The following is a 57,671-nucleotide window of genomic DNA, read 5'->3' on the forward strand; positions in this document are numbered from 1 at the left end:
GAGCCGTAGGTCGATCAGCAGGCCGGCCGAGTCGACGGTGACGTCGACAGTCCGAGCGGCGTTGTGGGCGGTGCCGGTCAGGTCCCGCATCGTCGCCGCCAGAGTCTTCGCTCGTGCCGCCCGCTCGGCGAGCGACGTTTCCCACTCGTCGAGCCGGCGCTCCGCCGCGTCGAGCGCAGCGTCGTCCGCCCACACGTCGACCCTCCCCAGGGGACCACTGCCGGCGGCAACCGGCGACATCACCGGCACGCTACCAACCAGTGGCGCTGCGTGCATGCCCCCTCGGGATGGGCGACAAGACCGGACCCCCTCTGCGCGATCTTGCACTTGCTGTCGCGACAAATGACGCAGTCCCGCATCTCGACGACCGAAAGTGCAAGATCGGCGCAGCAGGGGGCGGCGTCCGTATTATCTCGGCATGACGCGGTTCAGTCGGCGGGCGGTGTTGCTGGCCGGCAGTGGGCTGCTCGTCGGCTGTTCCCGGCGGCCTGAGGCGGACCCGGTTCACCTGCGACTGGCTACCGGGCCGGCGGGGGCGGTTTACCGGCGGATCGGTGGGGCGCTGGCCGAGCACATCTCCGAGCAGGTGTCGGGTGCCACTGTGACCACTGTGCCGAGCGGGGCGTCCACCGACAACATCCGGATGCTGCGGGCCGGCGAGGTGCACCTGGGGCTGACCAGCCTGGACGCGCTGATCACCAGCGACGGGAGCGCGCCCGGAGGGCTGTCGGCGATCTGCCGGCTCTACGACAGTCATCTGCATCTCGTGGTCATGGCCGGTTCGGCGATCGACGAGTTTCGGGATCTTGAGGGCAAACGCGTGTCCCTCGGTGCCCACGATTCCGGCACGGAGTTCACGTCGTTGCGGGTTCTGCAGCTGGGCCCGCTCAAAGCCGACGGCCAGAACCTCAGCCAGGCCGAGTCGGCGGCGGCGCTGCGCGACGGCACGATCGACGCGATGTTCTCCCTGACCGGCGTCCCGACGCCCGCCATCACCGAGTTGGCGCAGCGCCACCCGATCCGGCTGATTCCGTTGGACGCGCAGGCCGACGGGCTCTTCACGGCGTACCCGGGTCCCTACGCCCCGGCCATGATCCACGCGGCTGCCTACGCCGGCGTCCCGGCGACCCGCACCGTCGCCGTACCGAACGTGCTGCTGGCGCGCGACGACCTGCCTGGCGACCTGGTCTACGCCATCACCGACACGGTCTTCCGGCATACCGGGGCGATCACCTCCGCTGGTCGTGACGACGCCGAGGCCCTTCCGGAGGCGTGGCAGATCAACGTGCGTACCGGGATCTCCACCGCGTCCGTCCCGCTGCATCCGGGCGCGGCGGCCTGGTTCCGCGACCGCAAACGCTGACCCGGTCACCGGGAACGCTGTTGTCAGGCCGGCGTCGACGCGGGTGCGACCGGCAACACCACCACCGCGGCCAGCCCGTGCCCGGGCCCGTCCGGACGCGGCAGGCCCTCCTCCAGCCGCAGCTCACCACCGGCCGCCCCGATGAGGTCGGCGCAGATCGCCAGGCCCAGGCCGGTCCCGGGCACGTTCTGGTGCCGAGGTGAGCGCCAGAACCGTTGTAACGCCTGGGCCCGCTCGGACACGTCGATTCCCTGGCCGTCGTCGCGGACGGCGACCGTGACGGTGCCGGGACCAGCGGAGACGAGCCGCGCGGTCACCTCCACGACCTGCGCGTCGGACAGCCGCAGCGCGTTGCTGATCAGCTCGTCCAGGATGCTGCCCAGACCGCCCGGCGGTTCCAGCAACCGCAACCCCGGGGGTACGTCGACAGTCAGGCTCTGCCCGGCGGTGGCGGTCAGGGCACGCCACCGGTCCACCCGGGTCGCCAGCACCTCGTCGAGGTCCACCGGCGACGCCGTCCGCAGGCTCTCCATCCGCGCGCTGGCCTGCAGCGAGTTCAGCATCCGCTGCATCGCCTTCAGCTCGTCGACGGCGACGTCGTACACCTGCTGCCCGTCGCCGTCTGACCGCAGGTGTGGCGCGAGGCTCTCCACGGCGAGCCGGAGGCTGGTCAGCGGGTTGCGTAGCTGGTGTGACGCGTCGGAGACGAAAGCGCGCTGTCGCTGCGCGGCGTTCTCGACGGCGTCCATCATGGAGTTGAACGACCGCGCCAGCCGCCGCAGCTCGACAGGGCCGGCCTCGGCGTCGGCGCGGATGGTCAGGTCGCCCTCGGAGATCCGTGAGGTCGCCGCGTCGAGTTTCCGCACCGGCCGCAGCACCCACGCCGACACCGGCCAGGCGACGGCCGTCAACGCGAGCAACGGCAGCAGCCCGAGACCGGCCAGCCGGGCCCAGCGTACGAGGATGAGCTCGCGCGTGCGGGACAGGTCGGAGATCGTCACGACGGCGCCGACGACCTCACTGTCCCGGCCGACCGGCTCCGCCACCACGAGTGCGGAGTCGTCCCACGGCGCCCACTCCCAGGACGGTTCGGAACGGGCACCGGCAAGCGCCGCCGTCACGGTCCGGGGCAACGCCGCCTCGGCGCGCGCCGCCTTCTGGTACGCGTCGGCCGGCCCGAGCAGCACCGCGCCCGACGTGTCGATCAGCGCGACCGGAATGCCGTAGAGCTCGTGGTACCGCGTCAGCTCCTGCTGTAACGCCTCGGTGCGGCCGGTCGACAGCGCGGTCTCGGCCAGCGAGGCGAACCGGCCGACGTCGTTGAGCCGGTTGACGTACGTCTCCTGCATCTCGCGTTCGGCAACGGTGATGCTGAGCGGCACCCCGAGCGCCGTGACGAGCAGCACGGCGAGGGGGACCAGGACGACGAGCAGCCGGCGGTGCACGCGGTCAGCCGATCAGCTCCGGCTGGTCGGCCAGCAGCCGATAGCCGACGCCGTGGACGGTCCGGATGACCACGTCCGGCCCCAGCTTGTGCCGCAGCGCCGCGATGTGGGTGTCCAGGGTGCGGCTCGACGACTCCCAGGACGCGCCCCAGATCTGGTCGAGGATGACGTCGCGGCTGACCACGTTGGGCGCCCGCCGGGCCAGGAGCAGGAGCAGTTCGAACTCCTTGCGGGTCAACGGCACGAGTACGCCGTCGACGGTGACCTCGCGGGTGCCGACGCCGATCCGCATCGGGCCGAGGACGAGCGGCTCGTCGGTCTGGCCGAGGGCACGAGCGGCCCGGGTGCGCCGCAGGACGGCTTCGATCCGGGCGAGCAACTCGGGGATGCCGAACGGTTTGACGATGTAGTCGTCGGCACCGGCGCGCAGGCCGCGGACCCGCTCGTGCTCCTCGGATCGCGCGGTCACCGCGATCACGGCGGTCTGCGGGTGGTCGCGCAACTTGCGGATCACGTCGAGCCCGTCGCCGTCGGGGAGACCCAGGTCGACGAGGACCACGTCGGACGGCCCGGCGCGCTCGGCTTCCGCGGCGGTGGCGACGCGGTGGACCTCGAAGCCCGCCTGGGTCAGGACGGTCACCAGACCCCGCGCCACGCGGTCGTCATCCTCGATGACGGTTATCCGCATACCGGCGAATTGTACGGCCCGGACGGGTGCTCGTGCCGGCCCGGGTTCTTGGGATTTTTCTGACACCATCCGGGCCCCGACCAGCCGAGACTGAGGGCCACTAACGCGCCGAGGGATGTCCATGCGTTGATGGGGAGGCCGCCGTATGCGAACGACCAGCAGGTACCGGGCCACCGCGCGGATGATCGCCGCGATCGGTGTCGTCTCGCTCGCCGCCGCCTGTTCGGGTAACGGGGGTGCCGCCGGCGGAGGGGACGCCGGAAAGTACCCGGACGAGAACATCACGATCGTCGTGCCGTTCAGCGCGGGTGGTCCGACGGACACCGTCACCCGGATGATCGCCGGGCCGATGGCCGCGAAGCTCGGCGGCAAGATCGTCGTCCAGAACGTCGAGGGTGCCGGCGGCACTGTCGGTGCCGGCGATGTCGCGCGGGCCAAGCCGGACGGCTACACGGTGCTCATGCACCACATCGGCATGTCGACGGCGCCCGCCCTCTACAAGAGCCTGGGCTACAAGCCCCTGGAGGACTTCGAGACGGTCGGGCTCGTCACCGAGGTGCCGATGACGATCGTCGCCCGTAAGGACTTCGCGCCCGCGACGCTCCAGGACCTGGTGACCCATGTGAAGGCGAACGCCGACAAGGTCACGCTGGCCAACGCCGGCATCGGCGCCGCGTCGCACCTGTGCGGTCTGCTGTTCCAGAGCACCACCGGCGTGAAGCTCCAGGAGGTGCCGTACCAGGGCACCGGTCCCGCACTGACCGACCTCGTCGGCGGCCAGGTCGACTTCATGTGCGACCAGACGACAAACACCAGCGGCCAGATCGCCGCCGGAAAGGTGAAGGCGTACGCGGTCACCACACCCGAGCGGGTGAAGAGCCTTCCCGACCTGCCCACCACCACCGAGGCCGGGTTGCCGCAGCTGAAGGTCAGCGTGTGGCACGGTCTCTACGTTCCGGCCGACACCCCGCCGGAGATCGTCCAGAAGCTGTCCGAGGCGTTGAAGGTGGCGCTGGCCGACCAGGGGGTCATCGACCAGATGGCCAAGCTGGGCACCGCGCCGGTCCCGGCCCAGGACGCGACCCCGGACGCGCACCGGGCGAAGCTCGACGAACAGCTCGGCACCTGGGCGAAGATCATCGCCGACTCCGGGGTCAAGGTGTCCTGAGGTGGAGCGCCGTCGGTCGTTACCGGACGTCCTCGCCGGGGGGATCTTCGTCCTGATCGGTGGCGCATTCGTGGTGGGGGCGCTCGGCTACGAGCTGGGCACCCCGACCCGGATGGGCCCGGGCGCCTTCCCGCTGCTGGTCGGCGCGGCAGTGGTCGCCCTGGGCCTGGCGATCGCCGGCAAGGGGCTCGTCGCCGGTGAGGTGATCTCGTTCGGGCCGGTCCCGTGGCGGGCGGTCGCCGTCATCGTGCTCGCGGTCCTGTTCTTCGGGTTCACCATCCGGCGACTCGGGTTCGTACCGACGACGGCGGTGACCGCACTGCTCACCACCCTGGCCAGCGCCCGCGTACGGCTGCTCACGGCGGTGGCCGTGGCCGCCGGGCTGACGGTGGCCAGCACGCTCATCTTCGTCGTCGGACTTCAGCTGCGGATCCCGCTGTGGGGCCCCTGGCTGGGCTTCTGACGCGGCATCCGGATTGAGGCATGGAACTCCTCGACAACCTCGCGCTGGGCTTCTCGACGGCCCTGCTGGTCCAGAACGTCCTCTACTGCTTCGTGGGAGTGCTGCTCGGGACCGCTGTCGGTGTGCTGCCCGGCATCGGGCCCACGGCCACCGTGGCGATGCTGCTGCCGATCACGTTCAGCTTCGAGCCGGTCACCGCGCTGATCATGCTGGCCGGCATCTACTACGGGGCACAGTACGGCGGCTCGACGACCGCCATCCTGATCAACCTGCCCGGTGAGTCGTCGGCGGCGGTCACCGCGCTGGACGGGCACGAGATGGCCCGCCAGGGCAGGGCAGGCCCCGCCCTGGCGGCCGCGGCGATCGGGTCCTTCGTCGCGGGTACGGTCGCCACCGTGGCGCTGGCCGCCGCGGCCCCGCCCCTGGCCAGTGTCGCGTTGAGGTTCGGCCCGGCCGACTACTTCTCACTCGTGCTGTTCGGCCTGATCGTGTCGATCGCGCTGGCGCGGGGCAGCGCGCTCAAGGCACTGGCGATGATCGCGCTCGGCGTACTGCTCGGTACTGTCGGCCAGGACATCTACACCGGAACGCCCCGCTTCGTGTTCGAGCAGCGCGAGCTGTACGGCGGCATCGACTTCGTGTCGGTCGCCGTGGGCCTGTTCGGGGTGGCCGAGATCCTGCGCAACCTGGAGAACGAGCAGACCCGCACGGCAATCGTCAGCAAGGTGACCAACCTCTGGCCGACCCGCGAGGACCGGCGTCGCATCATCGCCCCGATCCTGCGGGGCACCGGTCTCGGCGCCGCGCTCGGTGTCCTGCCCGGCGGCGGCCACGTGCTGGCCTCGTTCACCTCGTACGCTGTCGAGAAGCGCATCTCGAAGCGGCCGCAGGAGTTCGGGCGGGGCGCGATCGAGGGCGTCGCCGGCCCCGAGTCGGCGAACAACGCCGCCGCGCAGACGTCGTTCATTCCGCTGCTCACCCTCGGCCTGCCCGCCCACCCGGTGATGGCACTGATGATCGGCGCGTTCATCGTCCACGGCATCACCCCGGGCCCGAATGTCATCAACGACGAGCCGGCGCTGTTCTGGGGCCTGATCGCGTCGATGTGGATCGGCAACGTGCTCCTGCTGCTGCTGAACCTGCCGCTGATCGGCCTCTGGGTGCGCATGCTGCGCATCCCGTACCAGGTGCTCTTCCCGATGATCATCCTGTTCGCCGCGATCGGCACCTACTCACTGAACTTCAACGCCTACGACGTCTACGCCATCGCGTTCTTCGGGATCCTGGGCTACATCCTGATCAAGTGCGGCTGCGAGCCGGCGCCCCTGCTGCTCGGCTTCGTCCTCGGCCCGCTGCTGGAGGAGAACCTGCGCCGCGCGCTCATCATCTCCCGTGGCGACCCGTCGGTCTTCGTGACCCGACCGATCTCCACGGCGCTGCTGGCCCTGGCCGTCGTCGCGCTCGTCGTCGCCGTCCTCCCGACGATCCGCCGGCGCCGCGCTGTCGTCTTCGCGGAGGATGAGTAGCAATCCGGACCACGTGACGGTCAGGTCGACGAAGATTGTTCCCGTGACGAGCGACAACACGCCCCGGCGCTGGACCAGCCGGACCGTCTGGGACCGGCGGTTCAACGCCCCGCTGCGCTCGTTCCTGCGTACCGAGACCGGCGGCGCGCGGGTGGTGCTGATCGGCGCGGTGGCGGCCCTCGTCTGGGCGAACCTCAGCGCATCGTCGTACGAGTCGGTCTGGGAGACCTCCTTCTCGATCCAACTCGGCGACTGGCAGGTGGCACATGACGTGCGTACCTGGATCAACAGCGGCCTGATGACGTTCTTCTTCCTGGTGGCGGGGCTGGAGTTGCGCCGCGAGTTCGACATCGGCGAGTTGCGGGAGCGGCGTCGCCTGGCGTTGCCGATGCTGGCCGGGGTCGGCGGCATGCTCGTGCCGATCGCGATCTACCTCGCCATCAACGCCGGGCAGACCACCGCGGCGGGCTGGGGCGCGGTGATGGCCACCGACACGGCGCTCGCGCTCGGCGCGCTGGCCGTCTTCGGGCCACGCTTCTCGGAACGGCTGCGGGGTTTCCTGCTGACCGTCGCCGTCGTCGACGATGTGGTGGCGATCGCGGTGCTGGCCATCGCGTACCCGCATCACCCCTCGCTGACGGCGCTGATCGTCGCGGCGGCGATCTTCGGCGTGGTGCTGCTCGTCCGGGGCTTCGGGGTGCGGTTCGGGCCGGTCTACGCGCTGCTGGGGGTGGCGGCCTGGCTCGCCGTCTCGATGTCCGGTGTCGACCCGGTCGCGGTGGGCCTGGTGATGGGGTTGCTGACCTACGCCTACGCTCCCGGCCGAGGCGACCTGCAGCGGGCCAGCGACCAGTTCCGCCTCTTCCGAGAGCAGCCCACCCCGCAACTCGCCCGGATGGCTCGGGCCGGGCTCACCTCGGCGCTGTCGCCGAACGAGCGGTTGCAGACGCTCTACCACCCGTTGGCGAGCTACGTGGTGGTGCCGCTCTTCGCGCTGGCCAACGTCGGCATCGTGATCGACGGCGACCTGCTGACCAGGGCCGTGACCTCTCCGGTCACGCTCGGGGTCGTGGTCGCGTACGTCGTCGGCAAGCCGGCCGGGATCCTGGCCACCGCGTGGCTGGTGACCCGGCTCAGCGGCAACCGGTTCCGGCCGCCCGTCGGGTGGGTTGCCGTCGCGGGGGTCGGCACGATCTCCGGCATTGGCTTCACCGTCGCGCTCCTGATCGCCACCCATGCCCTGAGCGGCCCGGCCTTGGACGAGGCGAAGTTCGGCATCCTCGTGGCGACGCTCGGCGCGTCCCTCGTCACGTGGTTGGTGTTCCGCTCCGTCGGACGGCTCTCGCCGGCGCGGCGGACCCGTGCGCTGCTGGGCGTCGCCGAGGGCATCGTCGACCTGATGCTGCCGGTCGACGCGGATCGCGACCACATTCGCGGGCCGCTTGAGGCGCCGGTGACGGTGGTGGAGTACGGCGACTTCGAGTGCCCCTACTGCGGGCAGGCCGAGCCGGCGGTCCGAGAGTTGCTGGCGGACTTCGCCAACATTCGGTACGTCTGGCGGCACCTGCCGCTCACCGACGTCCACCCGCACGCCCAACTCGCGGCCGAGGCCGCCGAGGCGGCGGGGGAGCAGGGCGCGTTCTGGGAGATGCACGACCTGCTGCTCGCCCACCAGGACGCTCTCAACCCCACTGACCTGCTCGGTTACGCCGAACAGCTCGGCCTGGACCTGGACGGGTTCCGGGAGCACATGGTGAAGCGGATGGGCGTGGACCGGATCGCCGAGGACGTCGACTCGGCCGACCTCAGCGGCGTCACCGGCACCCCGACCTTCTTCATCAACGGCCGGCGGCACCACGGCGCGTACGACATCGCCGCGCTCTCGGCGGCGGTGAAGGCGGCGTTCGCGAGCGCGAAACTCCGCCCCGAGTACCACCCTCGGGATCCCGGCCGCCGTGAGGCCGGTCCGGCGAGCTGACCGCGCGGCCCGTGCGGTCGTCACCGGGCCAGGTGGTCGACGGGCGCCGTGGTCAGCTCCCGGCCGTCGGCGGCGCCGCCACGATCACGGGTACGGGTGGACACCTGGCTCACCGTCCGGCAGTCGCGGCGTCGCCGGATCAACGGAGTCCGCCGCCGTGACGTCCGATCCCGCCTCCGCGTCGCGGGGTGCGGAGGTGTTGGTCGGCGCCTTTGGAGCTGAATCGTTTGCGACATCACCGCGGCACACAGAGGGTGCGAATCGTTTGCGGCATCAGCTCCATAGGCAGCGCGCCAACCCATACAGCCCTTCAGCCCGGGCTCCGGAGCCCGCCCCTGCGGGAGCCCGCGCCCGCAGCCCTAGGGTCCACACGGTCCAGCGCCGCACGCTCCCCGCAGCCCCGCAGCCCCGCAGCCCCGCAGCCCCGCAGCCCCGCACGCCTCAGCCCGGCCCGCCGGGAGCCCGGCAGCACTCGCGGCCCCAGGCAGCGCGGGGCGTTCAGGCGGCGGGGAGAGCGGCCAGCCGACTGGCGCGGCGGCCGGCGACGGCCACGACGACCGCGAGGGCCAGGGCGATCAGGAAGAAGACGTCCGCGCCAGCGAAGGCCGCGTGGAAGCCCGCCGTCGGGTCGGTGGCGGAGCTGGCACGGGTGTACGCGATGGTGAGGATCGCGATGCCGAGTGAGCCGCCGAGTTGGTGGGCGACGTTGACGAGGCCGGACGCGGCGCCGGCGTCCTGCGGTTCGACTCCGGCCACGCCGCCCTGGGTCATCAGGATGATCGCGATGCCCTGGCCGATTCCGATCACCAGCAGCGGCAGCAGCACGTCCGGGAAGTAGCTGGAGCCTGTCGAGATGCGCGACAGCCACGCCATGCCGACGAGCGCGAGAACGAGGGACGCCACCAGCAGGAGGGGACGGCCGAGCCGGTTCTGCAGGGGCCGGATGGCGTACACCATGGCGAAGAACATGCCGGTGATGGGCACGTACGCGAAGCCGGTCTGGAGGGCGCTGAGGTGCAGTACCTCCTGTAGGTACTGGCTGAGGAAGTAGAAGGTGGAGAAGGTCGCGCCGACGATGAGGATCCGCCCGGCGTACGCCCCGGAGCGCTCCAGGCTGCGGAAGAGTCGCAGCGGGGTGATGGGTTGGGGTGCCCGGTGTTCGATCAGCACGAAGGCGGTCAGGAGGACGGCGCCGAGACCCAACGAGACAACGGTGCCCGGTGCGCTCCAGCCGGTTGCTGCGGCCTGGATGAAGCCGTACACCAGGGCGGTCATGCCGCCGGTGGAGGTCAGCGCCCCGCCGAGGTCGAAGGTGCCGGCGCGGCGTTCGGTCTCGACCAGGAACCGTGGTGCCAGCAGCGCGATGGCGATGCCGATCGGCACGTTGACGAGCATCCCCCAGCGCCAGGAGAGCAGGTCGGTGAAGACGCCGCCGATGACGATGCCGACACTGCCGCCGGCGCCGATGACCGCGCTGTAGAGGGCGATCACCCTGGCTCGGGCCCCCGGTTGGGGGTGGTCGGCGACCAGCAGCGCGAGCGTGGAGGGCACCGCGAGTGCGGCGGCGAGACCCTGCACGACGCGGGCGGTGATCAGCCAGCTGCCGCTCGGGGCGAGGCCGGCGGCGAGGGACGCCGCGGTGAACAGGGCGATCCCGGCGAGGAAGACGCGGCGGCGCCCGAGCAGGTCACCGGCTCTGGCGCCGAGCAGGAGCAGGCCGCCGAACGCCAGGACGTAGGCGTTCTGCACCCAGGAGAGCCCGGACTGGGAGAAGCCGAACTGCCGCTGCACGTGCGGCAACGCGGTCGTGATGATCGAGGTGTCCAGCGTCATCATCAGCTGCGAGCCGAGGATGAGCGCCAGGGCGATCCCGCGACGGGAAGCGGGATTCGGGGGCATGGTCGGCCTTCTTTCGGGCTAGACTGATAGGAGACCTCCGAATAAGCGGAGGCGTACTATCACTCTAGTGATAGCCGGCCTCCGGTTGCTGGCGCTGGGAGACATCGGCATCGTGACGGCCCTCACCCACCTGCGTGTGGCCCGCCCGCACCGGGCCGACGCCGCCCGCAACTACGACGCGATCCTGGCGGCGGCCCGGGTCGCCTTCGCCGAGCAGGGCGCGGAGGCTCCGCTGGAGGAGATCGCCCGCCGCGCCGGGGTGGGCATCGCGACGCTCTACCGCAACTTCCCTACCCGGGAAGTGCTGATCGAGAACGTCTACGTCACCGAGGTCGAGGCGGTGTGCGCGACCGCCGGGGAGGCTGAGAGCCTCGCCCCGCGTGACGGCCTGTACGCGTGGCTGCGGCGCTTCGTGGAGTACATCGGGGCGAAGCAACCGCTGGCCGCCGGCCTGAACCGGGAGTCCACCGCCTACCTGGAGTGCCGGCGGGCGCTCTACGCCGCCGGTGGGCCGCTGCTGGAGCGGGCCCAGCGGGCGCGCGAGGTGCGCGCCGACGTGACTATCGACGACGTCATGCGCCTGACCAGCGCCATTGCCTCCGGACACTTTCCCCGCGCCGACCAGCGCGATCACGTGCTCACTGTCGCCCTGGACGGGCTGAGCGTGCAGCCGGAGTGACCCCGGCGGTCCGCCCGCGCGTCGATGTCCGAAGTGGAACAGCTGCGGAACGTGTTTGGGGAATCACGATGGACTCGGGCCCTTGACTCTCGGGAAACATCGGGCCACCATCTGACAACGTTGTCACAGACCCCCGCCATCTGACAACGTTGTCATTTCTGGAGGCAAGATGTCCGAGCCATCGCCGGTTTCCCGGCGTACCTTCCTCTCCGCCGGCGCGACGCTGCTGGCGTCGGTCGGGGTGACCGCGGCCCTCCCGGACGCCCTCGCGTCCGCCGCCGTGCCGGCGCCGACCGCCACCCCCACCGCCACCGACCTGGCCCGGTACCGCCCGGTGACGGTCTCCTCGACCGACTACGCGCCGACGCCGGCCACCTTCGCCGTGGACGGCCTGCCGCAGGTCGGCGTCCGGGGGAGTGGATGGCGTGCCGCCGCCGGCGATCCGCAGTGGATCTCGGTGGACCTCCAGGCGCCGTGCCGGATCGAGGCCGTCTGCCTGGTCTTCGAGGCCACGCTCACCGACGGACCGTTCGACGGCAACTACACCGACACCGACGGCGACGAGATCCTCTCCAGCGCCGCGACGGCGTACCGGATCGAGGTCTCCACCGACGGCCGTGCCTGGCGGTCGGTGTACGAGACCAGCGAGGGCCGGGGCGGCACGCAGACCATCAAGCTGCCCGAGCCGGTCACCGCCCGGTGGATCCGGATGACCGCCACGAAGCGCTCGAACAGCAACCCGGTCGGCCTCAACGGCTTCCAGGTCTACGGCGTGCCGCTGGCCGGCCGGCCGAAGGTTGAGGGCTGGACCAGTTGGGAGGGCGGCAACACCGGCCCGGCCCCCGAGCTGAGGGTCGCCGCCGACGGCACGGTGCCGCTGGAGTCGGGCTGGTCGTTGACGATGGACGACTTCGCCGGCACCGCCGACGGCGCCGAACTCTCCCGCGCCGGCGTCGACGTCCGGTCCTGGCTGCCGGCGACGGTACCCGGCACCGTGCTGGGCACACTGGTCGAGCAGGGTCACCTGCCCGACCCGGTGGCCGGCTTCAACAACATGCGCATCCCGGAGGCGCTGTCCCGCCACACCTGGTGGTACCGGCGCGCGCTGCGGCTGCCGCGCGACCTGGACACCTCGGCCGGCCGACGGATCTGGCTGGAGTTCGACGGGATCAACCACGAGGCGACCGCCTGGGTCAACGGCGTGCAGGTCGGCAGCGTCAAGCACCCGTTCGCGCGGGCCGCCTTCGACATCACCGACGCGTTGGCCGGTCACCGTGGCGAGCACGTCCTCGCCGTCCGGGTCACCCCGATGCCGCACCCGGGCACCCCCGGCGACAAGGGCCCCGACGGTCGTACCTTCCTCCAGTCGGCCCACCACTACCTCGACGCGCCGACCTACCTGGCGGTGTCCGGGTGGGACTGGATGCCCGCCGTCCGCGACCGGGTCACCGGCCTCTGGGACCACGTCCGGCTACGCAGCACCGGCGCCGTGGTCATCGGCGACCCGCACGTGCAGACCACGCTGCCCGACCTGCCCGACACCGACACCGCCGAGGTCACCATCCGGGTGCCGGTCTGCAACGCGGCGACCAGCGCCACCACTGTCACCGTCCGCGCGGAGTTCGACAGGGTACGCGTCGAGTCCACGGTGACCGTTCCCGCCGGCGGGAGCACCACAGTCACCTTCACGCCGGAGCGTTTCCGCGCGCTGCGGCTGCGCAACCCCCGGCTCTGGTGGCCCAACGGTTACGGCGACCCCCACCTGTACGACCTCACGCTCACCGCCACAGTGAAGCGTTCGGTCAGCGACCGGCGTGCGCTCCGCTTCGGTGTCCGCGAGTTCGCCTACGACTGGCACCAGCCGATCGTCGTCTCGCCGCCCGGCAAGCCCGCCCTGGAGTTCGTCGACGGCGCGGCGACCCAGACGGTCACGTTCGACAGGCAGCACGCCCGGCACGTCCGCGTCCAGGCCGGCCAGCGCGCCACCGGCTGGGGCATCTCGATGTTCTCGCTGTCGGTGGCCGACGGCACCGGCCCGGATCTCGCCCTGCGCCGCGACGCCACCGCGTCGTCCTCGGAGAACGACGGCAACGGTCCCGGTAGGGCCGTCGACGGCGACGCGGCGACCCGCTGGGCCTCGCAGGCCGAGGACGACCAGTGGATCCAGGTCGACCTCGGCGCGGCTGTCGACTTCGACCGGGTCACCATCGTGTGGGAGCAGGCGTACGCGCTGGACTACCGCGTCCAGGTCTCCGCCGACGGGGACGCCTGGAGCGACGTGACCTCGGTCAGCAACGACACCCCGCTGGGCAGCCGGGCCACCCAGGTCGAGACGTTCGCCAGCCAGACCGCCCAGCACCTGCGCATCCAGACCGGCGCGCGGGTGACCTCGTGGGGCGTGTCCATGTGGGCGCTCTCGGTGCAGCGTCAGGCCGAGCCGGACGTGGACCTGGCCCTGCGCCGGACGGCCACCGCGTCGTCGTCCGACGGCGACTCGAACGGCCCGGACCGGGCCGTCGACGGCGACCCCCGGACCCGCTGGTCGTCGACGTTCGAGGACAACCAGTGGATCCAGGTCGACCTCGGCGCTCCGGTCAGCTTCGACCAGATCACCATCGTCTGGGAGCAGGCGTACGCCCGCGACTTCGTCATCCAGGTCTCCGACGACGGGCAGCGCTGGACCGACGTCAAGGCGGTCAGCAACAAGATCACCGAGCTGAAGATCACGGTGAACGGTGTGCCGGTGTTCGCCCGGGGCGGCAACTGGGGCTGGGACGAGCTGCTGCGTCGGGTGCTGCCCGACCGGCTGGCCGACACCGTCGAGATGCACCGCGACATGAACTTCACGATGATCCGCAACTGGCTCGGCAGCAGCAACCGCGAGGAGCTGTACCAGGCCTGCGACGAGCAGGGCATCCTGGTGTGGAACGACTTCTGGCAGGCGGGCGCGTTCCTGCCCAACCCGCCCGGCTACGTCGACATCGCCGCCGACACGATCCGGCGGTTCCGCCACCACCCGAGCATCGTCGTCTGGTGCGGCGCGAACGAGGGTGACCCGCCGCCGATCGTCGACGCCGGGCTCAAGCAAGCCGTCTCCATCGAGCACCCGGAGATCCTCTACATCCCCAACTCCGCCAGCGGCATCGTGAGCGGGCGTGGGCCGTACGGCTGGGTCGACCCGACGACCTACACCGACAAGACGATCTACGAGGCGGACTCGTTCGGCTTCCACACCGAGATCGGCATGCCGGTGGTGTCGGTGACCGAGAGCATGCGCAACCTCGTCGGTGACGCGCCGGAGTGGCCGATCGGTGAGGTGTGGAACTACCACGACTGGTCGACCATCGGTAACCAGCGTGTCGGCACGTACCAGGCCGCGATCGACGCGCGGCTCGGTGAGTCCGACTCGCTCGACGAGTTCGCCACCCGGGCGCAGTTCGTCAACTACGAGAGCCACCGCGCGATGTTCGAGGCGTGGAACGCCAACCTGTGGCAGGACGCCACCGGTCTGCTGCTGTGGATGTCGCACCCGGCGTGGCACAGCACGGTCTGGCAGACCTACGACTACGACCTCGACGTGAACGGCGCCTACTACGGCGCCCGCAAGGGGTGCGAGCCGGTGCACGTCCAGGCCGACCCGGGCACCTGGCAGGTCCGGGTGGTCAACCACACCGCCGCGCCGCTGAGCGGGGTCACGGTGAGCGCCCGACGGTACGACCTGAGCGGCCGGTCGCTGGGTTCGGCCCAGCGTCAGCGGGTGGACGTGGCCCGCTCGGCCACCACGGCGGCCTTCCCGCTCGCCGCGCCGGACGGCGGCGGGCTGCACCTGGTGCGACTGGAGCTGCGCGACAGCCGCGACCGGCTGCTCGCGGAGAACACCTACTGGCGCTACGACAAGGCCGAGCAGTTGCGGGCGCTCAACGACGTGCCGAGCACCCGACTGTCGACGTCGTCGAGCACCGTACGCGTCGTGGACGGGCGCAACACCGTCACCACGACGGTCCGCAACCAGGGCCGTACGGTCGCCGCGTTGGTGCGGCTCGCCGTGCGCGACCACGGCGGTGAGCGGGTCCTGCCGGCCCGCTACGACGACAACTACTTCTGGCTCCTGCCGGGGGAGAGCCGCGAGGTGCGGATCTCCTGGCCGGCCAGGCCGGGCCTCGCCCGCCAGGTCACGGTGACCGCGCAGGCGTACAACTCCTAGGAGTACGCGGTGGGAGGCGGCGCCGTGACGGCTCCGCCTCCCACCGTGGACCCGTGCGCTGCCACCCGATGCGGGCGTTTAAGGTCCGTTACCGCACCTCGGCTCGGGACCGAGATTCATGCTGTACGTGTGACACGGTCCCCGTCCGGCGCGGTGCGGGTCGCGTTCGCGTTCTGGATCACGCTCGTGGGCACCACAGTGCCGACCCCGCTCTACCCGCTCTACGAGCTGGAGTTCGGCTTCTCGTCGTTGACAGTGACAGTGGTCTACGCGCTTTACGCGCTGGGAGTCGTGGTCGGGCTGCTGGTCTTCGGTCGGCTCTCCGACCAGATCGGCCGACGCCCGGTCATCCTCATCGCGCTGCTGCTCTCGGTCGCCGCCGACGCCGTGTTCCTGGCCGCTGTGGACCTGGCGATGATCATCGTGGGTCGGATCCTCGCCGGGCTGTCCGCCGCGCTGATCATCGGCGCGGCGACAGCGGCGTTGGCGGAGCTGATCGACCCTCGGCACCCGAAGCGGGCCGCCACCGTGTCGATCTTCGCGAACCTGGGCGGCCTGGCCGCCGGCACCCTGCTGTCCGGGATCGTGTCGGACCTGGCACCCGAGCCGCTGCGGCTGCCCTGGGTGATCGTGCTGATCCTGGCGGTGGTCGCGATCATCGCGCTGCGCGGGGTGCCGGAGACGGTCCGGGAACGTTCGCCGGTGACCCTGCGGGTGCAGCGGTTGCACGTGCCGGCGACCATCCGCGGGGACTTCGTCCGCTCGGCGCTCACCGCCGGGGCGGGCTTCGCCGCCCTCGGGGTGCTCACGTCGGTGAGCGGGCTGTTCCTCGGCATGGTCCTGCACGAGACCTCACACACGCTGGCCGCGCTGGTGGTCTTCGTGGCGTTCACCGGCGCGGCGTTCGGTCAACTGCTGACCCGCCTGCTGTCCTCGCGCGCCGCGCTGGCCAGCGCCTGCGCCGGCCTGGTCGTGGGGGCGGGCCTGCTCGCGTTCAGCATGTGGATGGCGTTGCTGGCGACGCTGCTCATCAGCGCGGCGATCATCGGGGTCGCGTCCGGGGTGGCGGTCGGCGACGGCATCGCGACGATCACGATGAAGACCGAACCGCAGCACCGGGCCGAGGCGGTGTCGACCTTCTTCGCCATCCTGTTCGCCATGCTCGGTGTGCCAGCGGTCGGGGTCGGTCTGCTGATCCAGACGATCGGTCTGCGCCCGGCCGGCGAGGTCTTCAGTGCGGTGGTGGCGGTGCTCGCGCTGGTCGTCCTGCTCAGCCTGGTTCGGGGCGGCCGGACTCGGCCCGCGAGCTGATCACCGGCCGGGCCTGTTCAGGGCACGCGGGGCGCTTGATGAGCCAGTCATGGAGGTCTTGCGGCGGTCATCGTATACAACATACGCTCCCCGAATCGCCCACTTGAGGAGCTCTCCATGACGAACCTCTCCGTCCGCGACACGAACCTGCCCCGCCGCCGGGTGCTCCGGGCCGCCGTGGCGGCGGCCGTCGTCGTCTGCACTGTCGTCGCCTGCTCACCGGTGTCGAACGACGAAGGCGGCGACCCGTCCGGCGGCGGCCAGTCGGCAGGCCAGGACTCCTTCGGCACGCCCGCCGACCCCGCCGCCGTGAAGCAGGGCGGCAAACTGGTCATCGCCCTCTCCGCCGAGCCCGACGCGCTGGACCCGACGCTGTCGAGAAGCCTCTACTCCCGCTACGTCTTCCAAGCCATGTGCCAGAAGCTCTACGACGTCAACGAGCAGGCGCAGGTCGTACCGCAGCTCGCGACGGCCCTGCCCACCACGAGCGGCGACGGCCGGACGGTGACCATTCCACTGCGGCCCGGCGTGCGCTTCGCGGACGGCACGGCGTTCGACTCGGCCGCGGTGAAGGCCACCCTGCAACGCCACCTCACCAACGCCCGGTCGGCGCGCAAGAGCGAACTCGGCCCCATCGACGGCGTCGACACCCCGGACGCGCAGACCGTCGTCCTGCGGCTGAAGCAGCCCTTCGCACCGCTGCTCGGTGCCCTCGCCGACCGGGCCGGCATGATCATGAGCGCGCAGGCGCTGCGGACCAAGGGCGACGACTTCGCCTCGGCGCCGGTCTGCGTCGGCCCCTTCAAGTTCGCGAAGCGGGTGCCACAGAACTCCATCGAGGTGGTGCGGGACCCCAACTACTACGACGCGAGCAAGGTGCACCTGGACGCCATCTCGTGGCGGATCCTCACCGACGCCAGCATCCGCGCCGCCAACCTGCGCTCCGGCGACGCGCAGGTCGCCGACTCGGTCTCCACCCAGGACGTCGCCTCGCTCCGGCAGGACTCGGCGGTCTCCGTCCTCCAGTCGCAGTCCCTCGGCTACCAGGGCCTGACCATCAACGTCGGCAACGTCGACGGCGTCGGCACCACAGCCAAGCCCATCAACCGCCCCCTCGCCCAGAACGCCAAGGTGCGGCAGGCCTTCGAGCACGCCATCGACCGCAAGGCCCTGGTCGACGCGGTCTTCAACGGTCTGCACGCCGCCGCCTGCTCCCCGATCTCACCCGCGAGCACGTTCTCGTCCCCCGAGGCGCAGACCTGCCCGGCGCACGACCCCGCCAAGGCCAAGCAGTTGCTGGCCGAGGCCGGCGTGCAGACGCCGTACACGGTCACGATGCTCGCCTCGAACACCCCCGACACGCTGCGCCTCGCGCAGGCGTTGCAGTCCATGGTCAAGGACGGCGGATTCGACCTGAAGATCAACCCGGTGGAGTACTCGTCGCTCCTCGACGAGCAGGACCGCGGCAACTTCGAGCTGCTGCAACTGGGCTGGAGCGGACGGATCGACCCGGACGCCAACATCACGAACTTCGTCGGCACCGGCGCCAGCCAGAACGTCGCCGGCTACAGCAACCCGCAGCTCGACACCCTGCTGACCCAGGCCCGACAGGCCGGCGACGTCGAGGAGCGCAGGAAGCTGTACGGGCAGGCGGTCACACTGCTTCAGCAGGACGACGCCCTGATCTACCTCTACCGGCAGCGCAACCTGACCGCCGTCAGCAAGCAGATCCAGGGCCTCCAGGTCTACCCGGACGGCGTGATCCGGGCGGCCTTCGCCGGCTTCGGCAAGTAGGCCGTCGTGGCCCGGTATCTGCTCACCCGCGCCTGGCAGTCGGCGCTGACCTTGCTGTTGTCGACGATCGTGGTCTTCGTCGGCGTACGGGCGCTCCCCGGCGACCCGGCCCTCGCCCTGGCCGGAGAGGACCGGTCGCCGGAGGCGCTGGAGGCCATCCGTCGGCACTACGGGCTGGACCAGCCGCTGCCGGTGCAGTTCGCCCAGTACGTGGAGCGCATGGCGCAGGGCGACTTCGGGGTGTCCATCCGCACCGGCACACCGGTCTCGTCGATGCTCACGACCGCCCTGCCGGTGACCGTCGAACTGTCCGTCCTGGCGATCCTCATCGCGGCGGCGCTCGGCGTCGGCGCCGGGGTGCTCGCGGCGGTCCGTCGTGGACGTCCGGCGGAGTGGCTCGCCAACGGACTGGCCCTGATCGGGCTGTCGGTGCCGCACTTCTGGCTGGGGCTGCTGGCGATCCTCTACCTGTCCGTGGCGACCGGGCTCTTCCCCGCCTCCGGCTTCGTGCCGATCCTGGAGGACCCCGTGGACAACCTGCACCACATCGTCCTGCCGGCCGTGATCCTCGGCACCGGCCTGGCCGCCATCATCATGCGGCAGACCCGGTCGGCGATGCTGGATTCGCTCTCCTCCGACTACGTGCGCACGGCGAAGGCGAAGGGCCTGCGACCGCGCGCCGTCATCACCCGGCACGCCCTGCGGAACAGCCTCATCGTGGTGGTGACCGTCGTGGGTCTCCAACTCGGCGGGCTGATCTCGGGCGCTGTCGTCACCGAACAGATCTTCGGGCTGCCGGGCTTCGGCAAGATGACCATCGACGCGGTGTTCCAACGGGACTACCCGGTGATCCAGGCCGTCGTCCTGCTCACCGCGGCCGCCTACATCGTGATCAACTTCTTCGTGGACCTGCTCTACTCGGTCATCGATCCACGCATCCGGGTGACGGGAGATCCGGCATGAGCGTCCTCACCGTACCGATGGCGGAGACCGGCACCGCCAGCATCACCAGGCGTACCCGGGTGCTGCGGCGGCTGCGGCGCAACCCGCTCGCCGTGGTGAGCTTCGTCGTGCTCGCGCTGGCGGGTGTCATCGCGCTGCTCTCGCCCTGGCTCGCGCCCTACTCGGTCGACCAGACCGACTTCGCCCGTACGTTCGCACCTCCCGGCACCGCCGGGCACCTGCTGGGCACCGACGACCTCGGCCGGGACGTCCTCTCCCGCATCATGCTCGGCGCTCGGGCGTCGCTGCAGGTCGGGCTCCTGGCGGTGGCCACGTCGCTGGTCATCGGCGTGCCGCTCGGGCTCGCCGCCGGCTACTTCCGGGCCTGGGACGCGGTGATCTCGCGCTTCACCGACCTGCTGCTGGCGTTTCCGTTTCTGATCATGGCGGTGGGGTTGGCGGCCATCCGGGGCGCCAGCCTCGGCAACGCCGCGGTGGCCATCGGCATCGCCCAGATCCCCGGGGTGATCCGGGTCGTCCGCTCGGACACGCTGCGCCTCAAGTCGCTGGACTTCGTCGCGGCGGCCGTCGTGGACGGCGCGAGCGACCTGTGGGTGCTGGCCCGGCACATCCTGCCGAACGCGACCTCGGTGATCCTGGTGCAGGCCACTGTCGCCATCCCGGCCGCGATCCTCGGCGAGGCGGTGCTGTCCTTCCTCGGCCTCGGCATCCAGCCCCCGGCACCCAGTCTCGGCACCATGCTGGCCACCGCCCAGCAGTTCGCCGCCCGCGCACCGTGGGCCGCCGTCCTCCCCGGCGTCGTGATCATGGGTCTGGCCCTGGCGTTCAACGTCTTCGGTGACGCCCTGCGCGACGCCCTCGACCCGAAGGGAGACCGGCGATGACCACCGCCTCCGCGCCCGTGCTGGAGATCCGCGACCTGTCGGTGTCGTTCCCGACCGAGACCGGCACCGTCTCGGCGGTCGACGGGGTCAGCCTGGACCTCGCCGCCGGGGAGATCGTCGGGATGGTGGGCGAGTCGGGATGCGGAAAGAGCGTCACCGCGATGAGCCTCGCCGGGCTGCTGCCGGGCAGCGCCCGGGTCACCGGTTCGGTGCGCCTGGACGGCACCCAACTGGTCGGGGCCCGCGAGTCGGCCCTGCGCCGGGTCCGTGGCCGGGAGATCGCCTACATCTTCCAGGAACCGATGACCTCGTTGAACCCGGTGCTCACCGTCGGGCGGCAGATCGGGGAGGTGCTCCAGGTTCACGAGCGGATGTCCCGACGGGCGGCGCGGGCCCGCGCCATGGAGCTGTTGACGCTCGTCGGGATCCCGTCCGCCGCCCAGCGGGTCGACAACTATCCGCACCAACTCTCCGGCGGCATGCGCCAGCGCGTGATGATCGCGATGGCGGTGGCCTGCGGCCCGAAGGTGCTGGTGGCCGACGAACCGACCACAGCGCTGGACGTCACCGTCCAGGCCGGCATCCTCCAGGTGCTGCGGGACCTGCGCGACCGGCTCGGCACGAGCGTCCTCATCATCACCCACGACCTCGGCGTGATCGCCGACATCGCGGACCGCGTCGTCGTCATGTACGCGGGCCGGGTGGTGGAACGGGCGCCGGTGGACGACCTGTTCGCCCACCCCCGGCACCGGTACACGGCAGGGCTCCTGTCGGCGTCACCGCAGCCGGGCCGGCACGCCGGGACCGACCGGTTGACCGAGATCCCCGGGCTGGTGCCCGTCCTGGCCAGCCAACCCGACGCCTGCACCTTCGCGGATCGGTGCCCGGCCGCTGATCAGCGGTGCCGGGCGGCCGCCCCGCCGTTGGAGGACGTCGGCGGCACCGACCACGTCGCGGCCTGTTGGCACCCCTGCCCAACGGCACCGACGGCAGCTCAGGAGGCGAACCGATGACGCCGCAGCCGAACGCCCTGGAGATCGCGGACCTGGTGATGCACTTCGGTCCGGTGCGTGCCGTGGACGGGGTGTCCCTGACCATCCCGCGCGGCCGGGTCACGGCCCTGGTGGGGGAGAGCGGTTCCGGGAAGTCGACAGTGGGCCGATGCGTGGTGCGGCTCGTCGAACCGACAGCGGGAACGGTCCGGATCGCGGGCACTGACGTCACCCACCTGTCCCGACGGCGACTGCGCCCCCATCGCGGCGCGGTGTCGATCGTCTTCCAGGACCCGGCCGCGTCACTGGACCCGCGGATGCTGGTGGGCGAGATCGTGGCCGAGCCGCTGCGGCTGGCCGGCAAGCGGATCTCACGGCGCGAGCGGGACGCCCGCGTCGCCCCCCAACTCGAACGGGTGGGCCTGCGCGCAGAGGTGGCCCGTCGCTATCCCCACGAGCTGTCCGGCGGGCAACGTCAACGGGTCAGCATCGCGCGGGCCCTGATCTCCGAGCCCATGCTGCTCATCGCTGACGAACCCACCAGCGCGCTCGACGTGTCAGTGCAGGCGTCGGTGCTCAACCTCCTCGCCGACCTGCAACGCGACATCGGGTTCGCCTGCCTCTTCATCACCCACGACCTCTCCGCCGTCGAGTACCTGGCCGACGACATCGCGGTCATGTACCTGGGTCAACTCGTCGAGACGGGCAGCCGCGAGCGGATCTTCGCCCGGCCCGCCCACCCGTACACGCAGGCGCTGCTCTCCGCCGCGCCGGTGGCCGACCCGGTGCGTCAGCGCCACCGTCAGCCCGTGCTGCTCGGCGACGACCTGCCGTCCGCGCTCGACCCGCCGTCCGGTTGCCGGTTCCGGACCCGGTGCCCGCTCGCCTTCGACAGGTGCGCGACGGAGGTGCCGGCGCAGACCGCCATCGGCGACGGCATGGCCGCGTGCCACCTGGTCCGGCCGGACGGCACCGGCCCCGACGTTCGTACCGCAGACCCCAGTGAGGTGTTGTCATGACGTTCACCACCCGACCCACGTTGCAGGGCACCTTCGGCATGGTGTCCTCCACCCACTGGCTCGCCAGCCAGGCGGCGATGGGCATCCTGGAACGCGGGGGCAACGCCTTCGACGCCGCTGTCACCGCCGGGTTCGTCCTGCACGTCGTCGAGCCGCACCTGAACGGGCCGGGTGGCGAGGTGCCGGCCATCGTGGCCACCGCACGGGACCCCCGACCGAAGGTGCTGTGCGGGCAGGGGCCGGCGCCGGCCGGCGCCACCATCGCGCACTTCCGGTCCCTCGGGATGGACCTCATCCCGGGTGCCGGGCCGCTCGCGGCGGCCGTACCCGGCGCGGTGGACGCCTGGCTCCTGCTGCTGCGCGAGCACGGCACGCTCACCCTCGCCGAGGTGCTGGAGTCGGCGATCGGCTACGCCGGCGCCGGGCACCCGCTGGTGGCCCGCGTCGGTGACACGGTGGCGGCCGTCCGGTCGTTGTTCGAGGAACACTGGCCCACCTCCGCCGCGCTCTGGCTGCGCGGCGGCCGACCACCGGCCGCCGGGGAGTTGGTCACCAACCCGGCGTACGCGGACACCCTGCGCCGGCTCGTCGAGGCGGGACGGGCGGCCGGCACCGACCGGGAGGCCCAGATCGAGGCCGCGCGCCGGGCCTGGAGCACGGGTTTCGTCGCCGAGGCGATCGACGCGTTCAGCCGACGGCCGTTCCAGGACTCCAGTGGCCGCCCGCACGCCGGGCTGGTCACCGGCGACGACCTGGCCGCGTACTCGGCGAGCTGGGAGCCGCCCGCCACCCTCGACTGGCACGGCTACTCGGTGGCGAAGACCGGTTTCTGGGGTCAGGGCCCGGTGCTGCTGGAGTCCCTGGCCACCCTGGACGCGCTCGACGACCCGGGCGCGTACGACCCGGCGACCGCGGCGGGTGTGCACGCCCAGGTCGAGGCGCTCAAGCTCGCCTTCGCCGACCGGGAGGCATGGTACGGCGACGGGGCCGACGTGCCCGCCAAGGCGCTGCTGTCGCCGCAGTACGCGCGGGAGCGGGCCGCCCTGATCGGTGATCGCGCGTCGGCGGAGCTGCGGCCGGGGCGTCCGGACGGGGCGCAGCCGCGCCTGCCCGCCCACGTCCGGCCCGGTGCCGGTCGGCGTACCGGGCCGACGGATGCCACCACGGGAGAGCCGACGGTGCAGTCGGACGGGGTGACCCGGGGCGACACCTGTCACGTGGACGTGGTCGACCGCTGGGGCAACATGATCTCCGCGACGCCCAGCGGCGGCTGGTTGCAGAGTTCCCCGACGATCCCGGAGCTGGGCTTTCCGCTGGGCAGCAGGCTGCAGATGTTCTGGCTGGAGGAGGGGCTCGCCTCGTCGCTGGCGCCGGGCCGTCGCCCGCGTACGACGTTGAGCCCGACGATGGTGCACCGCGACGGTGAGCCGGTGCTGGCCTGCGGCACCCCCGGTGGCGACCAGCAGGACCAGTGGCAGTTGCCGTTCCTGCTGCGGCACCTCGTCGGTGGGCAGAGCCTTCAGGAGGCCATCGACGCGCCGGCGTGGCACACGGTCAGCCTGCCGGGGTCGTTCTATCCGCGCGACATGGAACCCGGTGTCCTGGTGGTGGAGGACCGGCTCGACGAGGGTGTGCTGGCGGCGCTGCGGGCGTACGGGCACGAGGTGCGGGTCACCGACGGGTGGAGCCTCGGTCGGCTCTGCGCGGTGACCCGTGACCCGGCGACGGGAGTGCTGGCGGCCGGCGCGAACCCCCGGGGGATGCAGGGCTACGCGTGCGGCCGGTAGCGCATGCCGCAGCCGGGTGCCCGTCAGCGCGTGCCGTAGCCGCCTTCGGCGTTCTCGTACGCCGCGGCGGATGCCGCGTCGAGGTGGTCGAGCGCGGCCCGCTCGGCGCGGTCACCGTCGCCTGACTCGATGGCGTCGACGAGTTGGATGTGCTCGGCCCACGAGTGTGGCGCGCGTTCGGCCGCCCCGAGCCGGAAGACCCACTGGACATGGAGGTAGAGCGACTTGGCGATCGACGACAGCCAGGGGTTTCCGCTGATCTGGAGGATGCGCAGGTGCAGTGTGCTGTTCAGTTCGGCGACCCGGGCCAGGTCCTGGCGCTGCGTCGCCTCGCGGCCCTGGTCGAGCAGGGCCCGTAGGGACGCCACGTCGGCCGCTGTGGCCCGCTCGGCGGCCAGCCGGGCGGCCAGCGCCTCCAGGCGCTCGCGCACGGCGAACATGTCGGTGATGGTCCCGCTGCTCGGTGAGGCGACTACCGCTCCCCGGCGGGGGAGGATCACGACGAACCCCTCCGCCTCGGCGACGCGCAGCGCCTCCCGGACGGGGTTGCGGGAGACGCCGAAGTCCTCGGCGAGCCGGTCCTCGGTCAGCCGCTCCCCGGGCAGGTAGTCGCCGTCGATGATGGCGGTCCGCAGCGCGGCGAGGACCTGATCTCGCAGCGGCAGGTGTTGCGCGCCGAGCTTGTCCCGTAGGTCTTCAGCCACCTGGTCGCCTCTCCGTGAACGTGTCCGGACAAAGTGTATACGAAGAACAATTACTGGAAGGTGGCCGACAGTGTCGAGCACAGCGCCCCGCGTCACCCACCCCCACGTCACCCCGCGCCGAGACGAGCGCCTGCTGCGGCGACGGCAGGTGCTCGTCGTCGTCCTCACCTTCCTCACCGGGAGCGCCGACGCTCTCGGTTTCCTCGCCCTCGGCGGCGCCTTCGCCAGCGTGATGACCGGCAACATGGTCCTGCTCGGGCTCTCCGCCGGCCGGGGCGAAGCCGACCTGGCTCTGACGTCGGGCTGCGCCATCGTCAGCTTCATCGTCGGTGTCCTCGCGGGCGCCCGCGTCGTCGGCTCGGCACAGCCCGACGATCCCGTCTGGCCCCGGCGGGTCACCTGGGCGCTGGTCCTGGAGCTGTCGGTGTTCGTGGTGTTCGCCGTCGTCTGGGAGGTCACCCTGCACACCCCGGACGCGGGTGTCCACCTGGCGCTGCTGATGCTGTCCGCGGTCGCGCTGGGCGTGCAGAGCAGTGCCATCCAACGCTTCGGCGTGTCCGGCCTGTCCTCCACGTACCTGACCGGCACCCTCACCAGCCTGATCGCCGGGGTCGCCGCGCGCAGCCCCTGGGCCAGCCTGCGACCCAAGGCTCAGGTGCTGCTGGCCCTCATGGTCGGCGCGGCGGTCGGCGCCCTTGTCGCCCTGCACCTGCCTGTCGTCGCCCCGGCCCTGCTGATAGTGCCGCTGGTGCTCGTCGTCGCCGTGTCCGCGCGGATGCGGACCTGAGCGTCAGACACCGCGAGCGAACAGGGCCAGACGTACCCGGTTGGGGCTGTCGGTCTTGGTCATCAGGCTGGTGATGTGGGTCTTGACGGTGGTGACACCGATGTGGAGCCGGTCGGCGATCTCGGTGTTGGACAGGCCCTCGGCGACCAGGTTGAGCACGTCCCGTTCCCGGGCGGTCAGGCCCGGCAGGGCCGGTGGTGACCCGGGGCGGGCGTGCACCGCGCGCTGCACGAGGCGGCGCAGCACCTCCGGGCTGAACGGGCTGTCACCGACGGCGGCCCGGCGGATGCCGTCCAGCAGCTCGGTCGGGGGCGCGTCCTTGAGCAGGAACCCGCACGCTCCCGCGGTCAGCGCGGGGTAGAGGTGGTCGTCGTCGCCGAACGTCGTCAGCACCAGGACGCGGGCGGCGGGGCGTTCGGCGAGGATCCGGCTGGTAGCGGTGATCCCGTCGACACCGGGCATCCGCAGGTCCATGACGACGACGTCGGGGAGGAGCCGCCCGGCCAGCGGGATCGCCTCACGGCCGTTGTCGGCCTCGCCGACGACCTCGATGTCGGGTTGGGCGTCGCAGAGCATGCGCAGCCCGGCCCGGATGAGGTGCTGGTCGTCGACCAGCAGCACCCGGATCACGCCGGCTCCGGCGCGGGCGACCCGGCCGACGCCTCCCGCTCGCGGGGCACCGACCCGACCGGCGCGTCGGCGGGCGCGGCGGCCACGGCCGGAAGGACGGTTCGCACCCGCCACCCGGCGCCGGTCGGGCCCGCGTCCAGCCGGCCGCCGAGGACCTCGACGCGTTCCCGCATCCCGGTGATGCCGTGCCCGCCACCGGCCGGAACGCCCGCCGGCACCCCACCGCGCCCGTTGTCGGTGACCTCCCAGTGCACGCAGCCGTCCCGGACAGCCACCACGAGGTGCGCGAGCGCGGACGTCCCCGCATGTTTGGCCACGTTTGTCAGCGCCTCCTGGGTCAGTCGCAGCACCGCCATGCCGCGCACCGCGTCGAGTGAACCGATCGCCGGGTCGAGATCGGCCTCCACAGTGACACCCGCCTGCCGGGCCCGGTCGATGGACGCGCCGATCGCCGCAGGCAGCGCCGACGGTTCGATCGCGGTCAGCGCCGCGTCGCCGCGTACCCCGTCGGGGTTGCGCAGCACCGCGACCAGCCGGCGCAGCTCCGCGAGGGCCGAGGTGCCGGTGCCGTGCACGTCGTCGAAGACCTCGCCCACCCGCGGGTCCAGGTCGGTGAGCACGTGCCGGGCCACGCCGACCCGCAGGACCATCGACGCCACGTGGTGCGCGACCACGTCGTGCAGTTCGCGGGCGATGGCGCTGCGTTCGTCGGCGCGGGCCGCACGACTCTCCGACTCGTGCTGGCGCTGCTCGGCCACCGCCCGCTCCACGGCCTGCCGACTCAGCTCCCGGTTGGTGCGGATGACGAGACCGAGCAGCACCGGCACACCGACCTCCAGGGCCAGCCCGACGACGGCCGAGGCGACCTGGCCGACCGCGTCGCCGACCGAGTCGGTCAGGTCGACCACGACCAGCAGCGCGGCGGACATCCAGATGGTCCGGGGGCGACGCGCCCGCATGGTGACCTCGAGCAGGGCCCAACTCGCGCCAACCTGGTTGATGGTGAGGTCGTCGAGCAGGCGGATCGCGACTGTCAGCAGGGCGGCCTGCGCCAGCAGGTTGACCACCGGCCAGCGGTGCAACGCCAGCCCCACGGTGAACGCGAGGACCGCGAGGATCCACTGTGTCGTCGTGGGTGTGCTGGCGGAGTGCGGGACGAAGAGCAGGTAGCCCAGCCCGGCGAGGTCGAGCAGCGCCATCCGCACGAGCGCGTCCCGCATGTCGAACAGTCGCCCCGGCCAGCTCACGGTGGTCAGCCTAGGTGCTGCGGGCCGGTGGCGACTGCCGCCACCGGGTCCGGACCGCGAGGTACGCGGCCAGGCCGAGCGGTCCGAGCAGGATGGTCAGCAGCAGCACCGGAGCCATCACCAGCGCCGGCACCCCCCGATCGCGGCTGTCCAACCAGGCCCACCGTCCGACGAACAGATCGAACGCGATCATGTGCGCCCAACCCGCCGCGGCCCCGGCGGAGGTGCCGAGCAGGTCGCGCACCCCGGCCAGGGTCGGCGACGCCACGGCCGGCAGCACGTCGCCGAACGCCGGAAGCACCAGCAGCGCGTAGATCACCACGACCGGCAGCACGATCAGCGGCGAGGCGATGATCCGGGCGGTCCACGACCAGCGCGGCAGCAGGATCATCAGCGCCCAGAACGGCGCGGCCACCGCGAACGTCAGGGAGAACAGCGTCGCGGTCACGCGGCCAGCGCCAGTTCCGGGCGACGTCGCCGGGCCAGCACCCGTCCGGTCGCGGTCGCCGTCACGACCACCAGGGCCGCGACCGCGACGAACGTGACGGCGTCCGGCCGCAGCAGCGGCTGTTCGCGCAGGGCCTGCCAGGTCAACAGCACGGTGAGTACGCCGTACGCGCCGCCCGCGACGACCAGCAGCCGGGCGCGGGTGCGCTCGTCCAACCGGGTCGCGAACCGGCTCAGCAGGATCGCCAGGATCGGCAACGCCTGGAGGGCGTGCAGCCCGACGAAGTGCCCGATCCGCAGGTCACCGCCGGTGGTGCTCCAGCCGACGATCGGCAACCCCGGCCCACCGTCGGGCACGCCGACGCTGTGCGCCCCACTGATCCCCTCGATCCCCGGGTCCTGCATCGGCAACGCCATCGGCACCGCCGCGAGCATGCCCAGCGAGGACAGGCCGAGCCCCCACCCGACGGCGGTCGCGGCGACGCGGTCGGGAATCCGCTGGATCAGGACCACGATCCCAATGACGAGGTGCGCGAAGAACAGCACCATGATCGCCGCGCCCATCGTCGCGAACAGCGCGGTGTTCAGCGGGGTGCTGTCGTTGAAGTGGCTGGTCTGCCCGCGTATCACCTGACCGACGATCCACGCGTTCTCGACGACCGCCACCGCGACGATGACGACGACCGCCCACTCGACGGCCCGGCTGCGTCGCGGCAGCAGGGAGAGCATCCAGGCGAGCGTCGCGCCGTACAGCACGAACGACACCGCGAACTTGAACGGCTTGAGCCAGATCGGCGCCCCGGTGAGGACCCGCGGGTCGACGAGGATGCCGACGACGGCGACGACGCCGAGCACCGCCATCACGGATACCAGGACCATCAGTGGGCGGTTCCAGCGCGTCGCCCGGCGCACAACGGTAGTCATGTCTGTAGATGCTCGTGGCCGCTCCCGCCGATCGCGTCCGACCCCGAGCCCCGGTTGTGGCCGGTGGTCGGAGCGCGCCTCCTCCCCGGGTAGGAGACGAAACCCGTCGAGGCCGCTGGGTGGTGCTGGCACAATGGCCGGCCTGCCGACCGGACGGGGATCGAATCATGAAGGTCAGTGCGGACCAGGTCCGACCGAACGAGACCACAGTGCCGCTGCTGCACTGCGCGGCCCCGGAGGAGACCTTGGCGTTCTGGCGGGCTCTCGGGTTCGAGGTGGCTTTTGAGCAACTCAAGCCATATGTGTATCTGGCGTTCACCTGGAGCGGGTTCCAGCTGCACTACGGCCCGGCGCCCAAAGACCTGGACCCGGCGAAGGAGCATTCCGGCGGCTGCCTGGTGATGGTGGACGCGGTGGGCTCGTACCATGCGGTGTTCGCCGAGGCGATGCGCCGCAGCTACGGCAAGGTGCTGGTCAAGGGGCTACCCCGGATGACCCGCTACCGCGCCGGGGCGTCGCGGTTCAGCATCGTCGACCCGTCGGGCAACACCATCGTCTTCATCCAGCGGGACGAGCCGAAGGACGTGGAGTACGGCGGGTCGAAGCAGCTTGACGGGCTGGCCCGAATGCTCGACAACGCGCGGATCCTGCGGGAGTTCAAGATGGACGACCGGGCGGCCTATCGGGCGCTCGACTCGGGGATGCGCCGCCGCGCCGAGGACGCGCCGGTGGTCGAGCAGGCGATGGCGCTAACCGGCCTGATCGAGTTGGCCACCGCGTTGGACAAGGCCGATCGGGTGCCCGAGTGGGGCGCCCGACTCCAGGCGCTGTCCCTGACCTCGGAGCAGCGGACGCAGGTGGCGCAGTACGTCGCCGACCCCACCCTCCTCGAACCGTGGTGGCCCGGCCCGCGCTGACCCCGGACCTCTCCGCGCCTCATCGGGCGTGGACCGCGGTCAGGACCCTCGAACGCGCCCGTGCGCTGATCAGTCTGACCGCCGAGTTCCTGCCCCTGACGCGACGAAGGTCCGCTTCCCAGTAGGTCATATTCGCGCGTACGTCTCGCCATTCCACGGAACGGCGCAAAATTACCGCTTTAGGGTAAGTAAGGCGAACGCACCTAGCTGCTCCGATAGCTTTCGAAGGAGAGGAAAACTCATAATCCTCCCTTCGGGTGCACAAGGAGTCAGTGATGAAGCGCAGTGTCGCGCTCGCGGCAGCCCTCCTGGCAGGTCTGACCAGCATCGGATCGATCCCCGGGGCCGCCTTCGCCGATGGCGGTGGCCCCGGGTACCACGACGACCGCAAGGGGGGTGATTACCACCACGGCGACGAGGGCGCGGTCTTCGTCCAGACCAACAAGGCCGAGGGCAACACCATCAAGGTGTACGACCGCGACGAGGACGGCCGTCTGACCAAGGCGGGCGAGTACGAGACCGGCGGGCTGGGCGGCTTCACCATCGGCGCGCCGCTCGACGCGCTGGCCTCGCAGGGCTCCCTGACCTACCACCGCGGACTGCTGTTCGCGGTGAACGCCGGCAGCAACACCGTGACGGTCTTCCGCGTCGAGGGCACCAAGCTGCACAAGCTCCAGGTCGTCTGGTCCGGCGGCCTGCTGCCGGTCAGCGTCGCGGCCCGTGGCGACCTCGTCTACGTCCTCAACGCCGGCGGCGAGGGCTCGGTGCAGGGCTTCGAGCTGCACAAGGGGCGTCTGTCGCGGATCGAGGACGCCAACCGGTCGCTCGGGCTGCACAACGGCAACCCGCCCGCGTTCGGGACCGCCCCGGCCCAGGTCAAGATCGACCCGGACAGCGAGTTCGTCCTGGTGTCGACGAAGGCCGCCAACGTCATGTTCAGCTACGAGATCGGTCGCAACGGCAAGCTGTCCCGCAACCCCGTCATCAGCGACGCGGGGAACACTCCGTTCGGCTTCACCTTCGACACCGATGACTCGCTGCTGGTCACCGAGTCGGGTGCGAACGCGGTCAGCCGGTTCGAACTGGAGGACGACGGCGCGCTCGACCAGGTCGGCCCGTCGGTGCCCAACGGCCAGCAGGCGACGTGCTGGATCCAGCGCGTCGGCGACTACTTCTTCGTCGCCAACGCCGGCAGCTCCACCATCAGCTCCTACCGGGTCGACGACCACGGCAAGCTCGAACTCGTCAAGAACGTCGCCGCCGACACCAACGGCGGGTCGATCGACATGACCACCAGCGACGGCTTCCTGTACGTGCAGAACGCCACCGCCGGCAACGTGCAGGGCTACAAGGTGCACGAGGACGGGTCGCTGAGTCTCGTCACCACAGTGGAGGGTCTGCCGAAGTTCGCCGACGGCATCGGCATGGAGGGCATCGCCGCCTCCTGAGCGCACCACCCGCTGGTCCCGGTCGTTCGTCGACCGGGACCAGCTCTCGCCGGTCTCCGGACGGCCTCCGCTGAGCCCGGTCAGCTGGGACGCTGGATCGGGCGTTGTCGCTGCCTGCACGGTGACCGACCTTCCGTCGAGGTCGTGGCGGGGCTGAAATCCCGCCGGGGCCGCTAGTCGAGGCTGGCCAACTCGTCCGGCGACAGGGCCAGCGCCCCGGCGGCCAGGTTCTCGACCAGGTGATCAGGGTTGCCGGTACCGGGAATGGCCAGCAGGTGCGGGCCGCGGCTGAGGGTCCAGGCGATCCGCACCTGCGCCGGCGTCGCGCCGTGCGTGCGCGCGATGGCCTCCACTGCCGTGTTGGTGGCTACGCCGCCGGCCTCACGTCGGTCGCCGGCGATCGCGAAGAACGGCACGAATGCGATGTTCTGTTCACCGCAGGTGCGCACGAGCTGATCCTGCGTACGTCGGGTGTCGACACCGTACGTGTTCTGCACGCAGACCACCGGGGCGATCGCCTGCGCCTGCGCGAGGTGGTGCGGACGGATGTTGGACAGGCCGAGATGCCGGATGAGTCCGGCGTCACGTAGCTCGGCCAGCGCGCCGAAGTGCTCCGCCACCGAGTCCAGTCCGTCTTGGCGCAGGTTCACGACATCCAGATGGTCGCGGCCGAGTTGGCGCAGGTTCTCCTCGACCTGTCCGCGCAGCTGATCCGGCCGGGCCAGCGGCAGCCACTCTCCCGAGGGGTCGCGGCCCGGTCCGACCTTCGTGGTGATGACCAGGTCGTCGGCGTACGGCGACAGTGCACTGTTGATCAACTCGTTGGCCGACCGGAGCGGCGAGAAGTAGAACGCCGCCGTGTCGAGGTGGTTCACACCGAGGTCGACCGCTTGGCGTAGCAGGCCGATGACCCGCGCGCGATCGCTCGGCGCGCCGCCGTTACCCGTCAGGCGCATTGCGCCGAATCCGATCCGATTGACGCTCAGGTCGCCGAGCGTCCAGGTACCCGCAGATTCCGCACTGATCATGTTGGTGGGCATTGGGCGAAACTAGCCACCCCCACTGACCTGCGCAGTCGGGCGTCTGCCCGATACCGATCGGGATGAGGCGCTGTTAGGTTATCTATCGTGGGAAGCGCTTTGCCGGCAGCGCGGTGACAGCCGGCAGATCATTCGGGTCCTGACCGCATTGGCGTTTCGCCCTGACGGCAGACCGTCGCGCGCTAGGACGCCAACCGTTCGCGCGCGGTGCGCGTCGGCCGGGGGAGTTCGGCGCTGCCGTCCGACGTGTTGATCTCCGACCAGACGGCGTCGAGGGAGAGGCCGAGGACGTCGGCGATCGCCGCGATGGTCGGAAAGGCGGGGGTGGCTATCCGGCCGGACTCGATCTTTCGAAGGGTCTCTGGCGAGACGCCCGCGTCCAGCGCGGTGAGGAGCATCGAACGCTCTCCACGGGCTCGACGCAGGAGCGCGCCGAGGCGCTGTCCGCGTTCGAGCTCTTCGGGAGTGAGCGGCAACCTGACCATGCCCCGATTCTAGTACCGGGATAATATGGCCGGGATACTTATTGGTCTCCCGAGGAAGGCGCTGCATGATCGAGATCCTGAGCCCCGCCGACGTGCTGCGAGCGAAGGACACCGGCGCGCTGGTCGCCGGCATCCTGCAGACGCTGAAGAGCCGCTGCGTGGTCGGCACGAACCTCCTGGACATCGACCGGTGGGCGCAGGCCATGATCACTGAGGCCGGGGCGCAGTCCTGCTACGTCGACTACGAGCCTTCCTTCGGGCGCGGGCCGTTCGGCCACTACATCTGCACGTCGGTGAACGACGCCGTGCTGCACGGGTTGCCGTACGACTACCCGCTCGCCGACGGCGATCTGCTCTCGCTCGACCTCGCCGTCTCCCAGGGTGGAGTCGTCGCGGACTCGGCCATCAGCTTCATCGTGGGCGACGTGCGGCCCCCGGAGAGCCTCGCGTTGATCGACGCGACCGAGCGCGCGTTGCAGGCGGGGATCGCCGCCGCCGGCCCCGGCGTTCCCATCGGTGACCTCTCCCACGCGATCGGCTCGGTTCTCAAGGCGGCGGGATACTCGGTCAACACGGAGTTCGGCGGCCACGGCGTCGGATCGACGATGCACCAGGACCCGCACGTCTCCAACACCGGGCGCCCCGGTCGCGGCTACCGGCTACGCCCGGGGCTGCTGCTGGCGCTGGAGCCGTGGGTGATGGCGGACACCGCCACGCTCGTCACCGATGCCGACGGCTGGACCCTCCGCAGCGCGACGGGCTGCCGGACGGCGCACAGCGAGCACACGATCGCCATCACCGACGACGGCGCGGACGTGCTCACCCTGCCGACGTCCTGACCCGTACGGCACTGTCGACGCCCTCATCGCTCAGCCGACGCCGTGCCGCCCACCGTGGACGATTAACCGGCCGCCGAAGGGGCACGTCCCTCCGTGGCACCCTGCCGGGTCGCGTTCAGAATGAACCGATCGGTCATATTTTCCGTGATGACGGTCAGGGTCACCCACCAGAGTCACGGAGGCACGATGTCAACGGTTCGAACTGGTCCGCTCATCGGACTGCTCGTGCAGATCGCCCTGCTGGCGGTGCTGGCCGAGACGGTTGGTCTGGGCGCGGCGGGCTGGGCGGCGGGGCTGGCGTACGGGGTGGTCCTGTGCGCCCTGCTCAGCCGGGGGATGTCCCGCTCGGGCGCGGATGCGCTCAGCCCGGCCGACCGGGTGACCCTGAGCCGGGCGATCCTCGTCGGCGGCGTGACGGCCCTGGCCGCCGACTCGTTCGGCCGGTCGGCGCCGGTCACCCTGATGGTCGTCCTCACCAGCGTGGCGTTGGCCCTCGACGCCGTGGACGGGTACACGGCCCGCCGCACCGGGACCACCAGCGAGCTCGGCGCGCGCTTCGACATGGAGATCGACTCCTTCCTGGTCCTGGTCCTCTGCCTGCACGTGGCCCCCGCGGTGGGTGGCTGGGTGCTCGTGATCGGCGCGATGCGGTACGTCTTCGTCGCTGCCAGCTGGGTGGTGGGGTGGATGCGCGGATCCCTGCCGCCGCGCTACTGGCGCAAGGTTGTCGCCGCCATCCAGGGCGTGGTGCTGACGGTGGCGATGGGCGACGCGCTGCCCGGGCCGCTGACGACAGTCGTGCTGCTGGCGTCACTGGCGCTGCTGGTCGAGTCGTTCGGGCGTGACGTCGCGTGGCTGTGGACGACCCGTCACCTCCGCCGCACCGTCATCCACGACACTGCGGGCAGCCGACACGCCCCGGACATTCACGACGCCCCGGTCGCGATGGTCCACGCGAGCAGCCCGGTCAGCCACAGTGCCCCGAGCGCCGCCGCGGCGCTGGGCTCGGGCCGGACGGACGGGCTGCCGTGGTCGGACCGTCCCACGGTCGCCGTGGCCCGACGAGGGATCGCCCGCGTCTGATCCGCCCGGATGCCGCGCCCAACAAAGATCATGGAAGGATGCCCGGGTTGTCGCTCTTGACGCGCGTACGTCAGCTGCCGAACCAGGGACGGAGGGCGATGAGGGACGAGGTCTCGGACGGCACCGCCGACGGCACCGACGTCGAGGATCGGCCGAAACGCTCCATCGCCGCCCGGCTGTCGACTGTGCTGGCCGCGCTGCTCGTGCTGCTCGTCCTCACCGTGCCGTACGACTTCGGCCGGCTCAGCCCGGCGGCGTTCGCGCGGATCCCCCTGGAGGCGCTGCTTGTCGTGGCCCTCCTGCTCGCCCTGCCGTCTCGTGGCAGCCGACTGGTCGCGACGCTGGCCGGCGTGGCCCTCGGCCTGCTCGGAGTGTTGAAGCTGCTCGACCTGGGGTTCACCGCCTCGCTGAGCCGGGCGTTCGACCCGGTGCTCGACTGGGCGCTCCTCGACGAGGGGTTCGCCTTCCTCAGCGAGTCGTACGGTCGACCCGCCGCCACCGGCGTCGCCATCACCCTGGCGGTGGTGGCCGTGGGTCTGCCCACACTGGTCACGCTGTCGATGCGGCGACTGCGGCGGCTGGTGGTCCGGCACCGCACCGGGACCACCCGGATCGTGGCCGCGCTGGTGGTCGTCTGGGTGGCGTGCGCCGCGTTCAACGTGCGGGTGGTCGAGGGCGTGCCGGTCGCCGACACGTCCGCGACCACCCTGGCCAACGGGCACGGCTTCCAGGTGCGTCTGCGCCTCGACGACCGCGAGACGTTCGGCGCGCTGATCGAGGACGACAGGTTCGGCGACACCCCGGGTGACCAGCTACTGACCGCGCTGCGCGGCAAGAACGTGGTGGTCGCCTTCGTGGAGAGCTACGGCCGGGACGCCGTCGAGGACCCGGAGTTCGCGCCGCAGGTCGGTGCGGTCCTCGACCGCGGCGCCAGCGAGCTGAGCGCGGCGGGTTTCGCCGCGCAGAGCGGCTTCCTCACCTCGCCGACCTTCGGCGGCGGCAGTTGGCTCGCGCACGACACGCTGCTCTCCGGCCTCTGGATCGACAACGACCAGCGGCACCGCACCCTGCTGGCCAGTGACCGGATGACCCTCAACGGCGCCTTCCGGCGGGCGAACTGGCAGACCGTCGGCGTGATGCCCGCCGTCACCAGGCCGTGGCCGGAGGGTTCCTTCTTCGGCTACGACCGGTTCTACGACGCCAAGGCGCTCGCGTACCGTGGCCCGAAGTTCAGCTTCGGCACCCCGCCCGACCAGTACACACTGGCCAGCTGGCAGCGCCTGGAGCAGGCGAAGCGCGACGGCAACGTGATGACCGAGCTGGCGCTGGTGTCGAGTCACGCGCCCTGGACGCCCGTGCCGCCGCTGCTCGACTGGGCCGACGTCGGCGACGGCGCGGTCTACCGTGCGGCCGGCGCGGGCAGGTCGGACGACAAGCGCCGCAACACCGGCCAGATCCGGGCGGACTACCGAAAGTCCATCGAGTACACCCTCGGCGCGCTCATCTCCTACGTGCGGACCTACGGAGACGACGACCTCGTGTTCATCGTCCTCGGTGACCACCAACCCGCCGCCGTCGTCACCGGCGAGAACGCCAGCCACGACGTGCCGATCTCGATCATCACCCGTGACCGGGCCGTGTTGGACCGGATCTCCGGGTGGGGCTGGCAGGACGGGCTGAAGCCCGGACCGCAAGCGCCGGTCTGGCGAATGGACGCCTTCCGGGACCGGTTCCTGACCGCCTTCGGACCGTAACCCGGCCACCTCTCTCACGGACTGGACCCCAGACAGATGATGGCTACCACCGACACCAGGATCGCCGCGCTCCGGACCGACCCGGCCCTGTCCCTGCTGCACCGGTCGCTGGACGTCTACTACGGCGATCCCGAGCGGGACGCGAGGATGGACGCCTTCTACTCCCGCTTCGTCGGCTGCGGGGACCTCGTCTTCGACATCGGCTCCCACGTGGGCGACCACATCGCCAGCTTCCGTCGCCTCGGTGCCCGGGTCGTCGCTGTGGAACCGCAGCCGCTGTGTCTGCGCGTCCTGCGGGCGATCTACGGCGACGACGACCAGGTGACCCTTGTCGACGCGGCGTGTGGCGCGCTCCCTGGGCGCACCCGGTTGCACGTCAACTCCGCCAACCCCACCGTCTCGACCGCCTCACCGGACTTCGTCCGCGCGGCGAGGGGCGCGGGCGGGTGGGAGGGCCAGGTGTGGGACACCGACATCGAGGTCCCGGTGGTCACCGTCGACGCGCTGATCGAGACGTACGGCGTGCCGACCTTCACCAAAATCGACGTTGAGGGTTTCGAGGACGAGGTGCTGGCCGGCCTGAGCCGCCCACTGCCCGCGTTGTCGTTCGAGTTCACCACCATCGCCCGTGCGGTCGCCGACCGGTGTCTCGATCGCCTGACCGCGCTGGGCTTCGACGGCTTCGACGTCGCGGTGGGCGACGACAAGTCGATGACGTTCCGACGGTGGATGTCCGCGACCGACCTGGCGACGCACCTGCACGACCTGCCGCACGCGGCGAACTCCGGCGACGTGTACTGCGTGTCCGGAACCCTGGCGGCCACCACCGACGGCTGACCTGAGCACTGGTCACCGCCGCGGTGAACGGGGCCGGGCCCGACGATCAGATGACCGTCGAGCGACGGGCCGCGCCGCCTGACAAGGTCACCTATGCTCGGCGCGTGATCCCCCCGGCACTCGAAATCCGTGGCCTGGTCAAGACCTTCGCGGCGCATCGCGCGGTGGACGGCATCGATCTGACCGTCCACCCCGGCACCTTCCACGGCATTGTCGGGCCCAACGGCGCCGGCAAGTCCACCACCATCGGGATGGCCGTCGGCCTGGTCACCCCGGACTCCGGGCAGATCCGGATCCTCGGCCACGACGCGCTGCGCGACCGCCGCCAGACCCGCGCGCTGACCGGCGTGCTGCCCGACGGCCTCGACTTCCCCGAACGCCTCACCGGTGCCGAACTGCTGCGCTACAGCGCCGGCCTGCGCGGGCTGCCCCGCGCCACTGCCACCGACCGTGCCGCCGAACTGATCGACGTGCTCGGCCTGACCAAGGGCGCCGGCACCCCGCTGGCCGACTGCTCCACCGGCACCCGCAAGAAGCTCGGCCTCGCCCAGGCGCTGCTGCACGCGCCCCGGCTGCTCGTGCTCGACGAACCGTTCGAGGCGGTCGACCCGGTCTCCGCGGCCACCATCCGCCAGGTGCTGCGCCGGTTCGTGGCCGGCGGCGGCACCTGCGTGCTGTCCACCCACTCGATGCTGCTCGTCGAGCAGATGTGCGACGAGGTCACCGTGATCCATCAGGGCCGGGTGGTCGCCGCCGGGTCGGTCGCCGAGGTCGCCGCCGGCCGCAGCCTGGAGGACCGGTTCGTCGAGTTGGTCGGCGCCGAAGCCTCCGGCAGCGCCGGTCTGGCCTGGCTGACCGGGGCACGATGAGCACGGAACTGAGCGCCCCCGGCCCGGCTGGGCGGCACCCAAGGCGCGATCGCGGTGCCGGCCCGGATGCGCGCCACGATGCTGCGTCGCTCGCTGCGCGAGCACCCCGGGCCCACAGTGGCCGGCCTGGTCGGTCTGCTCGCCGCCGCCTGGTTGATCCGGTACGCGCTCCGCGGCGACCAGCACACCCTCGGCCTGCTCGCCGGGGCGTGGGTCCTCGGCTGGATCGTGTTGCCGCTGCTGCTCGGTGGCGGGCGCGGCCGGGTCCGCCCGGCCCACCTGCGGCTGGAGCCGATCGGCGGGATCCCGGCCGCAGTCGGTCTGCTCGCCGCGTCGGCGATCGGCATCGGCCCGGCCGTCTCGCTGGTGGCACTCGCCGCGCTGCCGGTGCACGCCGCCCGGTACGGCGCCGTCGCGGTCCTCGTCACCGCCGGCGGCGCGGTGCTGCTCTGGCTGCTCGGGCTGATCGGCTCGGCGATCGCGCTGGAGGTCGTCGGCCACGCCGGCGGTCCGGCCGGGGCGCTGCTCACCGGCGTCTTCACCGGTACGGCGATGGGTGTCGCCGGGTCGCTCTGGGCGGTCTTCCCGTGGGTGTCGGTCCTGCTCGTGGCAGCACCGGAGGAGGTGGTCCGGGCCATGGCGTACGTGCCGAGCGCCTGGCCGCTCTCCGCCGTGACCGGGCCGACCGGGCAGGGGGCGCGCCTGACGGCGACCCTGGTGGGCATCGTGGCGCTCTGCGCCGCCGCGTACATCATGCTCGTCCGAAGGGTGATCGCCACGGGCGTGCCGTTCCGGCCGCGCCGGACCACAGCGCTCCCGCTCGTGCGGCGCGGCGGCGACGAACTGGCCGCGCGGCGCGGGACCACGGCGGCGTCACCGGCCGAAGATGGGCAGGCGCAGCGCGGCTGGCGGGCGTGGGTGCCGGCCGCGACGCGGGCGGTCGTCGGCCGTGAGCTGCGGGCCTGGACGCGGCATCCGTTGCGGTTGCAGTATCTGGCGTTCGCCGTGGTGTACGGGGCGCTGCTCGCCGGGCTGCCGCTGCTGTCCGACGTGGACCTGCTGCTGCCGTGGGCCGGGCCGCTCGCTGTGCTCGGCGTGGCGGCGATGTCGGCCGGGCTGGTCGGGCTGGACGGCACCGCGTTGTGGCTGCCGCTCACCACGCCCGGCGGCGAACGGGCCGAGGTCCGGGGCCGGGCCCTGGCCTGGCTGGTGCTGGTCACCCCGATCGGGGTGCTGCTCGCCGTCGCCGGTGTCATCCTCGCGCCCGACGTCGACCCGCTGGCCGCGCTCTCCACCCTGCCGGCTCTGCTCGGCGCGGGCGCGTCGGTGCCGGTGTGGGTGTCGCTGCTGCGCGTACGCCCGGTGGCCGACCCGCGGCATCCGACCGCGGCCGACAACCCGACCGACATCGTCAGTGTGCTGGTCGCCACCGCGGCTGGGCTGCTCGCCACCGCGCCGGTGCTCGCCCTGGTGATCTGGGGCCCGTCGGAGGTGGCGCCGCTGTTGCCGCTGGTCGGGCTGCTCGGAGGCGCCGCAGCCTGGTGGGGTGGCGTGTGGTTGGCCGACGAGCGGCTCGCCCGGCGCGGCACGACGGTGCTCGCCGCGGCAGGTCAGCGGAGCCGGCCTCCGGAGACGGTGCTCCCGCTGACCTGGGACCTGCAGTGGTGTCGGGAGAACACGTCGACCGCCTGGGCGCTGGGGTTGCTGACGGTCGGGTGGATCCCGGTGATCCCGCAGGGGTTGATGCCGTTGGCGTTCGGAATCGACAGCGGGTGGATCGTGGCCGGTCACCTGAGCGGGAGCGCGCACACGGCCATGGGGTTGGCGATGGTCGGCCTGGGCGTCGCGATGCTGCTCACCGGCCTGGTGCTGTGGGATCGCCGACCGCAACCCGGCGGCTCCTGAGCCACAGCTCTACCACAGCCCGAGCTGGCCCTCGACCTCGTCCGTGTGTGGCTCCCGCAGTTGCCAGAGGCGGACCACCCCGAGGCGGGCGTCATGCGTCATCCACCGTCCGTGTCCACCGGCGGACAGGATCGAGTTCTGGGGCATGTCGATGCCGTAGTCCATCACGGTCTGCGGGCGCAGCGTACGGGTGGAAAGCAGGAGATGCTGCTCGGCGTCACCCTGGTCGGTCGCGACGCCGACCATCACCCAGTCGTCGGATACGACGGCCCCGGTCTCGTACATCCGGTAGTCGTCGGAGTCGCCGAACTCCGGGATGTCGTCGTAGCGGCGCTCTATCCGAACACTGTCGTCGGCACCATCGCGTATCGCGATCCAGCCGCTGCCGTGCGGCATGGAGAGATAGAAGCTCCCGCTGGCGTTCGTGTCGGCCAGGCAGCCGTTCAGGATCTGCCCGGCGACCAGCCGCCGATCGCCCGTCGTCCAGCGATAACTGAGGCAGGTTTCCGGTCCCACCGCGATGTGCAGCCCGACGTGCTGTCGATTGGCGTCCAGGACGAAGGTGGCGGAGCCTTCAGCTGTCTGAAGGGGGCGCCGGCCCACCTCGGTGCCGCCTCCGGACGTGTCCAACACGACGAGTTGGTCGCCGGCACCGTCGGGCAGAAACAGCCAGAGAAGGTCGTCCCCGGCCAGGTGACAGCTCGGCCGTGGCCAACCTGTCGACAAGACCCTGCCGTGCTCGACTGTCCACCGGACGCGGCCGTCGGCGCTGCGAACCTGCACCTGTCGAGGTCCCACGAGCGCGAACCGCGACCGGTCCGGAGCCACACCGACGGCCAGGATCGGGTCAGCGTCGGAGGACGCCACGCCAGCGCGACCGTCAGGTCCGAGTGCGACACGCGCAGCGAACGATGGCTCCACGCCAGTAGCCCCGTGCCGGTCAGCCACTCGACGAAGGTCGGCGGCGTCACCACTGTCTCGGCGATCAGCAACGGGCGCACAGCCGCGAGCCTACGCACGACGAGAAGCCGTGGCGGTACTCGTTGGGTCGTAGCCATGGGAGTGGATGCTGTCCGGCATGCTGTGGACATGACTGAGGAGCTGAAAGATCCGTCCGCCTCGTCCGGCGACACGGTGTCAGCTTTGCCACCAGTGATCTCTGTGATGCTGATACCGGCGTTGATCCTGCTCGGGGCGACGTTGGTGCCATTGACGTTCCTGACGTTCGCGCAGGCCCGGACCGGGCGGTGGCAGGTGCCGGCCTCGGCACTCTGCCGATGCTGTTCGTCGCGTTGATCGAGGAGTCGGCGAAGCTGATCGTCCCGGTGGTGCTGCTGTTCACGGTGGTGGCCCAGCGTCGTCGCCGGGTGCCCTCCGACGGGCTGATCATCGGCATCGCGCCGCCGGTCACACCGCCTGGACCGGGCTGACCGCCGGTGCGCTCTGGGCGTTGCTGGCGAGCCCGAGCGTCGCTCGGCTCTTCGGGTTCATCGGCACGTTCCTGGGTGTCGTCGTCCTGCACACCCTGTGGGACACGTTCTCCGGTTCGCTGGTCTTCGTCGTGTTGGCGATCATCAGCATCGGCTGGTTGTTCTGGGAGCTGCGCCGCTACCGGACCTTCGGCGATCAGCACATCGGCCAGCTGCAACCGCACTGACCAGCGTCGTACTCCATGCCTCTCCCGGCCCGCAGCGAAGAGCTGGGGTAGGCATGACTGTTGGTGATCTCGCTGCGACCGGGCCAGCACCTCATCTAACGTCAGAGTGTTCATATTTGGCGGGATTGGTGGGGAAGGTGCGGCGATGGGGGTGCGCAGCTGGTTCGAGGGCTGGCCGGTCTATCGCCAGCTCACCGGCACGGACCCGCTGGGCCGGGGCGCCGCGGCGAAGTCCGACGGGTCCCGCGCGCTCACCGCCCGCACCGATACCGCCGACTCGGTGGCCCGTTCGGTCTGCCCGTACTGCGCTGTGGGTTGTGGTCAGCGGGTGTTCGTGAAGGACGGGCGGGTCAGTCAGATCGAGGGTGATCCGGACAGCCCGATCTCGCGGGGTCGGCTCTGCCCGAAGGGTTCGGCGAGCAAGAGCCTGGTCACCAGCCCGCTGCGGCAGACCACGGTCCGCTACCGCCGGCCGTACGGCACCGAGTGGGAGGACCTCGACCTCGACACGGCGCTGAACATGATCGCCGATCGGGTCCTGGCCGCCCGGGACGAGACCTGGGAGGACGTCGACGCCGAGGGTCGAGCGCTCAACCGGACGCTGGGCATCTCCAGTCTGGGTGGGGCGACGCTGGACAACGAGGAGAACTACCTCATCAAGAAGTTGTTCACCGCGATGGGGGCGCTCCAGATCGAGAACCAGGCCCGTATTTGACACTCCGCCACCGTCCCCGGTCTGGGGACCAGCTTCGGTCGTGGCGGCGCCACCCAGTACCAGCAGGACCTGTCGAACTCCGACGTCATCGTCATCCAGGGTTCGAACATGGCCGAGGCGCACCCGGTGGGTTTCCAGTGGGTGATGGAGGCCAAACGTCGGGGCGCGAAGGTCTTCCACGTCGACCCGCGGTTCACCCGCACCAGCGCGCTGGCTGACTCGTACCTGCCGATCCGGGCGGGCACCGACATCGCGCTGCTCGGCGGGGTGGTGCGCTACATCCTCGACAACGAGCTGGACTTCCGGGAGTACGTCGTCGCCTACACCAACGCCGCGACCATCGTGACCGAGGAGTACGCCGACACCGAGGACATGCACGGCCTCTTCTCCGGCTTCAACGACGACAACGCCACCTACGACCAGGCCAGTTGGCGCTACCAGGGCCACTCACAGAACCAGACGACCCGCGACAGCGAGACACAGCGGGAGACGGCGGCCGGGCTGGAGAACGAGTCACACGGCGCGCCCGTCGGCGGCGAGACCGAACGGGACGAGACGTTGCAGCACCCGCGCTGCGTCTACCAGATCCTCAAGCGGCACTTCGCCCGCTACACCCCGGAGATGGTGGAACGGGTCTGCGGCATCCCGCAGGAGAAGTTCTTCGAACTGGCCCGGGCGTGGACGGAGAACTCCGGCCGGGACCGGACCGGCATGCTCGTCTACTCGGTGGGCTGGACGCAGCACAGCGTCGGCGTGCAATACATCCGCACCGGCGCGATCATCCAGCTCCTGCTGGGCAACGTGGGCCGCCCGGGTGGCGGGGTGATGGCCCTGCGCGGGCACGCCAGCATCCAGGGGTCCACCGACATCCCGACGCTGTTCAACCTGCTTCCGGGCTACCTGCCGATGCCGCACCACGCCAATCACCCGACCCTGGACGAGTGGGTGGACAGCATCGCGCACCCCGGGCAGAAGGGCTTCTGGGGCAACGCCCGCACCTACGGCGTCAACCTGCTCAAGGCGTACTGGGGCGATGCGGCAACCGCCGACAACGACTACTGCTACGGGTACCTGCCGCGGATGACCGGCGACCACGGCACCTACCAGCAGGTGCTCGACATGATCGACGGCAAGATCAAGGGCTATTTCCTGCTCGGGCAGAACCCGGCGGTCGGTTCGGCGCACGGCCGGGCGCAGCGGCTCGGCATGGCCAACCTCGACTGGCTCGTCGTCCGGGACCTCTTCATGATCGAAAGCGCCACGTTCTGGCAGAACGCGCCGGAGATCGAGACCGGCGAGATCGCGCCCGAGCGGTGCCGCACCGAGGTGTTCTTCCTGCCGGCCGCCTCCCACGTGGAGAAGGAGGGCACCTTCACCCAGACCCAACGGCTGTTGCAGTGGCGGGAGAAGGCCGTCGAGCCGCCAGGCGACGCCCGTTCCGAACTCTGGTTCTTCTACCACCTCGGTCGCGTCATCCGGGAACGGCTGGCGACGTCGACGAAGCCGCGCGACCGTGCGCTGCTCGACCTCGCCTGGGACTACCCCACGCACGGCCCGACCGCCGAGCCGAGCGCCGAGGCGGTGCTGCGCGAGATCAACGGGTACGACGTGGCGACCGGCCGGCCGCTGGCGTCGTTCACCGAGATGAAGGACGACGGCTCCACAGTCGGCGGTTGCTGGATCTACACCGGCGTGTACGCCGACGGCGTCAACCAGGCGGCCCGCCGCAAACCCGGCTCGGAGCAGTCCCTTGTGGCGCCCGAGTGGGGTTGGGCGTGGCCGGCGAACCGGCGCATCCTCTACAACCGTGCCTCCGCGGACCCGGACGGCAACCCGTGGAGTGAGCGCAAACGCTACGTCTGGTGGGACGCGGACAAGAGCGAGTGGACCGGCTACGACGTGCCGGACTTCGAAAAGACCAAACCGCCGTCCTACCGACCGGCGCACGACGCCTCGGGTGTGGCGGGCATCGCCGGCGACGACCCGTTCATCCTCCAGGGCGACGGCAAGGGCTGGCTGTACGCGCCCACGGGCGTGCTCGACGGACCGATGCCCACCCACTACGAGCCGGTCGAGTCGCCGGTGCGCAACCCGCTCTACCGACAGCAGGCCAACCCGACCCGCAAGGTCTACACCCACCCGATCAACACGCTCAACCCGAGCCCGCCGCAGGAGCACAGCCAGGTGTTCCCGTACGTGTTCACTGTCAGCCGGCTCACCGAGCACCACACCGCCGGTGGGATGAGCCGGACGGTATCACCGCTGGCCGAGCTGCAGCCCGAGATGTTCGTCGAGGTGTCGCCGGAGTTGGCGGCCCTGCGAGGGTTGAGTCACCTGGGCTGGGCCCACCTGGTCACCAGCCGGGCGGCAGTCGAGGCGAAGGTGCTGGTGACCGACCGCGTGACGCCGCTGCGAGTGGATGGCCGGATCATCCACCAGGTCTGGCTGCCGTACCACTTCGGCTACGAGGGTCTGGTGACCGGCGATTCGGCCAACGACCTGTTCGGCATCACCCTCGACCCCAACGTCCTGATCCAGGAGAGCAAGGTCGGCACGTGCGACGTCCGACCGGGACGACGCCCCAGAGGACAGGACCTGGTGGACCTCGTCGTCGACTACCGGCGGCGGTCGGGGAACCTCGTCCACCGTTACCCGCCGATGGTCACGACCGACGTCGCCGACAGCAGCAGCGACCAGGAGGCCTGACCGATGCCCCACGCCAACGCCCTGTACGGGCCGCTGGACCCCGCGCCGGACGCCGGCTACGAGAACCCGCCACCGCGGATGGGGTTCTTCACTGACACCAGCGTCTGCATCGGCTGCAAAGCGTGCGAGGTGGCCTGCAAGGAGTGGAACGGCGTCCCCGAGAGTGGGCTCGACCTGCTGGGCATGTCGTACGACAACACGGGCGCGCTGACCGCGAACTCGTGGCGACACGTCGCGTTCGTGGAGCAGCCCCGTTCGGCCGGCTGGGCGACTCCGGCGTTCGCGGGAGACCCGGACGGGCCGGCGATCAGCCCGGTGACGGCGGCGGTCGGCGCGCGTACCAGCACCGACACCGGAACGGATCCAGGCCTGCCCACCGGCTCGCCCGCCGCGGCAGCCCGCATGTCGGGCGGGCCGGAGTTTCTGGGGATGCCGGGTGCGCAGCCGCCGGGGCGGGGCTCGGGCGCGGAGGGGCGGACGGATTTCCGCTGGTTGATGATGTCGGACGTGTGCAAGCACTGCACCCACGCGGCCTGCCTGGATGTCTGCCCGACAGGTTCCCTGTTCCGGACGGAGTTCGGCACAGTGGTGGTGCAGGAGGACATCTGCAACGGCTGCGGTTACTGCATCTCCGCCTGCCCGTACGGCGTCATCGATCAACGCAAGGACGACGGTCGGGCGTGGAAGTGCACGCTGTGCTACGACCGGCTCGGGGTGGGGATGACGCCGGCGTGTGCCCAGGCGTGTCCGACGGAGTCGATCCAGTACGGCGAACTGGACGAGTTGCGGGAGCGGGCCGCCGTGCGGGTGGCGAAGCTGCATGAGCGGGGCGTGCCGGAGGCGCGGTTGTACGGGCACGACCCGAACGACGGCGTCGGTGGTGATGGTGCGTTCTTCCTGCTGCTCGACGAGCCGGAGGTGTACGGCCTGCCACCGGACCCGATTGTGACCACCCGCGACCTGCCGGCCATGTGGAAGCGTGCCGGCCTGGCGGCGATGACGATGGCGGTCGCCACGGCGGTCGCGTTCCTGGGCAGGCGGCCATGACCCGCGGCGGTGAACAGCTCACGGTGCCGCCGGCCGACTTCGCCTCCTACTACGGCCGACCGGTACTGAAGCCGCCGGTGTGGAAGTACGACATCGCCGGCTACCTGTTCACCGGGGGCCTCGCCGCCGGAAGTGCGCTGATCGGCGCGGGCGCCCAGCTGACCGGACGAACAGGGCTGCGCCAGGTGGGCCGTTGGACGGCCCTCGGCGGTGTCGCCGCCAGCACGTACCTGCTGGTGCACGACCTCGGCCGGCCGGCCCGGTTCCATCACATGCTCCGGGTGGCCAAGGTGACCTCGCCGATGTCGGTCGGCACCTGGATTCTCGCCGCGTTCGGCCCGCTGGCCGGTGTGGCAGCGGTCGCCGAGCTCGCGCCGCTGCTCCCGCAGCACGGTGTGCTCGGCCTCGCCCGTCGGATCGCACCGCCCATCGGCAACGTCGCCGGCCTGGCCGCCGCGGCCACCGCGCCGGCGCTGGCCACGTACACGGGGGTGCTGCTCGCCGACACTGCAGTGCCGTCGTGGCACGACGCCTACCCGTCGCTGCCGTTCGTCTTCGCCGGCAGCGCGCTCGCCGCCGCGTCCGGGGTCGGACTGATCGCGGCACCGGCCGCGGAGGCCGCCCCACTGCGACGACTCGCCCTGGCCGCCGCGGCCATCGAGTTCGGCGGAGGGCACCAGCTGGAGCGGCAGGGCCTCACCAGCGAGCCCTACACGCACGGACGCAGCGGCCGGCTGGTCAAGGCGGGACGCGCTCTGCTCGCCGTGGGTGCCGCCACCGCGCTGGTCAGCCGACGCAGCCGAGTCCTGGCGGCGATCTCCGGCGCCGCCCTCGTGGCATCGTCTGTCGCCACCCGGTTCGGCGTCTTCGAGGCGGGACGGGTGTCGGCCCGCGATCCGAAGTACACGGTGGTGCCACAACGGGAGCGGCTCGACGAGAAGCGGTCGGCGACCCGGCTCTGAGCGGATCGCCGCAACGGAAGGCGCCCGGCCCCGTCAAGGGGGCGCCTTCCGAAGCGGTGCAAGAGGTCTGGCGGCGGTGGGCCCGCCGCGGGTCAGCCGGTGAACAGCTTCGCGGCGGTGATCGCGGTCTGGACGATGCCGTACCCGAGGAGCACCGCGATCAGCAGCCACGACAACCAGAGCCGCCCGGTCTGGCTACCGACGCGCGGCGGCGCGGGCGGCTGGCTGTCCCGCCCGAGAGCGACCGGCTCGGTGACGGTTGCCTTCGCCACGGGCGAGGTCGGTCCTCGGTTCGGTTCGTGGAACCGCTCGGGCACGGAACGCACCAGCAGGTTCGCGATGAACCCGATGGCGAGGATGCCGACCATTGTGAACAGCGCGGGCCGGTACGCCGCAGCGGTGAGCGTGCCGGGCTTGCCCTGCGTGTCGAGGATCCCGTTGACGATCAGCGGGCCGGCGACACCCGCTGCCGACCAGGCGGTGAGGATCCGGCCGTGGATGGCCCCGACCTGGAAGGTGCCGAACAGGTCACGCAGGTAGGCGGGCATGGTGGCGAAGCCACCGCCGTAGAAGGAGATGATCGCGGCGGCGATCAGCACGAAGACCGCTGTCGCGGAGTGACCGGCCACGGCGAGCAGCAGGTACAGCACCATGCCGACGCCGAGGTAGACCATGTAGATGGGCTTGCGGCCGATGAGGTCGGACGTCGTCGACCAGACGAACCGCCCAGCCATGTTGAACAGCGACAGCACTCCCACGAAACCGGCCGCCGCCGTCACCGAGACCGTGGTGGCGGTCCCGTTGTCCCGGAAGAAGTCCTGGATCATCGGGCTTGCCTGCTCCAGGATGCCGATGCCCGCTGTGACGTTGCAGAACAGCACGATCCACAACAACCAGAACGACCGGGTACGCACGGCGTTCGACGCCGACACGCTCGCCGTCGTCACCAGAGGTCGGGCGGCGACGCTCGCGGGGTCGAACCCGGCGGGCCGCCAGTCCGGCGCCGGCACCCGGACGTTGAACGGGCCGAACATCATGATCACGAAATAGCCGATGCCGAACGTGACGAAGAGCGCCACGAGGGCGTTGCCCGACGCCACGGCCGCCGGGTTGTTGGGGTTGTAGCCGGAGTCGTAGAGGGAGAGCAGTTGGCGCGCGAGCGGGCCGGCGACCAGGGCGCCGCCGCCGAACCCCATGATGGCCAGCCCGGTGGCGAGGCCGGGGCGGTCCGGGAACCACTTGATCAGTGTGGAGACGGGCGAGATGTAGCCGATGCCGAGCCCGATGCCGCCGATGACGCCGTACCCGAGATAGAGCAGCCAGAGTTGTTGGGTCGCGATGCCGAGCGCGCCGACCAGGAACCCGACGGCCCAGAAGCACGCCGAGACGAACATCGCCCGGCGTGGTCCGTTCCGCTCGACCCAACGGCCACCCACCGCCGCCGACGAGCCCAGCATGACGATGGCGATACTGAAGATCGCCCCGATTGCCGTCTGGCTGACGTCGAAGTGCGCGATGAGGGAGTTCTTGTAGACGCTCGTCGCGTAGACCTGGCCGATGCAGACGTGCACGGCCAGTGCCGCGGTCGGGATGAGCCAGCGGCTGTATCCCGGGGGAGCGACGGTGTGCCGAGGATCGAAGACCGACAGCATGGGCATCGTCCACACCTCCTGCGGCTGAGTGGGCCCGCGACGTTGCCGAGCTGTCCGACCCGGCAGTTGGCCGAGGGGCGCCGCTGCAGTGGCGGCTCGGCGCACGTCTGGCGTCAGCCGTTGACCGGCTCGATCTCACGTTACGTGGCTGCGGGTTCACGCCATGTCATTACCGAGAAACGCGGAACCGGGGGCGGGCCGGTTGGCCCGCCCCCGCTCTGCTGGCGTACGGCTCAGTGGACCGCGGTCTTTGCGGCCGCCTCCTCCCGGGCGCGTCGTTCGTCCCCGCTGAGGGTGTGCAGCGGCTTCTCCTTGATGAACAGCACGACGATCAGCGCGAGCAGCGCGATCGGCGCGCCGACCAGGAAGAGGTCCGCGGTGGCGATGCCGTACACGTCCTGCACGATGCGCAGCACCGGCTCGGGCAGGGTGGACAGGTCGGGCACCTCGGCGGAGCCACCGCCGGCGGTCGCCGCCGGGCCGAGCCGGTCGGTCGTCAGCGAGGTCACCCGACTTGCCAGGACCGCGCCGAGGGCGCTGACTCCGATCGCGCCGCCCATGCTGCGGAAGAACGTCAGCACGGAGGTGGTGGCACCGAGTTCGTGGGCCGGTACGTCGTTCTGCGCGGCGAGCACGAGGTTCTGCATGAGCATGCCGACGCCGACGCCCAGCACGGCCATGTAGATCGACAGCACGACGACGCTGGTGTTGGCGTCGATGGTGCCCAGCAGCAGCATCCCGACGGTCATCACCGCGGCGCCGGCCACCAGGTACGCCTTCCACCGGCCGTACTTCGTGATGAGCTGACCGGCCACCGTCGACGAGACGAGCAGACCGAAGATCATCGGCAGGCTCATCAGGCCCGCGACGGTGGGCGACTTGCCCAGCGAGATCTGGAAGTACTGGGACAGGAAGACGGTGCCGCCGAACATCGCGACACCGACCAGCACGCTGGCGATGGTGGCCAGGGACACCGTGCGGTTGCGGAAGATGCTCAGCGGGACGATCGGCTCCGCCGCCCGCGACTCGACGACCACGGCCAGCGCCAGCAGAACCAGCCCACCGATGACCATCACTGCCGTCCAGCCGGAGGCCCAGTCGAACTTGTTGCCGGCCAGGGACGACCAGATCAGCAGCGTGGAGACACCCGAGGTGATGAGCAGGGCGCCCAGCCAGTCGATCTTCGCCTTGCGGCGGACGACCGGCAGGTGCAGGGTGCGCTGGAGCAGGGCGATGGAGACGATGCTGAACGGGACGCCGATCAGGAAGCACCACCGCCAGCCCAGCCACGACGTGTCGACGAGCAGGCCGCCGATCAGCGGGCCGGCGATGGTGCCCACACCGAAGACCGCGCCGAAGATGCCGGCGTAGCGGCCCAGCTCACGCGGCGGGATCATCGCCGCCATGACGATCGTGGCCAGCGCCGTCATGCCGCCGGCGCCGATGCCCTGGACGACCCGGCTGAGCAGCAGAACCTCGACGTTCGGCGTGAAGCCCGCGATGAGTGAACCCACCACGAACAGTCCCAGCGACAACTGGATCAGCAGCTTCTTGCTGTAAAGGTCGGCCATCTTGCCCCACAGCGGCACCGTCGCCGTCATGGCGAGCAGTTCGCTGGTGACGATCCACGTGTAGACGGTCTGGCTGCCGTTCAGATCCGCGATGATCCGCGGCAGCGCGTTCGCCACCACAGTGGAGGCGAGGATGGACACGAACATGCCGACCATCAGGCCGGAGAGGGCCTGCAGAACCTCCCGACGCGACATGCGCGTGCCGACGTCGGCGGTGTCGGCGGGCGGGACGGTGGTGGTCATTGACGCTCCCTTGTCGGGTTTGTGGCCCAGTGGCTGGCCCTGGAGCTGATGTGGCGGGGCGCGGACTGGCGGGTCAGGAGGGGGACGGCGGATCGGGCAGGCCGGCGGCGATCGCGGCGAACGCCTCGTCGACGAAGTCGTGCAGGGGCCGGGCGTCGTCGCCGGCGGCCCAGCGCAGCAGGGCGGTGCGGAAGGCGGCACCGGCGACAGCGACGACCAGCGGGGGGTGGCCGTGGTCGGGGCCGACGCCGAGGCGGGTGGCGACAACCGCGACCATGGCCTGTTCGGTCGCGCTGTTGCCGGCCACCAGCCGGGGCAGCAGCGCGGGGTTCTGGGCGATGACAGTCAGTCGCAGCCGCCACAACTCCCGGTCGGCCTGGATCGAGTCGACCGACTCGTCGAGGGCGGCCCGCACTGCCTGCAACGCCGACACCTGCGCCGGGGCGGCTGCCAGTCGCGCCACGACCGGGTTGCCGTCGAGTGCCGGATCGTCGGTGAGGGCCTCGTCCTTGCAGGTGAAGTAGTTGAAGAAGGTCCGCGAGGACACGTCAGCGGCCTCGCTGATCTCCTCCACCGTGACGTGCTCCAGGCCGCGTTCGGCGACCAGCCGCAACGCGGCGGCGGTCAGCGCGGCCCGCGTCTGCGCCTTCTTGCGGTCGCGACGTCCGGGCGCGGCGTGGTCGATGTCGGTCACGCCGGCGAGATTAGGAGCGAACTTGCACAGCCTGCAAGTTTTTAGAGTGTGAAGTGATCTTCCTGACTCGTGACCCGGGCGGAGACCGACGGATCCGGTCGCTCGGTGCGGGGTGCGGCGCCGGTGGTCTCCAGGATGAGCGCGGCGACCAGGTCCGGGTCGTCGCTCATCGGGACGTGCCCGCAACGCGGCAGCGTCACCACCCGTGCCGCCGGCAGGCCCGCGCGGGCGCGCTCGGCCTGGTGGACGCCGAAGATCCGGTCGCAGTCCCCCCAGCCGATGGTCACCGGCACCGTCGCGTCGGACAACCGGAGGCAGTCGAAGCGATAGTCGCGGGCGGCTCGGGCCACCGCGTTGAAGCCTGCCCCGCGGCGCAGGGCGAGCGCGTCGCCCAGCGCGCGCTCGACATCCAGCAGCGTCGGGCGGGCCATCAGCGGCGCGAAGCACAACGCCCGTAGGTACGCCGAGCGCAGCGCGGCCCGCATGATCGTGGTGGGCAGGTACGAGTTGGCCCGCAGCATCCGGAGGATGGCCAGCGCCCGGCGGCGCTCCGCCGGTGTGAAGAAGCCGGCGGGAGCGAAGGCCGTGGCCGAGGCGACCGCCCCGGTGGCGGCAAGCTCCAGGGCGATCGCCCCACCGAGGCTGTAGCCGGCGACGTGCGGACGCTCCAGCCCCCACTCGGTAAACGCCGGCAGTACCCCGGCCACTGTGGCGGCCATGTCGGCGGGCATGCCGGTGCCGGGCACGGGGGAGTTCCCGAAGCCGGGCAGGTCGAGCGCGATCACCTCGTGGTGAGCGGTGAGCCGGTCGAACACCGGCTCCCACGCCTGATGACGGTGACCGATGCCGTGGATGAGCACGAGCGGCTCTCCGCTGCCCGCACGTCGGAAATGAATGCTCATGACCGCTCTCCCACCGACGTCCTGCCGAAGGAACGCCCGAGCTGGCGTACCTCGTCTTCCATCTGGCCGACCATGGTCTGGCCGCCGAACCGGGTGATCAACGCGTCCGAGAGGCCGCTGAGCATCACCGGCCGCAACGCCTGTACCAGGGCGAGCGACCGTGGCACGTACACCTTGCGCCTGCGGCGCTCGATGCCGTGGAGCAGGGCCTCGACGCACTGCTCGACGGGTACGACGGTGGACAGCGGCCACGGCAACCGGCGCAGCGTGGTGCGGAAGGATGCCAGGTCGTCACTGATGTCGCGGACCAGGTCGGTGTCGATCCAGATCGGATGCGCCGTGCCGACGGTGACACCGCGTGGGCGGGTCTCCAGGCGCAGCACGTTGGCGAACTGCTCCACACCGGCCTTGGACGCGCAGTAGGCGGCCATGCCGGGCATTGCCGTGAAGGCGGCGGCTGACGAGACGATCAGGACGTGGCCGCGGGCGGCGGTGACGTGGGGCAGCGCCGCGCTGACCGTGCGGATCGCGCCGCAGAGATTCACCTCGACGGTACGGACCAGCGCGTCGACCGGTCCCACGGCGACGGTGCCGAGGTTCGCGATGCCCGCGTTGGCCACTACCACGTCGATGCCACCGAAGCGGTCCACAGTGGAGGCCACCGCGGCGTCCAACGCCGTTTGGTCGGTAACGTCACACTCGTACCAGTGCGCGTCGAGGTCGGCGCTGAGCTGCTCGAGCAGCTCCCCCTCCAAACCGACGAGGGCGACCCGGGCCCCGCGGGCGACGGCCTCGCGGGCCAGCTGCGCCCCGATGCCGCGCGCCGCGCCGGTGATGAGCAGGATCTTGCCCGCCAGGTCATACCGCATCGGCGTGCTCCCGCTCCGGTTCGTTGGGGGTGCTGCCGGTCGAGGCGATCTGGTAGTCGGCCGGCCGGAACCGGCGCAGCCGCACCCGGAAGCTGGTGGCGAAGCCCGGCCAGATCGTGGTGTTGCGGCCGGTGGCATCGAGATACCAGCTCGAACAGCCCGTCTGCCATACGGTGCCGGTCATCTTCTGGTCGACCCGCTCGGTCCAGCGTCGTTGCGCCCGCGCGGTGGGCTCGATGGCCTGGACGCCCCGGGCCCGCATGTGACGCAGGGCCGCGAGCACCAGATGCAGCTGCGCCTCGATCATCAGCACCACCGACGTGTGCCCGAGCCCGGTGTTCGGGCCGAGCAGGAAGAACAGGTTGGGGAAGCCGGCGATGGTCGTGCCCCGGTACGCGCGCATGCTGGGGGTCCACACGTCACCCAGACTGCGCCCGCCCCGACCGTGGATGCGTCGGACGACGGGGGAGTCGGTGACGTGGAAGCCGGTCCCGAGGATGATCGTGTCCGCCCGGTGGTGGACGTCGTCGTCGGTGACGAGACCGTCCGGCACGATTCGGGCGATGCCGGCGGTGACCACGTCGACGTTCGGCCGGGTGAGCGACGGCCAGTAGTCGTTGGAGATCAGCACCCGCTTGCAGCCCATCGCGTAGCGGGGGGTGAGCTTGTCCCGCAGGATCGGGTCGGGGACCTGACGCCGCAGCGTACGCAATGACAGGCGCGAGGCGAGGCGGTTGACCGCCGGGTGCAGGAATCCCAGGCCCATGCTCTCGCGTACCAGGTAGAGCCCTGCGCGGGCGGCCCGCTGCGCACCGGGCACGGTGCGGAACGCGGCCTGCTCGACGCCGCTGATCCGGCGCGACAACCTCGGCATGATCCAGGCAGGGGTGCGCTGGAAGAGCGTCAGCTTCTCGACCGTCGGCTGGATCTGTGGCACGAACTGGATGGCCGAGGCGCCGGTGCCGATCACCGCGACGCGCCGGCCGGTCAGGTCGTGGTCGTGCCGCCAACGGGCGGAGTGGAACACGGTGCCGGCGAACTCGTCGATCCCGGGCAGGTCGGGGATGGCCGGGTCGCTGAGCGGGCCGGCGGCACAGATCAGGACCCGGGCGCTGTGGTCGCCGCCCGAGGTGCGCAACAGCCAGCGTTGGCGCTGGTCGTCCCACCTCGCCTCCCGCACCTCGTGGCGCAATCGCAACCTCGGGCGTATCCCGAAGCGGTCGACACAGCCGCGCAGGTAGTCCCAGATCTCCGGCCGGCCGGAGAACGTGTTCGACCATTCGGGGTTGGGGGCGAAGGAGAACGAGTAGAGGTGCGACGGGACATCGCAGGCGCAGCCCGGGTAGCTGTTGTCACGCCAGGTGCCGCCGACGTCCTCACCCCGGTCGAAGACGAGAAAGTCGGTGAAGCCGGCCCGCTGTAGGCGGATGGCGGCGCCCAGGCCACCGAAGCCGGCGCCGATGATGGCAACGTCTGTCTCCATTCACTCCTCCGTCAGCTCGGGCGTGCGAGTCGGGTCGGCCACTGGCGGCCAGGGCGGATCGCCCACGCCGGTGATTCGTACGCCGCCCCACGGATCGACCTCGGCCAGTCGGGCCGCCCGGACGCGGTCGGCGATGCGCAACTCGACGTCGCGTCGGCCGGAGCGCAGCAGGTGGGCCACCCGTGGCTCGGGCTCGATCCGTCCGCCCCAGTGGAAGCGGCCGTCGACCGGCTCCCACCGCCCGCTGAGGTGCACCCGGACCGCGCTGCCCTCGACACCCGCCGGGCCGTGGTAGCTCACGGCACGATCCGCTCGTGGGCGCGCGTCAGCTCGTGCGGCAGGTCGGCGCTGGCCCGCACCCCCTCGATGCCGCTCCACAGCAGGGCGGTCAGGTAGTCGGTGAGGGCGGCTCGACTGATCGGCTGGCCGTGCGTGGTCCACCAGTCGCCGACCGCCTGCACGAAACCCACCAGGCCGTACGCCCAGGGCTCGGCGGGACCGGCGTCCAGGCCCAGCGTGCGTAGCCGGTCGCCGATCACCCGGGCGAGCCCGGCGGCCACCTGCCGGCTGGTGCCGGCGATCACCTGGTGGATGCCGGGGTCGCCGGACTGGTGCATCAGGAACCGGTAGAGCCTCGGCTCCGACTCGATCACGCCCAGGTAGGCGTCGATCGTCGCTTCTACCAGGCCACGTTCCTCGCGGACCTGTTCGACGGCGGGCGCGATGGCGTCGACCACCCGGGCCGCCACCACCTCGCTGACCGCGACCCAGAGCTGCGACTTGTCGGCGAAGTAGCGGTACAGAACCGGTTTGCTGACACCCGCGGCGGCGGCCACCTGTTCCATGTCGACAGTCGGCCCGTGCCGCAGCAGGGCCTGCACCGCGGCGCCGACCAACTGCTGCCGTCGTTGCTCACGATGGTCTGCCCAGCGGTCTCGGCGGCCGTTGCCCTTCGCCTTCGGGCTGGCGTCGGAGGGCGTGGCCGGCGGGTCGGGCGCATTGACATCGGTGAGCGGCGATTGCATGCTACTACTCGTAACAGTTACTGGTCGTCACGTCAATATGGAGGAGCCATGGAGGCGGCGGAAACCAGGCGTGCGGCAGTCGCCGAGCGCCTACTCACGTCCTCGCTGCGGGCCAGCTACGACCCCACCGTCGAGATCGACTGGGACGCCCCGCACACCCCCGGCGCCTACTGGCTCCCGCCACAGCGCAGCAGCCTCTACGGCACGCCACTGTGGGAGCAGCTCAGCGAGGAGCAGCGCGTCGAGCTGACCAAGCACGAGGTTGCCAGCGCGGCCAGCGCCGGGCTGTGGTTCGAGACGATCCTCATGCAGATGCTGATCCGGGGGTACTACCGTGCCGACCCGACCAGCCGGCAGGCACAGTACGCGTTGACCGAGGTCGCGGACGAGTGCCGGCACTCCATCATGTTCGGCCGGCTGATCGAGGCGACGGGTTGTCCGGTCTATCGCGCGAGCACCGTGGACCACCACCTCGGGCGCTTTCTCAAGGCCACCGCCAGCGGCCCCCGGATGTACGCCGCGATCCTCATCGCGGAGGAGATCCTCGACGCGTTCCAGCGCGAGATCATGGCGGACGAGTCGCTCCAGCCGCTCATCCGGATGGTCTCCCGCATCCACGTGGTGGAGGAGGCGCGACACGTCCGGTTCGCCCGCGAGGAACTGGCCGCCGCGGTCGCGGCCACCGGTCCGGTGGGCATGGCGTACGCCCGACTGTTGGTCGGTCGGGCCGCCTACACGATCGCCAACCGCCTGGTCCATCCCGGCGTGTACGCGGCGGTGGGCATTCCGCCGGCGGTCGGTCGGGCCGCCGCCCACACCAACCCGCACTGGCGTGCCACCCTGCGCTGGTTCGCGGCGCGGGTGCACGACCACCTGGCGGGCGTTGGCCTGGTGGCTGGGCCGGGGCGTCTGCTGTGGGCCCGGGCCGGGCTGATCTGACCGTTGTCCCCCTGGCGTGAGCGGCATGGGGCCGGCCGTCCCCGGCCGGACCCCACACCGTCCGTGTGGCTCACTCGCTGCGGGCGAAGCCACCCTTCGGCGCGATGATCTCCAGGTTCGTCCCGTCCGGGTCGTTGAAGTACGCGACAGAGGTGCCGACCGCCGCCGGCGGCTCCACCTCGCCGGACGCGAACGTGTACGGCTGTCCGAGGAACTCGAACCCGGCCTCGCTCATCCGGCCGTAGACCGCGCGTACGTCGTCCACGTGGAAGCACAGGTGCATCGAGCCGGGCCGGTTGGCCGCCACCTGGGCGGTGTCGCCGACCGGCTCCTGGAACTGGATCAGGTCGATCCCGAGGTTGTCGAGGTTGAACGTGGCGTACCGCAGCTTCGTCGTCGGCAACCCCTGTGACTGCGCGAAACCGGCGCCGTGCATGCGTTCGTCCCGAACGACCGGTTCCGCGCCGAGCAGGGCCTGGTAGAACGCGACCGAGCGGTCGAGGTCACTCACCGCGATCCCGACGTGTGCGGCCTTCTTCAGCCCGATGGACACGGTCGAGGGATTGGGGAATGCCATCCTGACTCTCCTTACCAGCGCTCTTCGTCGCCCGTGTTGATGCTGATCTTCCTGGCGTACCCAGGGCGAGATCAGTTCATGCGACGTCGCTGTCAGGCCCGTTCGACCCGCGCCTGCTGGTGATCGGTCAGCCGTAGCCCCACACCGCGGACGACATCGATGGTGGCCCCGGTGCCCAGGCCATGCAGCTTGCGGCGCAGCCGCTTGACCAGCGACTGCACGTCCGCCTTGCGTTCGCGCCCCTCGTCACCCCAGACCGACCGGTGCAGCTCGGCGTAGCTCCAGACCCGGGCCGGCTCGGTGATCAGGCAGGTCAGCAGGTCGTGTTCCAGGCGGGTGAGGTCGACCTCACGTTCCCCGCAGCGGGCGCTGGAGCGGGCCGAGTCGATCACCAGGGCGGCGACCGGCGTCGGTTCGGACAGGGCGGCTGCCTGCTGCGGGGCGGCGATCAGCCGGCGCAGCTCGTCGAGGTCGGCGACCAGCAGCAGCGGTGCGATGCCGTCGAGAAGCTCCGCGAGCCGGATGCGCTCGGCCGGCGACGGGGTCACCG

At 71.0% G+C, this 57,671-nt stretch carries 49 protein-coding genes and 2 pseudogenes (2 of these 51 only partly in view); 29 read left to right on the forward strand and 22 right to left on the reverse strand.

Going from position 1 to position 57,671, the window contains the following annotated elements; all coding sequences use genetic code 11:
• A protein-coding gene (locus PSH03_RS20145) for a YbaB/EbfC family DNA-binding protein (RefSeq protein WP_238690058.1) crosses the window boundary here: on the reverse strand, positions 1–240 show its 5' portion. 204 nt of this gene lie to the left of the window's left edge; 240 of the gene's 444 nt are visible here — the first part of the coding sequence; its start codon is at positions 238–240; its stop codon lies off the left edge, out of view.
• 178 nt (positions 241–418) lie between these two features.
• Between PSH03_RS20145 and PSH03_RS20150 the strand changes: the two genes are divergently transcribed.
• Positions 419–1,363, forward strand: a complete 945-nt coding sequence (locus PSH03_RS20150) for a TAXI family TRAP transporter solute-binding subunit (RefSeq protein WP_238690059.1) — start codon at positions 419–421, stop codon at positions 1,361–1,363.
• Positions 1,364–1,386: 23 nt separating this feature from the next.
• On the opposite strand, the gene PSH03_RS20155 is transcribed toward PSH03_RS20150, so the two are convergent.
• On the reverse strand, positions 1,387–2,808 hold the full coding sequence (locus PSH03_RS20155; protein WP_238690060.1) for a HAMP domain-containing sensor histidine kinase: 1,422 nt from the start codon (positions 2,806–2,808) through the stop codon (positions 1,387–1,389).
• A 4-nt stretch (positions 2,809–2,812) separates the two neighbouring features.
• Positions 2,813–3,496, reverse strand: a complete 684-nt coding sequence (locus PSH03_RS20160) for a response regulator transcription factor (protein ID WP_238690061.1) — start codon at positions 3,494–3,496, stop codon at positions 2,813–2,815.
• A gap of 145 nt (positions 3,497–3,641) precedes the next feature.
• Between PSH03_RS20160 and PSH03_RS20165 the strand changes: the two genes are divergently transcribed.
• From PSH03_RS20165 to PSH03_RS20180, 4 genes are read left to right on the forward strand one after another with little or no spacing between them, the layout of a single operon-like run.
• Positions 3,642–4,664, forward strand: a complete 1,023-nt coding sequence (locus PSH03_RS20165) for a tripartite tricarboxylate transporter substrate-binding protein (protein ID WP_238690062.1) — start codon at positions 3,642–3,644, stop codon at positions 4,662–4,664.
• 1 nt (position 4,665) lies between these two features.
• Entirely contained in the window at positions 4,666–5,127 is a 462-nt protein-coding gene (locus PSH03_RS20170; protein WP_210785414.1) for a tripartite tricarboxylate transporter TctB family protein, read from the forward strand.
• 20 nt (positions 5,128–5,147) lie between these two features.
• A complete protein-coding gene (locus tag PSH03_RS20175; protein ID WP_238690063.1) occupies positions 5,148–6,653 on the forward strand; it encodes a tripartite tricarboxylate transporter permease in 1,506 nt (501 codons plus the stop codon).
• Positions 6,654–6,696: 43 nt separating this feature from the next.
• Positions 6,697–8,631: a Na+/H+ antiporter NhaA gene (locus tag PSH03_RS20180; protein ID WP_238690064.1), complete on the forward strand. Its 1,935-nt coding sequence runs from the start codon at positions 6,697–6,699 to the stop codon at positions 8,629–8,631.
• Between the two features lie 498 nt (positions 8,632–9,129).
• Here the strand turns inward: PSH03_RS20180 and PSH03_RS20185 are convergent, their stop codons facing one another.
• Positions 9,130–10,530 (reverse strand): MFS transporter, encoded by a 1,401-nt coding sequence (locus PSH03_RS20185; RefSeq protein WP_238690065.1) that lies wholly within the window; start codon positions 10,528–10,530, stop codon positions 9,130–9,132.
• A 67-nt stretch (positions 10,531–10,597) separates the two neighbouring features.
• On the opposite strand from PSH03_RS20185, the gene PSH03_RS20190 reads away from it, so the two are divergent.
• The 9 genes from PSH03_RS20190 (at position 10,598) to PSH03_RS20230 (ending at position 24,163) form a co-directional block, all read left to right on the forward strand.
• Positions 10,598–11,209: a TetR/AcrR family transcriptional regulator gene (locus PSH03_RS20190; RefSeq protein ID WP_308194390.1), complete on the forward strand. Its 612-nt coding sequence runs from the start codon at positions 10,598–10,600 to the stop codon at positions 11,207–11,209.
• A gap of 169 nt (positions 11,210–11,378) precedes the next feature.
• The gene (locus PSH03_RS20195) at positions 11,379–15,413 is read left to right on the forward strand and encodes a discoidin domain-containing protein (RefSeq protein WP_238690066.1); all 4,035 of its coding nucleotides are present in this window, start codon (positions 11,379–11,381) and stop codon (positions 15,411–15,413) included.
• A 129-nt stretch (positions 15,414–15,542) separates the two neighbouring features.
• Positions 15,543–16,724: an MFS transporter gene (locus tag PSH03_RS20200; protein WP_238690067.1), complete on the forward strand. Its 1,182-nt coding sequence runs from the start codon at positions 15,543–15,545 to the stop codon at positions 16,722–16,724.
• A gap of 117 nt (positions 16,725–16,841) precedes the next feature.
• The gene (locus tag PSH03_RS20205; protein WP_210785408.1) at positions 16,842–18,518 is read left to right on the forward strand and encodes an ABC transporter substrate-binding protein; all 1,677 of its coding nucleotides are present in this window, start codon (positions 16,842–16,844) and stop codon (positions 18,516–18,518) included.
• A gap of 6 nt (positions 18,519–18,524) precedes the next feature.
• On the forward strand, positions 18,525–19,481 hold the full coding sequence (locus PSH03_RS20210; RefSeq protein ID WP_091399352.1) for an ABC transporter permease: 957 nt from the start codon (positions 18,525–18,527) through the stop codon (positions 19,479–19,481).
• Entirely contained in the window at positions 19,478–20,365 is an 888-nt protein-coding gene (locus PSH03_RS20215) for an ABC transporter permease (RefSeq protein WP_238690068.1), read from the forward strand. The genes PSH03_RS20210 and PSH03_RS20215 overlap by 4 nt, the downstream gene beginning before the upstream one ends.
• Positions 20,362–21,378, forward strand: coding sequence for an ABC transporter ATP-binding protein (locus tag PSH03_RS20220; protein ID WP_238690069.1), 1,017 nt, complete (start codon positions 20,362–20,364; stop codon positions 21,376–21,378). Before PSH03_RS20215 ends, PSH03_RS20220 begins: the two co-directional genes overlap by 4 nt.
• A complete protein-coding gene (locus PSH03_RS20225; protein ID WP_112589347.1) occupies positions 21,375–22,376 on the forward strand; it encodes an ABC transporter ATP-binding protein in 1,002 nt (333 codons plus the stop codon). Before PSH03_RS20220 ends, PSH03_RS20225 begins: the two co-directional genes overlap by 4 nt.
• On the forward strand, positions 22,373–24,163 hold the full coding sequence (locus tag PSH03_RS20230; RefSeq protein ID WP_238690070.1) for a gamma-glutamyltransferase family protein: 1,791 nt from the start codon (positions 22,373–22,375) through the stop codon (positions 24,161–24,163). The genes PSH03_RS20225 and PSH03_RS20230 overlap by 4 nt, the downstream gene beginning before the upstream one ends.
• A 23-nt stretch (positions 24,164–24,186) precedes the next feature.
• Here the strand turns inward: PSH03_RS20230 and PSH03_RS20235 are convergent, their stop codons facing one another.
• Positions 24,187–24,867, reverse strand: a complete 681-nt coding sequence (locus PSH03_RS20235) for a GntR family transcriptional regulator (protein ID WP_210785405.1) — start codon at positions 24,865–24,867, stop codon at positions 24,187–24,189.
• A gap of 70 nt (positions 24,868–24,937) precedes the next feature.
• Here PSH03_RS20235 and PSH03_RS20240 point away from each other — a divergent pair, with 70 nt between their 5' ends.
• A complete protein-coding gene (locus PSH03_RS20240) occupies positions 24,938–25,654 on the forward strand; it encodes a YoaK family protein (protein ID WP_210785404.1) in 717 nt (238 codons plus the stop codon).
• Between the two features lie 3 nt (positions 25,655–25,657).
• Here PSH03_RS20240 and PSH03_RS20245 read toward each other — a convergent pair whose 3' ends face one another.
• From PSH03_RS20245 to PSH03_RS20260, 4 genes are read right to left on the reverse strand one after another with little or no spacing between them, the layout of a single operon-like run.
• A complete protein-coding gene (locus tag PSH03_RS20245; protein ID WP_210785403.1) occupies positions 25,658–26,284 on the reverse strand; it encodes a response regulator transcription factor in 627 nt (208 codons plus the stop codon).
• A complete protein-coding gene (locus PSH03_RS20250; protein ID WP_238690071.1) occupies positions 26,281–27,531 on the reverse strand; it encodes a sensor histidine kinase in 1,251 nt (416 codons plus the stop codon). The genes PSH03_RS20245 and PSH03_RS20250 overlap by 4 nt, the downstream gene beginning before the upstream one ends.
• Before the next feature lie 10 nt (positions 27,532–27,541).
• The gene (locus tag PSH03_RS20255) at positions 27,542–27,979 is read right to left on the reverse strand and encodes an ABA4-like family protein (RefSeq protein ID WP_238690072.1); all 438 of its coding nucleotides are present in this window, start codon (positions 27,977–27,979) and stop codon (positions 27,542–27,544) included.
• Positions 27,976–28,902, reverse strand: coding sequence for a hypothetical protein (locus PSH03_RS20260; protein ID WP_238690073.1), 927 nt, complete (start codon positions 28,900–28,902; stop codon positions 27,976–27,978). Before PSH03_RS20260 ends, PSH03_RS20255 begins: the two co-directional genes overlap by 4 nt.
• A 167-nt stretch (positions 28,903–29,069) precedes the next feature.
• Between PSH03_RS20260 and PSH03_RS20265 the strand changes: the two genes are divergently transcribed.
• Together PSH03_RS20265 and PSH03_RS20270 are read left to right on the forward strand one after the other, a co-directional pair.
• Entirely contained in the window at positions 29,070–29,819 is a 750-nt protein-coding gene (locus tag PSH03_RS20265) for a DUF8817 family protein (protein WP_238690074.1), read from the forward strand.
• Positions 29,820–30,094: 275 nt separating this feature from the next.
• On the forward strand, positions 30,095–31,267 hold the full coding sequence (locus tag PSH03_RS20270) for a lactonase family protein (protein ID WP_238690075.1): 1,173 nt from the start codon (positions 30,095–30,097) through the stop codon (positions 31,265–31,267).
• A 173-nt stretch (positions 31,268–31,440) separates the two neighbouring features.
• On the opposite strand, the gene PSH03_RS20275 is transcribed toward PSH03_RS20270, so the two are convergent.
• Together PSH03_RS20275 and PSH03_RS20280 are read right to left on the reverse strand one after the other, a co-directional pair.
• Positions 31,441–32,295 (reverse strand): aldo/keto reductase, encoded by an 855-nt coding sequence (locus PSH03_RS20275; RefSeq protein WP_210785432.1) that lies wholly within the window; start codon positions 32,293–32,295, stop codon positions 31,441–31,443.
• A 194-nt stretch (positions 32,296–32,489) separates the two neighbouring features.
• Entirely contained in the window at positions 32,490–32,792 is a 303-nt protein-coding gene (locus tag PSH03_RS20280; protein ID WP_210785397.1) for a helix-turn-helix domain-containing protein, read from the reverse strand.
• A gap of 65 nt (positions 32,793–32,857) precedes the next feature.
• On the opposite strand from PSH03_RS20280, the gene map reads away from it, so the two are divergent.
• The 6 genes and pseudogenes from map (at position 32,858) to PSH03_RS20310 (ending at position 40,079) form a co-directional block, all read left to right on the forward strand.
• Entirely contained in the window at positions 32,858–33,631 is a 774-nt protein-coding gene (gene map / locus PSH03_RS20285; protein WP_210785396.1) for a type I methionyl aminopeptidase, read from the forward strand.
• Positions 33,632–33,817: 186 nt separating this feature from the next.
• Positions 33,818–34,510: pseudogene (locus tag PSH03_RS20290) on the forward strand (CDP-alcohol phosphatidyltransferase family protein); the annotation flags it as partial.
• 302 nt (positions 34,511–34,812) lie between these two features.
• On the forward strand, positions 34,813–36,468 hold the full coding sequence (locus PSH03_RS20295; protein ID WP_238690077.1) for a sulfatase-like hydrolase/transferase: 1,656 nt from the start codon (positions 34,813–34,815) through the stop codon (positions 36,466–36,468).
• A 39-nt stretch (positions 36,469–36,507) separates the two neighbouring features.
• Positions 36,508–37,305, forward strand: a complete 798-nt coding sequence (locus PSH03_RS20300; protein WP_238690133.1) for an FkbM family methyltransferase — start codon at positions 36,508–36,510, stop codon at positions 37,303–37,305.
• Between the two features lie 104 nt (positions 37,306–37,409).
• Positions 37,410–38,174 carry an ABC transporter ATP-binding protein gene (locus tag PSH03_RS20305; RefSeq protein WP_238690078.1) on the forward strand — a complete coding sequence of 255 codons (765 nt, stop codon included), beginning with the start codon at positions 37,410–37,412 and terminating at the stop codon, positions 38,172–38,174.
• Positions 38,175–38,240: 66 nt separating this feature from the next.
• Positions 38,241–40,079: a hypothetical protein gene (locus PSH03_RS20310; protein WP_238690079.1), complete on the forward strand. Its 1,839-nt coding sequence runs from the start codon at positions 38,241–38,243 to the stop codon at positions 40,077–40,079.
• 9 nt (positions 40,080–40,088) lie between these two features.
• Here the strand turns inward: PSH03_RS20310 and PSH03_RS20315 are convergent, their stop codons facing one another.
• The gene (locus tag PSH03_RS20315; protein WP_238690080.1) at positions 40,089–40,805 is read right to left on the reverse strand and encodes a hypothetical protein; all 717 of its coding nucleotides are present in this window, start codon (positions 40,803–40,805) and stop codon (positions 40,089–40,091) included.
• 521 nt (positions 40,806–41,326) lie between these two features.
• Here PSH03_RS20315 and PSH03_RS20320 point away from each other — a divergent pair.
• The 5 genes and pseudogenes from PSH03_RS20320 to nrfD all read left to right on the forward strand — a co-directional run bounded on the left by PSH03_RS20320 (position 41,327) and on the right by nrfD (position 47,166).
• Positions 41,327–41,509: a PrsW family glutamic-type intramembrane protease gene (locus PSH03_RS20320; RefSeq protein WP_238690081.1), complete on the forward strand. Its 183-nt coding sequence runs from the start codon at positions 41,327–41,329 to the stop codon at positions 41,507–41,509.
• 20 nt (positions 41,510–41,529) lie between these two features.
• Entirely contained in the window at positions 41,530–41,736 is a 207-nt protein-coding gene (locus tag PSH03_RS20325) for a hypothetical protein (RefSeq protein ID WP_238690082.1), read from the forward strand.
• A 145-nt stretch (positions 41,737–41,881) separates the two neighbouring features.
• Positions 41,882–45,130: pseudogene (gene fdh / locus PSH03_RS20330) on the forward strand (formate dehydrogenase); the annotation flags it as partial.
• Positions 45,131–45,160: 30 nt separating this feature from the next.
• Positions 45,161–46,204: a 4Fe-4S dicluster domain-containing protein gene (locus tag PSH03_RS20335; RefSeq protein WP_238690083.1), complete on the forward strand. Its 1,044-nt coding sequence runs from the start codon at positions 45,161–45,163 to the stop codon at positions 46,202–46,204.
• Complete coding sequence (nrfD, locus tag PSH03_RS20340; RefSeq protein WP_238690084.1) at positions 46,201–47,166, forward strand: NrfD/PsrC family molybdoenzyme membrane anchor subunit; 966 nt, start codon at positions 46,201–46,203, stop codon at positions 47,164–47,166. The genes PSH03_RS20335 and nrfD overlap by 4 nt, the downstream gene beginning before the upstream one ends.
• 92 nt (positions 47,167–47,258) lie before the next feature.
• On the opposite strand, the gene PSH03_RS20345 is transcribed toward nrfD, so the two are convergent.
• From PSH03_RS20345 to PSH03_RS20380, 8 genes are all read right to left on the reverse strand, one after another.
• A complete protein-coding gene (locus tag PSH03_RS20345) occupies positions 47,259–48,818 on the reverse strand; it encodes an OFA family MFS transporter (protein ID WP_238690134.1) in 1,560 nt (519 codons plus the stop codon).
• Between the two features lie 233 nt (positions 48,819–49,051).
• Positions 49,052–50,632: an MDR family MFS transporter gene (locus tag PSH03_RS20350; RefSeq protein WP_238690085.1), complete on the reverse strand. Its 1,581-nt coding sequence runs from the start codon at positions 50,630–50,632 to the stop codon at positions 49,052–49,054.
• Between the two features lie 73 nt (positions 50,633–50,705).
• Positions 50,706–51,326, reverse strand: coding sequence for an acyl-CoA-like ligand-binding transcription factor (locus PSH03_RS20355; protein WP_238690086.1), 621 nt, complete (start codon positions 51,324–51,326; stop codon positions 50,706–50,708).
• 41 nt (positions 51,327–51,367) lie between these two features.
• Complete coding sequence (locus PSH03_RS20360) at positions 51,368–52,228, reverse strand: alpha/beta fold hydrolase (protein WP_238690087.1); 861 nt, start codon at positions 52,226–52,228, stop codon at positions 51,368–51,370.
• Positions 52,225–53,097 carry an SDR family oxidoreductase gene (locus PSH03_RS20365; RefSeq protein ID WP_238690088.1) on the reverse strand — a complete coding sequence of 291 codons (873 nt, stop codon included), beginning with the start codon at positions 53,095–53,097 and terminating at the stop codon, positions 52,225–52,227. Before PSH03_RS20365 ends, PSH03_RS20360 begins: the two co-directional genes overlap by 4 nt.
• Entirely contained in the window at positions 53,087–54,580 is a 1,494-nt protein-coding gene (locus PSH03_RS20370; RefSeq protein WP_238690089.1) for a flavin-containing monooxygenase, read from the reverse strand. The genes PSH03_RS20365 and PSH03_RS20370 overlap by 11 nt, the downstream gene beginning before the upstream one ends.
• The gene (locus tag PSH03_RS20375; RefSeq protein WP_238690090.1) at positions 54,581–54,880 is read right to left on the reverse strand and encodes a DUF4873 domain-containing protein; all 300 of its coding nucleotides are present in this window, start codon (positions 54,878–54,880) and stop codon (positions 54,581–54,583) included.
• Positions 54,877–55,605, reverse strand: a complete 729-nt coding sequence (locus tag PSH03_RS20380; RefSeq protein WP_210786319.1) for a TetR family transcriptional regulator — start codon at positions 55,603–55,605, stop codon at positions 54,877–54,879. The genes PSH03_RS20375 and PSH03_RS20380 overlap by 4 nt, the downstream gene beginning before the upstream one ends.
• A gap of 48 nt (positions 55,606–55,653) precedes the next feature.
• Between PSH03_RS20380 and PSH03_RS20385 the strand changes: the two genes are divergently transcribed.
• Positions 55,654–56,544, forward strand: a complete 891-nt coding sequence (locus PSH03_RS20385; RefSeq protein ID WP_238690091.1) for an AurF N-oxygenase family protein — start codon at positions 55,654–55,656, stop codon at positions 56,542–56,544.
• Positions 56,545–56,614: 70 nt separating this feature from the next.
• Here the strand turns inward: PSH03_RS20385 and PSH03_RS20390 are convergent, their stop codons facing one another.
• Together PSH03_RS20390 and PSH03_RS20395 are read right to left on the reverse strand one after the other, a co-directional pair.
• Entirely contained in the window at positions 56,615–57,121 is a 507-nt protein-coding gene (locus PSH03_RS20390; protein WP_238690092.1) for a VOC family protein, read from the reverse strand.
• A 92-nt stretch (positions 57,122–57,213) separates the two neighbouring features.
• On the reverse strand, positions 57,214–57,671 hold the 3' portion of the coding sequence (locus tag PSH03_RS20395; protein ID WP_238690093.1) for a winged helix-turn-helix domain-containing protein. It continues 67 nt past the right edge of the window; 458 of the gene's 525 nt are visible here — the last part of the coding sequence; the start codon falls outside the window, past its right edge; the stop codon is at positions 57,214–57,216.

The sequence above is a fragment of the Micromonospora salmantinae genome (assembly GCF_022230905.1).
In the GTDB taxonomy this organism is placed as follows: domain Bacteria; phylum Actinomycetota; class Actinomycetes; order Mycobacteriales; family Micromonosporaceae; genus Micromonospora; species Micromonospora salmantinae.

Excerpts from the sequence above, each read along its gene's own strand:
- PSH03_RS20150 (WP_238690059.1), top strand. The coding sequence starts at position 419 with ATGACGCGGTTCAGTCGGCGGGCGGTGTTGCTGGCCGGCAGTGGGCTG.
- PSH03_RS20160 (WP_238690061.1), bottom strand. The coding sequence starts at position 3,496 with ATGCGGATAACCGTCATCGAGGATGACGACCGCGTGGCGCGGGGTCTG.
- PSH03_RS20165 (WP_238690062.1), top strand. The coding sequence starts at position 3,642 with ATGCGAACGACCAGCAGGTACCGGGCCACCGCGCGGATGATCGCCGCG.
- PSH03_RS20175 (WP_238690063.1), top strand. The coding sequence starts at position 5,148 with ATGGAACTCCTCGACAACCTCGCGCTGGGCTTCTCGACGGCCCTGCTG.
- PSH03_RS20185 (WP_238690065.1), bottom strand. The coding sequence starts at position 10,530 with ATGCCCCCGAATCCCGCTTCCCGTCGCGGGATCGCCCTGGCGCTCATC.
- PSH03_RS20195 (WP_238690066.1), top strand. The coding sequence starts at position 11,379 with ATGTCCGAGCCATCGCCGGTTTCCCGGCGTACCTTCCTCTCCGCCGGC.
- PSH03_RS20205 (WP_210785408.1), top strand. The coding sequence starts at position 16,842 with ATGACGAACCTCTCCGTCCGCGACACGAACCTGCCCCGCCGCCGGGTG.
- PSH03_RS20215 (WP_238690068.1), top strand. The coding sequence starts at position 19,478 with ATGAGCGTCCTCACCGTACCGATGGCGGAGACCGGCACCGCCAGCATC.
- PSH03_RS20220 (WP_238690069.1), top strand. The coding sequence starts at position 20,362 with ATGACCACCGCCTCCGCGCCCGTGCTGGAGATCCGCGACCTGTCGGTG.
- PSH03_RS20225 (WP_112589347.1), top strand. The coding sequence starts at position 21,375 with ATGACGCCGCAGCCGAACGCCCTGGAGATCGCGGACCTGGTGATGCAC.
- PSH03_RS20230 (WP_238690070.1), top strand. The coding sequence starts at position 22,373 with ATGACGTTCACCACCCGACCCACGTTGCAGGGCACCTTCGGCATGGTG.
- PSH03_RS20260 (WP_238690073.1), bottom strand. The coding sequence starts at position 28,902 with ATGACTACCGTTGTGCGCCGGGCGACGCGCTGGAACCGCCCACTGATG.
- PSH03_RS20265 (WP_238690074.1), top strand. The coding sequence starts at position 29,070 with ATGAAGGTCAGTGCGGACCAGGTCCGACCGAACGAGACCACAGTGCCG.
- PSH03_RS20270 (WP_238690075.1), top strand. The coding sequence starts at position 30,095 with ATGAAGCGCAGTGTCGCGCTCGCGGCAGCCCTCCTGGCAGGTCTGACC.
- PSH03_RS20275 (WP_210785432.1), bottom strand. The coding sequence starts at position 32,295 with ATGATCAGTGCGGAATCTGCGGGTACCTGGACGCTCGGCGACCTGAGC.
- PSH03_RS20280 (WP_210785397.1), bottom strand. The coding sequence starts at position 32,792 with ATGGTCAGGTTGCCGCTCACTCCCGAAGAGCTCGAACGCGGACAGCGC.
- map (WP_210785396.1), top strand. The coding sequence starts at position 32,858 with ATGATCGAGATCCTGAGCCCCGCCGACGTGCTGCGAGCGAAGGACACC.
- PSH03_RS20295 (WP_238690077.1), top strand. The coding sequence starts at position 34,813 with ATGAGGGACGAGGTCTCGGACGGCACCGCCGACGGCACCGACGTCGAG.
- PSH03_RS20300 (WP_238690133.1), top strand. The coding sequence starts at position 36,508 with ATGGCTACCACCGACACCAGGATCGCCGCGCTCCGGACCGACCCGGCC.
- PSH03_RS20310 (WP_238690079.1), top strand. The coding sequence starts at position 38,241 with ATGCGCGCCACGATGCTGCGTCGCTCGCTGCGCGAGCACCCCGGGCCC.
- PSH03_RS20335 (WP_238690083.1), top strand. The coding sequence starts at position 45,161 with ATGCCCCACGCCAACGCCCTGTACGGGCCGCTGGACCCCGCGCCGGAC.
- nrfD (WP_238690084.1), top strand. The coding sequence starts at position 46,201 with ATGACCCGCGGCGGTGAACAGCTCACGGTGCCGCCGGCCGACTTCGCC.
- PSH03_RS20345 (WP_238690134.1), bottom strand. The coding sequence starts at position 48,818 with ATGCTGTCGGTCTTCGATCCTCGGCACACCGTCGCTCCCCCGGGATAC.
- PSH03_RS20350 (WP_238690085.1), bottom strand. The coding sequence starts at position 50,632 with ATGACCACCACCGTCCCGCCCGCCGACACCGCCGACGTCGGCACGCGC.
- PSH03_RS20360 (WP_238690087.1), bottom strand. The coding sequence starts at position 52,228 with ATGAGCATTCATTTCCGACGTGCGGGCAGCGGAGAGCCGCTCGTGCTC.
- PSH03_RS20365 (WP_238690088.1), bottom strand. The coding sequence starts at position 53,097 with ATGCGGTATGACCTGGCGGGCAAGATCCTGCTCATCACCGGCGCGGCG.
- PSH03_RS20370 (WP_238690089.1), bottom strand. The coding sequence starts at position 54,580 with ATGGAGACAGACGTTGCCATCATCGGCGCCGGCTTCGGTGGCCTGGGC.
- PSH03_RS20380 (WP_210786319.1), bottom strand. The coding sequence starts at position 55,605 with ATGCAATCGCCGCTCACCGATGTCAATGCGCCCGACCCGCCGGCCACG.
- PSH03_RS20385 (WP_238690091.1), top strand. The coding sequence starts at position 55,654 with ATGGAGGCGGCGGAAACCAGGCGTGCGGCAGTCGCCGAGCGCCTACTC.
- PSH03_RS20390 (WP_238690092.1), bottom strand. The coding sequence starts at position 57,121 with ATGGCATTCCCCAATCCCTCGACCGTGTCCATCGGGCTGAAGAAGGCC.